We start from the raw sequence: 56907 nt of genomic DNA, 5'->3' as shown, positions 1-56907 counted from the left end.
TGAAGAGGAGCAACTTATTGATGTGTTTTCTCAAATTCGGCAGAAATTCCCTGACACCCTGTTGATTCTTGTACCAAGACATCCAGAAAGATTTGATGAGGTCGCCAATTTATGTTCCAAAAAAGGACATACTATATCAAGACGCAGCAGCCATAACCTGCCAACCTCTGAAACAAGTATATTTATTGGGGACAGCATGGGAGAACTTTATTTCTTCTATGCCTTGGCAAATATTGCGTTTGTTGGCGGAAGTTTGGTGCCAGTGGGTGGACACAATTTATTAGAACCTGCCGCTTTAAAGCTCCCCATTGTAACTGGCCCGCATTTATTTAATTTTACGGCAATTAGCGACTTGTTGACCCATTCAAAGGCGCTTCATGTCGCTAAAGATGCTGAAGCGCTTTATGATATTTTTTGCAGATTATTAGCAGACGAAACTTATTGCAACAGAGTAGGGGCTGCGGGCTATGAGGTGATTGAAGAAAATCGAGGCGCGACCGAAAAGCACATCAACGTCATTACTAAAACTATTCAGAAGACAATGCCACGCCTTAGCGATTAGTGAGTTTCAGGCATTAAACAGCCCTCTAATAGAGCATCATATTTTTTAATATCAATCGTACTGTAGAGCCAACAATTGATTTGCTGTATATCACCTACGCTCAAGGTTCCCGATGCTTGCTTTAATAAAACTGTTTGATAAATATATTCATAGCGATCACGAATAAACGTTTTTTGAGCATTATAAAGTTGGGTTTGCTGGTTTAGAACATCTAAAATGGTACGTGTTCCCACTTTATAGCTTTCCATTGTCGCCTTTAAAGAGAGCTGGCTGGAGCTTATCAATGCTCTATCGGCATTTACTTTTGCAATATAGGCATAAATACCTAAGAAAGAATTCCTAGCCTGAGAGGTTACCAAGCGGCGGATTCTTTCTTGCTCGATACAGGCTTGCTGATATTGATATTGGGCTTGATTGGTTCGAGCAATAATCCCGCCCCCTTGAATGGGAGCCCAATCTAGCTCCACCCCACCTTGTGCAATTTGTTGGCGTAGTAATACACCACTGCCTTGGATATTACTATCGTAGCTATAGATGAATTGACCAAAGGTATTTACTACGGGCAACTGATCTCCCGCTTGGATTTTAATATTTTGCTGAGCCGCCAGAGTGGCAAAGTGAGCAGCCAGTAATTGATAATTTTGTTTTTCCGATATGCAAACCCAATCTGTAATATTAGCTGGCTGAGGCGTGACTAGAGGTAGGAAACCACTCAAACCTTTTAAGTTACAATATAAATGATTGGTGATGGTGCGCAAAATCTCGATTCTCGCGGCTAGCTCATAGCGCTCCGTGACTTCTTGAGCGATAACCAAATCGAATCGCGCCTGGGCTTCATAAACATTGGTAATAGGGATTACGCCAACTCTAAAAGTTTCTTTGCTTTGCCTAAGCTGTTCCGCCACAGCTTTTTTATTCTCCCTTGTATAAAACAAGTTAGCATCCGCAATCATTACATCGAAATAGGCTCTAACCACTCTCACCATTAAGTCTTGCGCAGAGGCACAAAAAGCAGCCTCTGCTTGCTTGACGGTGGCCTTTGCTTGCTGAACCTTCGACCAATTTTTGTAGTTAAAGACAGGTTGAGTTAATTTTAAAGAATAAAAAACATGGTTATTATAAAAAGTATTGGTATCTGCGATGGGGATGAAGATTCCTGTGGATTGGAAGTTCGTAAAGTTAATTCCATCGATTCTTACTCTTTGACGTTCAGCATCCCCGTGAATATCAAGGCGGGGCAATAGCGCAGAACGGTTGATGGGGAGATTTTCTCTATTCGCTAGTAATTCCGCATAGGCCCCATTAAATTTAGGATCGCATTTTACTGCCTCACAATATATCTCGAGTAAGTCAGCAGCGAGTAATGTTTGAGACCACACTGCTAACAAGGTAATCAGGCAAGAAATTATTTTTTTCATAAACTATGAACTCTTCCTTGGTTCTAAAATGTGAACGTTTCAGGTTCTTTTACATCTAATATTCGGGGTCGCTCTGTTTCAAATATTGTTGTTTCATCCCAATTAGTTTTCGAGACTCGCCGGATAATCATTGCCTCCATTGCGGGAGTGTTGCCTATAACAGCAAAGAGTCTGCCCTGAATGTTAAGTGCATTCTTTAAAACTTGAGGAATATCAGGGAGTGATCCGGTGCACAGGATAACATCAAAAGGATAATAATCTTGCCATCCCTGATAGATTCCCCCTACTAAGGGCGTGACGTTGGTTATTTTATACTTTTCAATCTTATTTTTGACATTGTCGAGCGAGTCAAAGTCATTATCCAAATAATATACATGTTTACCCAGTTTCGTAAGCAAGGTCAGCATAAAACCGCTATCTATGCCTAAGAGTAAAATTTTATCTGCCGGGGTTATTTTTAGTTCTTGCAGAATTCGCGCTTCTTCACGAGGAGGCATCATACTCTGCCCATGCCCTAACGGAATTGCTAGGTCTGCGAAGGCGAGTGATTTGTATTTGACGGGTACAAATTCCTCACGAGGTACAGTAATGAAGAGACCTAAGATCTTATCATTTAATACATCCCACGTCCGAATTTGCTGTTTGAGCATATTAGTCCGGGCCTTTTCATGGCCTTTGGGACCATTGATCGATAACTGGAGGAAACCATCCTTTGCCATTGCGTTCTCTTTATTAACTTCGCGTCCTGCTATTTCTCTAAGCGCTTTGAGTAGTTACTATATAAATGATTCGGAGGTGATTGTAACAACTTAAAGACAAATTAAAAATATTTGATCTAAACTTTACCTGCTAAGCTAAACCCTCTCTATAAACAAAGGTGGAACATGGCCCAAAAGTCTAAATTTGATAGCCAAAAAGATGTTGAGATGATATCCGAAGAGGAAATTTATTCGGGATTTTTTAAAGTTAGAACCTACCATTTCAAACATCGCTTATTTTTAGGCGGCTGGAGCGAGGTACTGGGTCGTGCGTTGTGTATCCGACGCCCCATAGCAGCTGCACTTCCCTATGATCCACTTCTAAATAAAATCGTTCTCATAGAGCAATTTAGAATAGGCGCCATGGCTCAACAATGTCCCTGGTTATTGGAAATAGTTGCGGGACTTGCCGATGAAGATGATAGAAATCCTGAAGACATCATTCGCCGAGAAATTAAGGAAGAGAGTGGGTTAGATCCGATTGCCTTAAAAAAAATATATGAGTATTGGGTGAGTCCGGGAGGGAGCAATGAATACCTTAGCATGTTTTGCGCCAAGGTGGATGCTTCTCAGGCAGGCGGCATTCATGGCTTAAAGGAAGAGCATGAGGATATCCGCGTCCATGTAATGGATACCCAAGAAGCGTTTGATTTGCTTGAAAAAGGCGCTATCAACAATGCGATTACCATCATGGCGCTTCAATGGTTGCAACTTAATAAACCTAAATTGGATGTCGAATGGAATGATAACTAGTCTTCGTGTGGCCCAAATTTCAGATTGTCATTTGTTCGCCGATCCTCTGGAGCAACTACAAAACTCCTCACCTGATGCGAATCTGACCGCTGTCTTGGAAATGATAGTTTGACCCCAGGTTATCGCTGGATAGAATTTGAATATAATGGCAATATAAAAACAGGTATCAGTCGTCTACCATGAGTAAAACATATGTCAGAAAATAAAAATTCCTATACCGCAGAAGCAATTGAGGTATTAAGCGGCCTAGATCCGGTACGTAAACGCCCAGGCATGTATACCGATACCCGCAATCCTAACCACTTGGCGTTTGAAGCAATTGACAATAGTGTCGATGAGGCTATCGCCGGGCATGCCACACAAATAGCCATTAATGTTTATAAGGACGGATCATTAGAAGTTATTGATGATGGTCGAGGAATGCCTGTTGATAAGCATCCTGAAGAAGGCATACCCGGAGTAGAGCTAATTTTGACTCGACTTCATGCTGGAGCAAAATTCTCTAATAAAAACTATAAGTTTTCAGGAGGTCTCCACGGCGTAGGCATTTCCGTGGTGAATGCGCTTTCCACTAAATTGCAGGTGATCGTAAAACGTGAAGGTAAGCTTTACCAAATGGTGTTTGCCAATGGTGATAAGGCCTCAGACCTTGTCGTAGTTGGAACCGCCAACAAACAAGAAAGTGGCACCACGGTCCGCTTTTGGCCGGATAGCAAATACTTCGATATCGGTAAATTCTCTCTCACCCATTTAAAACATGCTTTAAGAGCAAAAGCAGTATTGTGTCCCGGCTTACACGTTTATTTTCATGATGAGCATACCGGTAAGACTGAAGAGTGGTGCTACGAAGATGGGTTGAAAGACTACCTCAGCAGCACCTTGGTCAATGAAGAAAGATTACCCGAGGACCCTTTTGTGGGCAGTTTCTTTGGTAATGAAGAGGCGGTGGATTGGGCCGTATCTTGGTTGCCTGAAAATAAGGGCATTATCGTTGCTGAAAGTTATGTAAATCTTATTCCCACCATTCAGGGGGGAACACATGTTAATGGTTTTCGAACGGGCCTACTCGAAGCAATGCGGGAATTTTGTGAAATTCGCAAACTTTTGCCGAGGGGATTGAAACTTACCGTCGATGATATCTGGGAAAACTGTAATTATGTATTATCTGTCAAACTGCAGGATCCCCAATTCTCTGGTCAAACGAAAGAACGCTTATCCTCACGAGAATGCGTTGCCTTTGTTTCTGGCGTGGTAAAAGATGCTTTTAGTCTATTCTTAAATCAACATGTCAATCTTGGCGAAAGTTTAGCCGAACTGGCCATTAACAATGCCCAAAGACGGACCCGTGATAGTAAAAAAATCATCCGCAAAAAAGTCACTTCAGGACCGGCCTTACCCGGAAAATTAGCAGATTGTAGCTCTCAAGATTCTGATTCAAGTGAACTATTTTTGGTTGAAGGAGATTCCGCGGGGGGATCGGCAAAGCAGGCGAGAAGTCGGGAATTTCAGGCAGTGATGCCGCTGCGAGGGAAAATTTTAAATACGTGGGAAGTGAATCCTGATGAAATTTTAGGCTCTCAAGAAATTCACGATATCTCGGTTGCTATCGGTGTTGAGCCAGGAGCGCACGACATGGAAAACCTAAGATATAGCAAGATCTGCATTTTGGCTGACGCAGATTCTGATGGTCAACATATCGCTACCTTACTCTGCGCTTTATTTTTAAAACATTTTAAACCCTTGGTCATCGCGGGTCATATCTTTGTCGCCATGCCTCCCTTATATCGGATTGATATTGGTAAAGAGGTTTTCTATGCTCTCGATGATGCGGAAAAGAAAGGCATTTTAGAACGGATCTCCGCTGAAAAGAAAAAAGGCACGGTTCATGTTCAACGTTTTAAAGGGTTGGGGGAAATGAATCCACTGCAGCTTCGCGAGACCACCATGGCACCCGAAACGCGGCGGCTAGTACAACTTAATGTACAAGAAGGCGACAAAACCGAAGATTTATTAGATATGTTATTATCAAAAAAACGTTCCCTGGATAGAAAACATTGGCTGGAAACCAAGGGCGATTTAGCAGAGGTTCAAATATGAAACACAATCCAGAATTTTTAGCCCTCGTAGAAGACGCACAAAGTAGAGTTGAAGAAATTAATATTGTTCAATTAAACGAAAAATTGCAGAACAATGATCAATTTTATCTCGTTGATGTGCGTGAAGATAATGAATGGCAAAGAGGACGAATACCCAAGGCTATTCATATGAGTAAGGGCGTCATAGAAAGGGATATTGAGAAGATTATTGTAGATAAAAGAGCGACCATTGTCTTATATTGCGGCGGCGGTTTTCGTTCGGCACTAGCAAGTGATGCGATACAAAAAATGGGCTACACCAGTGTCTATTCTTTGCAGGGTGGTTTTGGTTCATGGTTTAGCGCAGACTTGCCAGTCAGCTATTAGTCTCTTGGGTTTTACGGGTGTCCGACAAATAAACATCATATCGAGTTGCTTTCCCCTTATATATTAAGGAAGGTGACTCGTTAATTAGCGTTTCAGCGTATCTTGGTCGTTTTACCACTACTCTTTTTTTGGCGCATCTTTGGGCGATCCTAAATAAGGCTTGTGCATCTTCATCCTCCCCCACAATGCTTTTCAATATCCTCATTTCTTTTTTTACCAAGGCTGACTTAGTTCTTTCGGGGAACATAGGGTCTAGATAAATGACATCTACCTGCCGTTGATGCTTAAGCTCATTATTAAGAAAATCAATGCTGTCCACACATAATAAATTTATATTATTAATCCAATTGGGCAGGTGTGTTTGGGCGCGTTTTAAACCATCTTCCAGCAACGCAAAAATGATAGGAGAACGTTCAAGCAAGGTTACCTCGCAACCCAGGTTAGCCATTACCAATGCGTCATTACCCAGACCGGCGGTGGCATCAATAATGCGAGGTATAAAATGTCCTTTAAGCCCTATGGCTTTAGCAATAAGCTCGTTTCTGCCCTTATTCTTAAGAAGTCGTTTTTGAATATTTTGATTTAAAAAATCGACATAGAGTGGGTTTATTTTTTGATTCGTTAAACGTAATTCTAAGCGCTGCGCTGTCAGTGTTAAAACTAATTGATTAGGTTGAAGATCCAAAACTAGAGGGAGTTGCAATTTTTTCGCTAATTGTTCACCTTCAGACTCACGTGTTTTGTCTTCTATATAAAACGCAAGTTCTGCTACAATCATCGATTAATTTTATCCACTATTAGCCCGATTCGTAGTTTACTTCATGGTCAAGCAATGTTGAAAAGAATTATTCCTCTCCTACTAACGTCAATCGCTCAGATTGTTAACGCAGCATCACCGGCCCCCGTTCAAGGCAGCAAATTCATGGCAGTCTCTAGTCAACGATACGCAACCGAAGTGGGAGCTTGTATTCTAAAACAAGGAGGCAATGCTGTGGATGCCGCTGTCGCTATGGGCTATGCCCTTGCCGTGGTTAATCCGTGTTGCGGGAATATAGGCGGAGGCGGATTTATGTTAATTCGATTTGCTAATGGCCACGCAACTTTTTTAAACTTTAGGGAAAAAGCCCCGAAAAAAAGCAGGCTAGATTTATTTCTGGATCCAAAGGGTAATGTCATTTTTGAGAACTTGAGTACTGGACATATCAAGGGGGCATTAGCCAAGCCTTATTTGGCTGTGGGAATTCCTGGAACCGTCATGGGTTTGAATAAGGCGCTTGAAAAATATGGAACTTTGCCCCTGAGCCAGGTCCTTGCACCTGCTATACGATTAGCAGAGGATGGTTACCTGCTCTTGCCCGGAGATGTCAGCATTTTAAAAACAGGTGAGGAGAGCTTTAAAACTCAACCTAATGTGTGCGCTATATTTATGAAGGGGGGCCGTAGCTACAACCCGGGTGATCGATTGGTTCAAAAAAATTTGGCGACTACTTTAAAAGAAATCGCAAGTAAGGGGACTGCTGGCTTTTACCAAGGAAAAATAGCAGAAGAAATTGTTAAGGCGAGCAATAAAAATGGCGGTGTAATAACAAAAAGTGATTTAAGTCATTATTCTATTGATGAACAATCGCCGCTTGTTTGTACTTATCGTGGCTATAAAATCATCACCACGCCCCCGCCAGGGTCTGGCACAACAATATGCGAAGCGTTGAAGATACTTGAACCTTATAAACTGCGTGAGTATGGTTTCCATTCTGCGATGGGAACACACTATGCAGTGGAAGCGATGCGATTTTCCTATGCTGATCGCAACCGTTATTTAGGAGACCCCAACTTTATTCAAAACCCCGTTAAAACGTTACTATCGCAATCCCATATTCGAAAAATACAGGCTCAAATAAAACCTAATAAAGCGACTCCTTCTGACAGAATCCGTTGGGATATTCCCGAAGGGAGCAATACTACCTCGTATGTGGTCATTGATCGGAAAGGAAATGCGGTATCGGTGACTTATACTCTAAATGATTATTTTGGCTCCAAAGTTATTCCGGGGAAAACTGGATTTTTCTTAAATAATGAGATGGCTGATTTTACGATTAAACCCAATACTTCTAATACTTATGGTCTTTATCAAGGCAAACAAAATCTTCTCGAACCTAATAAACGCCCTTTAAGTTCTATGGCGCCCACCATTATGACTAAGGACGACAAATTGTTCTTGGTCATTGGCACCCCAGGCGGATCAACTATTCCCTCGCAAATAATTAATGTCATATTGAATGTCATTGATTACGGGATGAATATTCAGGAGGCAGAAGATGCACCTCGTTTTCATATGCAATGGTTGCCAGACAAAATATTTATGGAGCAATTTGCATTTTCTAGAGATACCCAAGCCATTCTGGAAAAAATGGGTTATCAGCTTAAACTTGGCTCACCTTACGACACTCCTTACTGGGGGGCGGTGAGTGGCATCCTGATAGACTCAGAGACACATAAATTTTATGGCGCTATGGATAGCCGCCGCCCGACTGGGGCGGCCATAGGTGAATAGCTTTAAAAAGATATGCTATTCTTACCGTTCTACTACTGGAGAATTACATGTTCAATCACGCCATTATTGATCTTTTGCTGGAACATCTGCGTGACTTGAGCGAATTCCTAGCCGTCTTCCTGCTTATTTTTAGTATCCTGGGACTGATTATCTTATACATTCATGATCGCTATCAGAAAGAACATTCAATTTTGCGTAATTATCCTATTGTTGGACATCTACGTTATATTACAGAAGACCTGGGCGTTTATCTGCGTCAGTACTGGTTTGAAGGGGACCGTGAAGAACTTCCGTTCAATCGCGCGCAACGATCGTGGGTTTATCGCGCGGCTAAGGATCTAAATAATACAGTGAGTTTTGGTTCTACCAGAGATCTCAAACCGACTGGGACAGTGCTTTTCGTAGATGCTCCGTTTCCTACCCTTAATCAAGACGCGGTAGAGTCAAAACCGGTTACCATAGGCAAAAATTGCAAGCATCCTTACACCGCCAAATCGATTTTTAACATTTCTGCCATGAGCTACGGCGCTATGTCTAAAAAAGCCATTATCGCTTTATCTCATGGCGCCAAAATGGCAGGTTGCTGGCTCAATACGGGAGAAGGCGGCGTATCACCTTATCACCTGGAAGGCGGGGCTGATTTAGTTGCTCAAATAGGAACAGCCAAGTATGGGTTTCGTACTTTAGATGGCAAATTAAGTGATAAGAGACTTCGAGAGGTAGCTGCACTACGTCAAATAGTAATGTTTGAAGTTAAATTGAGTCAGGGAGCCAAACCCGGTAAGGGGGGGCTATTACCCGCTGTAAAAGTTAATGCAGAAATCTCAGAAATTCGCGGCATTCCAATACATGAAGATTCAATTAGCCCCAATCGTCATCCAGAAATCGCTAATTCTTCACAACTGCTTGATTTTATTAATCATGTACGCGATGTCACCGGCAAGCCTACGGGATTCAAAATCGCTTTAGGGGGATTTGAATGGCTTGATGAGTTATGCGTGGAGATTTTAAAACGGGGGGAAGACTGCGCTCCAGATTTTATCACCCTGGATGGCGCAGGTGGCGGGACAGGCGCTGCGCCAATGAGTTTAATAGATTACATGGGCATCCCTTTGAGTGAAGCCCTGCCCGTTTTAGTCGACACCTTGGTGGAATATGGTTTACGTGATCGCATTAAAATTATTGCTTCCAGCAAGGTGATCACGCCAGCCGATGTATCATGGGCCTTGTGCGCAGGAGCCGACTTTATCAACTCTGCACGTGGCTTCATGTTTTCACTAGGGTGCGTTCAAGCCTTAAGATGTCATTTAAATACTTGCCCCACCGGCATCACTTCGAATGATCCGCGTTATACCTATGGTCTTGACCCGACAGTGAAATCAGTGCGCGTCTATCATTATGCAAAAAATATGGAATATGAAATTGGAGTCATTAGCCATTCTTGTGGGGTTCGTGAACCTAGACAACTTAATCGATCTCATGCCAGGTTAATGACAGCCAATGGAGTATCGATATCAATGGCCTCTTTATATCCCAACAAGATTCCGGGAAGTAAAGCGAAATTGATTTTGGAAAAATTACGATTAGAAAGCAATAAAGAAAGCACATAATTGAATGGTGAGGCACTCGCTATAAAGAAATTGCTAGCTCATCAAAAAATTGTTTGGCGATGTCTATATCATAAAAAGGTTCGAGCTCACGAACGCAGGTAGGACTGGTCACGTTAATTTCAGTCAAATATTCGCCAATCACATCTAATCCCACAAATACCAAGCCCTTTTCGAGTAGTTTCTTGCTCACCTGTTCACAAATATAATAATCTCGCGTAGTTAACTCCACCCCTTTGGCATTGCCCCCGGCGGCTAAATTACCTCGAATTTCTCCTTCCTTGGGTAACCTTGCCAGGGCGTAGGGAATGGGTTTCCCGTAGATCATAAAGATTCGTTTGTCGCCCTCGGTAATGGATGGGATAAACCGTTGCGCCATAATGTGCGATAGTCCATTCTGGGTAAGCACTTCAATGACCACATTAATATTATGATCGCCTTCCTTTAAGTGAAAAATGGAACCTCCGCCCATAGAGTGCAGAGGTTTTAAAACCACCTCTTTTTGATCTTTAATAAATTGTCGTAATAAGGAGCCGTCTTTAGTCACTATCGTGGTAGGCATACATTGCGGGAACCACTGAGCGAACAGTTTTTCATTAGCATCCCTTAATCCCTGGGGATCATTAATTACCCTTACCCCCTCGGCCTTTGCAAACTCTAGAATATATGTCGTATAAATATATTCCATATCAAACGGCGGATCTTTGCGCATCAAAATAACATCAAAAAAGTCGAGTTGCTTCGACTGTTTTTCACCGAGTTGATACCAACACTTTGGATCATTAAATACCTGCAGAGAACAAGCATTCCCGAAGGCCACCCCGTCTCGAACAAATAAATCTTTCTGTTCTAAGTAGGATAAAGACCAATCGCGGCGCTGCGCTTCCAAAAGTAGGGCTAAGGTTGTGTCCTTCTTAAAATTAATAGAAGAGATCGGATCCATTACTACTGCTAAATTAACCGGCATTGTTATTACCTTCAGCGGGCGTTGTTATATTTAATTCTCTTGCAGCTGCGATTAAAGCAAGCCTTGCTATAACACCATAAGCATAGATTCGTTGATTTTCTTCCTCATTTGAAGGATCAAATGACTCAAAATGCATGCCCGGAGCATTCAAATTTTCATTGAAACCCTTTGCTTCATGCACTCGATAAAATCCACCAACGACTTTTTTACCAATCATGTAAATCACTGGTTCTGCTGTAAACCGTTTCTCACCTCGGGTTTCTAGGGTGTGAACACCTTCTTGAATTATTACCTGATGGACTTCTCGCCCTCCCTTGATACTTGCCATCCGAGTGCGATCTTTACGATTTATGCTTAGTAGTTCCTTTGGATCTTGAATCATCATGACAGCCATACCGTAGGTTCCCGCATCTGCCTTGACTACTATGTAAGGTTGTTGTGTGACACTAAATTTTTTATACTGCGTTTCAATTTCTCTAAAGAGCTCTTCTGAACGCCGTGCTATACAATGCTCCCCATTCTTGCTCGCCATGAAATTTACTTTGCCACAGTATTTAAATAACGGAGCCAGTAGCCAAGGGTCTAAGTCAAACTCGCTCGCAAATTCAGTCGCAACCTGTTGATAATGATTGAAATGTACCGATTTAAGACGGGTATGCCATCCCGCATTTACAGGCGGTATAATTATTTGATCAATGTCTTCGAGTAAGACAGGAACGCCGTTCGACAAGTCATTATTGAGTAAAATGAGATCGGGAATAAAATCGTTGATTTGTAGTTTATTATGCTTACGCGATAGAGGGTGCAAAGTAAGTTGTTTCCCCGAAGGCAAATCAACGATTTTGGGTTGATCGAGTTCAGATAATAGACTGCCAATGTTGACTTGTAAGCCTGCCTTTTCCAAAATATCTTGAATAATGAAAATATTCTCATAGTAATGAACATTTCGCGTATGATCTTCTGGAATGATAAGTATTTTTTTCACCAATGGGTGATCTTGCTCAAAGACCTTCTTGACGGCCTCAACACAAAAGTGCTCACTCTGGCCGAGATTGTTAAATCCTGCGGGGAATAAATTCGTATCGACCGGGGCTATCTTAAATCCCGCGTTTCGAACATCTACTGAACAATAAAATGGGACCGGATGATCGCTTAATTTCTGTTCAAGCCAGGTTTCAATTTGTGGCTTTTTTGAGGTTAAATAATTTTCTACACTCAAGACAGTTCCCGTTGAGGGGACGGCTACTGGAGAAAACCTGTTTAAATCAATGTTAGACATAGAAACCCTTATTTGATTAAGGTTGTTATCAGTTTTACCTGGTATTATGCTTGGTTATATAATGTTTTGTAAGTTGTAAATTATGTTTTGGTTAGGCAAATTACTCGGTTCGGTATTCGGATACATGATTGCGGGTCCTTTGGGCGCTATTGTGGGTTTGATGTTGGGTCATTATTTTGATGTTAGCCGTAAAGGTCATTGGTTTTTCTTCCCTCCCCCAAGCTATCAACATACCCAAACCCAGGACATTTTTTTTAAGGCTACTTTTACTATCATGGGATATATCGCAAAAGCGGATGGTAGAGTTTCAGAAAATGAAATTAAAGCGGCCACGAGAATTATGCAAAACATGATGCTTACCCCTCATTTGAAGCAGCAAGCTATTTTATATTTTAGGCAGGGAAAATTAGCAGACTTTGATTTGGATCAAATTCTATCAGCGTTAAATGACGCTTGTTTTCAACAAAGGAACTTATTGCATCTTTTTCTTGAAATCCAGCTACAAGCAGCACAAGCGGATGGGATTTTAACCCGAAATAAACAGCGCATTTTAGAGCATATCTGTTATCGCTTGAACTTCAATGCGAGCGATTTTTTTCAGCGTTCGCAAACCTATGGGTCCCAGTCAAATTATAGAAATTCACGTTCAGGTTACCAGCAACCTCGGCACCAAGAACCCAATCGCCTGGCAAATGCTTATCGAATTTTAGGTGTACCGACTTCAATTAGTGACGGTGACTTAAAAAAAGCCTATCGAAAGTTGATGAGTCAAAATCATCCTGACAAATTAGTCTCAAAAGGGCTGCCAGAAGAAATGATTAAACTCGCCACCCAAAAAACTCAAGAAATCAAATTAGCTTATGAAACTATCTGTAAAGCAAGAGGGATATAGGTTTTCTTAAGCATTTGGATAATGATGTACAATATTCTTTTGAGAAATTATTATAATTAACGATTTTAGAAAGGGCTTATTCATGCGTGATTCGAAAATTTCTGCTTCAATACTTGCTGCTGATTTTGCCAATTTAGGCCAAGAGGTAACCCAAGTGATTGAAGCGGGTGCGGATTTTATCCATTTCGATGTGATGGATAATCACTATGTTCCTTGTTTAACAGTCGGCCCCATGGTTTGCTCCGCGCTGAGAAAATATGGCATTACCGCCCCCATTGACGTTCATTTGATGGTTAAACCCGTAGACGCCCTTATTGTGGAGTTCGCAAAAGCAGGGGCTACCTATATTACGATTCATCCCGAAGCAACGGAACATCTCGACCGCAGTTTACAATTAATAAAAGATCTTGGGTGTAAAGCGGGGTTAGCATTTAATCCTTCAACTCCCTTAGAATATCTTGAATACGTATTAGAACGGCTGGATCTCGTCCTGGTCATGTCAGTGAATCCCGGATTTGGTGGCCAGGAGTTCCTCCCTAGCATGTTACGCAAAATAAGACAGGTTCATCACATAATTCAAGATTGTTCTCACCCTATTAGACTCGAAGTTGATGGCGGCATCAAAATTAATAACATTGCTGATATAGCAAATGAAGGAGCGGACACGTTTGTGGTAGGCACTGGTATCTTTCATAGCGATAATTATCAAACCACTATCGCACGATTACGAGCAGAGCTGAATAAAGTTACTCATTAGTCGCGGACAGAACCATGTTATTAATGATTGATAACTATGATTCGTTTACCTATAACCTTGTTCATTATTTTCGAGAACTCCACTTTGAGGTGTTAGTTGTTAAAAATGATGCGATATCAATTTCACAAATCACTGCATTACAACCACGCGCGATTGTCATTTCACCGGGCCCAGGATCTCCTGATCAGGCGGGCATCTCTTTAGAAGTTATTAAATCATTTGCCGGCGCCATTCCCTTACTAGGGGTATGCCTGGGTCATCAAAGCATTGGTCAAGCTTTTGGAGGACAAGTGACTCGTTCACACAAAGTGATGCATGGTAAGATTTCCAAAATTTATCATTGCGGGGAGGGCATTTTTCGCAATCTTCCTAATCCATTTAATGCCACACGTTATCATTCATTGGTAGTAGATAAAAATTCGCTGCCTTCTTGTTTTGCAATTACCGCATGGACACAAAATGAGCGGGGTGACCTAGATGAAATTATGGGACTTAAGCACGCCCATTTTTTAATAGAAGGAGTGCAATTTCACCCGGAATCCATTTTGACCGAGCATGGGAAGGAACTGTTACAAAATTTTTTGACTACCGAGCGGGACAGGCAGGATCTCAAGACTCTTTAAGGGTCTTTAAAAATTTACTGGCTACTTCTTCAGGGGTTTTCTGCAGCACATCGACTTGATAGTTTAAATTTTGCATTGTGTTATTATTTATTTTTCCCGCCAACTTATCCAAGACCACTTTTATATTTGGATGCCGCTTAAGTATGTCGTCACGGATAATTGGAGCCGCAAAATAAGCGGTGAACAAATGTTGATCATCTTCTAAAACCACCAAATTATAAGCAAGTATTCTTGCGTCGGTAGAAAAACCCATAATCACATCGAGCTGACCTAATTGAATTGCTTTATACATCAATCCCGGATCCATTAATCGCACACGTCCAAACTCTAAATGATATTTATTCTTTAAGCCGACAAACCCATCGGGTCGTTCCATAAAATCGGCGGGTACACCTATCACAAGACGATGCGCAATAGCGTTTAAATCGCTAATTTTTCGCAATGAATATTTTGTTGCAACCTGACGCGACACCACAACTGCATTGGTGTTATTAAAACCAAAAACGTTTAGCCAAATGAGATTGAATTTATCGAAGTAAGTTTGACGCACATAGTTATATATTTCAGCCGAACTCCTTGGCTGGGTTTGTGAAAGAATCACTGTGTACCCTGTGCCGGTATATTCGGGGTATAAATCAATATCGCCACGAATAATTGCGCGTTGGCAAATAAAGGTACCGCCTAAATTAAATTTTTTAACCACATGTAATGCAGTGTCCGCACGCAACAATTGAGTAATGATCTCTCCCAAAATTATTTGCTCGGTGAAATTTTTTGTACCCACACGCACTGTATTTGTTTTTGAACTGCCGGTAAAAAACAATCCTATGCCGATAGCTAAAATAAAAAAGAAAAAAATAATTGTTAGATAATAGAGAGCCCATTTTCTTTTTTTAACAGGATGTTTCTTTGCGGTAATTTTTTTTTCGAACAATCCAATGATGTAATCCAATACTAATGCGAGCAGTGCTGCAGGAATCGCACCTAATAAAATTAACCGAGTGCTATTAAGGGAAAGCCCCTCATAAATGAAATCACCCAGCCCTCCTGCGCCAATAAAGGCGGCGAGCGTTGCTATACCCACGCTCATTGCTGTTGCAGTACGCACTCCAGCAATGATGACAGGCAAGGCAAGAGGGAATTCAACGCGCCATAATTTCTGTGATTTAGTAAAACCAAGTCCATCAGCCGCTTCTAATAAATCTGGGGCCACCCCTAGAAAAGCGGTGACAGTATTTTGAAGAATGGGAAGTATTGCATAGATGACCAGGGCTAGAATGGCAGTCTTAATCCCCACTCCTAAAAAGGGCAGTAAAAACCCCATTACAGCAAGGCTAGGGAGTGTTTGCAAAATATTGGTAAACGATAAAATATATTTTTTTAATTTATTTTTTCGTGCAATATAAATTCCAAGAGGAATGCTAATTAGCATTGCGATCGCCACAGAGCCCATTGTTAAATACACTTGCTCTAAAAGCTTTTGCATTAATAGAGGGAATTTATTGTAAAGAAATATCACCCCATCATTCATCTAACAGTTCCATGTATGCTTTTAATTGGCGTGAGGTTTTATCAAACAACTGGTTTACAAATGAGGTAGAGGGGGAATGGATGATTTCTTGTTTAGTGCCTATTTGCTCCAAACGACCTTGGTTCATAATGGCAATGCGATCACCGAGTCGAACAGCTTCAAATATATCATGGGTCACAAAAACAATTGTTTTATTGAGTTTTCCCTTGAGTTTCAGAAGCTCTGTCTGCAAGGTGTTACGGTTAATTGCATCAACCGCACCAAAGGGTTCATCCATAAGCAATAGATGCGGATTAGTCACTAATGCTCGTGCAACTCCGACTCGTTGTTGTTGTCCTCCCGATAATTCATCGGGATAACGTGAGGCATACACACTCGGTTCTAAATTCACACAATCCAAAAAATAATCTGATAGTTTCTTTCTTTCCCCTTCTTCCATGCCATTGAGTTTTAGAATGATAGTTATATTTTCTTCTACGGTTAAATGAGGAAATAATCCCACGCCTTGAAAGACATAACCTATGGATCGTCTTAATGCCACCGGGTCTAATAAACTAATGTCCTCATTATCAATCATTATCTGACCCGAACTAGGCTCGACTAATCGATTAATCATTTTCAAAGTAGTTGTTTTTCCCGAACCTGAAGATCCGAGCAAAACTAATAGCTCTCCTTTGGCAACTTCAAGTGAAAGATCTTCAACGATGTAGTCTTTCCCATTAAAGGTTTTTGCTAGGTGAGAAAGTTTGATCATTTCTTAAACATAATAGGTAGTGGTTGTCATGACCTTTGATATTGCAGCCATGATTTTTTTTACAAAAATAGGTAACTCAATTGCGCCTGCACTCATTGCGACGGTCGCATGATGAGTTTCATCTTCACACATCTGCTCCAAAATAAGTCGACTTTTATTATCATGAGGTGCAATTTGTGTCAGGTGATTTTGCAAATGTTTTTCCACCTGCCTCTCCGTTTCAACGACAAACCCTAAACTAAACTTATCATTAACGATACCGGCCAATAGGCCAATGGTAAATGACCCCACATACCACAACGGATTTAAGTAACTCGTGTGATTCCCTAGCTGTTCAATACGTTCTTGACACCACGCTAAATGATCGGTCTCCTCCTCTGCAGCCTGTAAAAGAGCATTTTTGGTTTGAATAGATTTAGCGGTTATTGCTTGGCCATAGTATAAAGCCTGCGCACAAACCTCTCCGGCATGATTTACCCGCATGAGTGCCGCGCTTTGTTTGCGTTCAGTGGGAGTCAGCATTGGTTCCTGCTCAATCATCGCGGGATTCGGTCTTCTAGATATCGGCTGAGCGAATAAAGAACGCACCCCATTGTCCACTGCAATTAATAGTCGATCAAAAAAAGAATATTGAATTGGCATAGGAGATCCTTGGTTTGAATACATTATTATGAGTCTATAATCGCGTGACAGCAATGTTCAGAATAACTTATACTCCTTCAGCATTATACCTAATAAACTGAGAACCTATGAGCATTGCGGAGTTTGAAAATCAGCCTTTAAAACAATTCACAGAAAAAGCTTATCTTGAATATTCTATGTATGTAATTTTGGATAGAGCCTTACCGCACATCGGTGATGGCTTGAAGCCAGTACAACGCAGAATTGTTTATGCAATGTCTGATCTTGGCCTCAAGGCCGGTGCAAAATATAAAAAGTCAGCACGCACGGTGGGTGACGTTTTAGGTAAATTCCATCCCCATGGGGATGCCGCCTGCTATGAAGCAATGGTCCTAATGGCGCAACCTTTTTCTTATCGCTACCCCCTTATTGATGGTCAAGGTAATTGGGGATCGCCCGATGATCCGAAATCTTTTGCAGCAATGCGCTACACAGAATCGCGACTTTCAAAGTATGCCGATGCCTTACTATCAGAGGTAGAGCTAGGCACTGTTGATTGGGTGCCTAATTTTGATGGTACCTTAGAAGAACCTTCGATTCTTCCTTCGCGTGTACCGAATGTGCTATTGAATGGTGCAACGGGTATTGCAGTGGGTATGGCCACTGATATTCCTCCTCATAATTTACAAGAGCTCGGGAACGCCTGCATACATTTATTAGACCATCCCGACGCTACTCTAGAAGACATCTGTCAATATGTTCAAGCACCCGATTTTCCTACTGAAGCAGAAATCATTACCCCTCGAGCAGATATTCTTGAAATATATCGCAAAGGAAATGGTAGCCTTCGTATGCGTGGAGTCTATCTTGAAGAAGAAGGGGATATTATTGTTACTGCACTCCCTCATCAAACATCAGGCTCGAAAATTTTAGAGCAAATTGCAGCGCAGATGCAGGCTAAAAAATTACCAATGATCGCAGATCTTCGCGATGAATCCGATCATGAAAATCCAACTAGGTTAGTTATTACGCCACGGTCAAATCGTGTGGATGTGGAATCCTTAATGGCCCATTTATTTGCCACTACGGACTTGGAACGTAGCTATCGTGTTAATTTGAATATGATTGGGATTAATGATAAGCCCCAGGTTAAGGGATTATTGACTATCCTAAATGAATGGCTGGTCTACCGAACCAACACCGTCAGACGACGTCTTGAATACCGCCTCGATAAAGTCCTGAATCGTTTGCATATTTTAGACGGTTTACTCATTGCTTATTTGAATATTGATGAAGTCATTGCCATTATTCGGCACGAGGATCATCCCAAGCCCGTACTCATGAAGCGCTTCGAATTGTCTGAGACTCAAACCGAAGCTATCTTAGAGTTAAAGTTGAGACACTTAGCCAAGCTGGAAGAATTTAAAATCAGAGGCGAACAAGAAGAACTCAGCAAGGAAAAAGCGGATATCGAAGCAACGCTCGCTTCTTCAAAACGTTTAAAAGCGCTCATTCGTAAAGAATTAAAAGAAGACATGGAAAAATACGGGGACGAACGCCGCTCCATATTAGTAGAACGAGAAGAAGCTCACGCCTTAAAAGAAGAAGAAATCATTCCTGCGGAACCCATCACTGCAATTCTTTCACAAAAAGGATGGGTAAGAGCGGCCAAGGGACATGAAATTGATGTGGAGAATCTTAGCTACAAAGCCGGTGACCATTTTTTAATGGCGGCACGCGGCCGAAGCAATCAACAAGTTGTTTTTCTAGATTCCACTGGGAGAAGTTATTCCTTAGCTGCGCATAGTTTGCCTTCAGCCCGCGGGCAAGGCGAGCCCCTCACCAGTCGATTAAATCCGCCCCCCAATGCGGTATTTACAGGGATAATATTGGCGGAGCCTACTCAACTAATTCTGCTGGCTTCAGATGCAGGCTATGGATATATCACGGAAGTACAAAATCTTTTTTGCAAAAACCGTGCTGGTAAGGCCGCACTTACAGTACCTAAAGGGGCTAAAAGTCTAATGCCTCGCCTGGTAAAAAATATTGATGAGGATTTATTAGCCGTTGCTTCTTCCGAAGGACACTTACTTGTCTTCCCCTTACAAGCTTTACCGCAGTTACCTCGCGGCAAGGGTAATAAAATAATGAGCATTCCTAACGCTAAACTTATCAGCCGTGAAGAATTTATCATCGACATACAGATTTTAAGTCCACGCAGCTCATTAATAATACATTCCGGAAAAAAAGATTTAGAGATCAAGGTGAAAGATTTAGTGAATTATCAAGGGGAAAGAGGACGTCGCGGTCATGTACTACCTCGGGGCGTTAGAAAGATTGATGGTTTATCGGTAAAGGAATAACTCAGGGAGTATAAGATGAGTTACATTGATGAAACTCTCGTGAATGATGAGGAGGTTCTTTATCGAACCAAGCCCCATTGGATTATCTTTACGCCCCCCTTAGGTTGGCTTTTTTTAGCCATACTTATTCTCTTTCTAGCTCCACGATATCCTATTGCCAATACGACTGTTTATAATAATTATACCTTAACGGATTTCCTTGGAATTGCAGTATTACTGGTCGCACTTTTTTCAGGGTTGGTAGCGTATATTACTTATCTAAGCTCAGAATACGGCATCACCAATCGACGAATTTTAATGAAGGTAGGCTTCATTAGCCGAACTTCATTAGAGATTTTATTGCAGCGCGTAGAAAGTATCCAAGTTTATCAAAGCGTTCTCGGACGAATTTTTGATTATGGTTCAATCATTGTCAGCGGTACGGGTGGCAGCAAAGATCCTTTTCCGAATATCCCTGATCCCCTGGTATTTCGACGTTATGCACAACAACAGCTTGAGCAAATTAATCGTCCTTAAATTTCAAAGCAACTGAATTAATACAGTACCTCAGTCCTGTTTCAGGTGGGCCATCGGTGAATACATGACCTAAATGAGCATCACATTTTTTACACACCACTTCCACTCGCCGCATGCCATGGGAAGCGTCCTCATGCTCAGTTAATGCTGATGAGGTGGTGGGCTGAGAAAAGCTAGGCCAGCCTGTTCCAGAATCAAATTTATCTTCAGAAGAAAATAATTCATTACCACAACAGGTACAGGTGTAAATGCCTGGCTTTTTATTATTCCAATACTCACCACTAAAAGGAGCCTCTGTACCCTTGGTTCTACAGACGCGATATTCTTCAGGAGTCAGTTTTTTTGAAGTCATACAGTAAGCCTCTGGCGTAAAATGTAATTTATTCAATTTATATCTTATGGTATTTTGCATTTTATATTAATTATAGTCTGCTTCTAGGCGAGGGAAATATGGCAACATTTAGCACTAATGAATTTAAAAGTGGCTTAAAACTCATGATTGATAATGATCCTTGTTCAATCATTGAAAATGAATATGTAAAACCGGGTAAGGGGCAGGCATTTAATCGTGTCAGGTACCGTAATCTAAAGACTGGACGAGTGCTCGAAAAAACCTTTAAATCGGGCGATTCCTTGCCGGGGGCGGATGTTGCTGAATCCGATATGCAGTTTCTTTACAGTGATGGCGAATTTTGGCATTTCATGATGCCAGATACCTTTGAGCAGCATGCTGCCACAGGAGATACCGTGGGAGACGCAAAACAATGGCTGAAAGAACAAGACTATTGCATTGTAACGATGTGGAATGGTCATCCGCTTACAGTAGCCGCACCCAACTTTGTAAACTTGAAAGTTAAGCAAACCGATCCCGGCATTAAAGGGGACACCGTAAGCGGTGGCAGCAAACCCGCCACGCTAGAAACCGGGGCTATAATTCGAGTACCCCTTTTTGTTGAGATCGGAGATCTATTAAAAGTAGACACGCGTACCGGTGAATATGTTTCTCGGGTAAAAGAGTGATTATGCATCAGTGGCATCCAACTGCTCCACTTAACCATCTTCAATTGCGCGCTAAAGTTCTTAAGAACATCCGCAGTTTTTTTGAAGCACGAGAAGTGTTAGAAGTAGAAACGCCGCTCATCTGTCATTCGACTGTAACCGATCCACATCTCGCGAGCTTCCACACGTTATTAGAATTTGAAGGTCTTAATGAGGCTAAAAAACTTTATTTACAGACCTCTCCAGAATTCGCAATGAAACGTCTCCTCGCCGCAGGCTACGGCAGCATTTACCAAATATGTAAGGCTTTTCGTAATGGCGAGGTGAGCAAAAAACATAATCCTGAATTTACTATTTTAGAATGGTATCGAGTGGGCTTTACCCATATCCAATTAATGGATGAAATGGACCAACTCCTCACGCTGGTATTAAGTACTGAGAAAGCTGACAGGATATCCTATCACAACTTATTTCAAACAAATTTTGCTATCAATCCTCACACTTGTTCAATCACTGATCTCAAAAAACTTGCTGCAAACAACGGGCTGAGCTTTCAAAGTAATGAACAAAACAAAGACCTTTGGCTTGATTTAATCATGACTCATCTTGTGGAGCCTACGCTTGGGTTAACACGGCCCATTTTTATTTATGATTACCCCGCTTCACAAGCGGCGCTTGCAAAGACTAGGCGTGAATCGGATTTTCACGTGGGGGAGCGATTTGAGGTCTACTTTAAAGGGCTAGAATTAGCTAACGGTTATCATGAATTGGGTGATTCTAAGGAACAATTAAAGCGATTAAATCTAGATAATGAACTACGAGCCCACCGTAATTTACCCGTAATTCCTATTGATGACCGTTTGCTTGAGGCACTACATAGCTTTCCGGAGTGCGCAGGAGTCGCGATGGGTTTTGATCGTCTGCTCTGCTTGGCAGCAAACACTACTGACCTTTCGGACATGATTGCTTTCCCTATTGCCCGAGCTTAAAACTTCTCTAAAAATTCTGTACTGGTATGAAATCTAATCGCTTTGTAAATTTCACTAAGTGGATAACTGCAGCCAATTAGGCTTACGTTTCAAATAAATAATGATAGGAGGAGCGGTTAATAATAAAATACCGAGGATTAAAATACTTTCGTAGGTCACAATATTGCCGACCGATAATTGAGCAGGAGGGATAAATCCCAACACAATAGCAAATGTCGAGGAGAGGACTCCCAAAATGCAGACCACACTAATTCCCAAATTACCCATAGGAATTCGATAGGATCTCACAACCTCAGGCTTTTTAAATCGCAACCATAATGCAGCCGCAAACAATGCGATGTAAACCAACATTGCAAGTTGCGCAGTCATAGCGGTAAGCACCCAATAACTGCTGCTGACAGTCGGCATTAATAAAAATACCGCACAAAGAATGGTGAAGATGGTGCCTTGAAAAATCAACAAGGTAACCGGAACACCTCTTTTATTCATGAGTCCAAATAAGGGAGGGACGCTACCATCTTGTGCTGCGACCAAAAGACCTTTTGTGGGTCCAATAATCCAGGTTGCAACACTACCAATACCTCCTACAATAATTAAGAAAGTTATTACCGGGCCCATCCAATTGAGATTGTAGGCAGAAAAAAAGATTTCGAAAGCTTGTACCAAGCCTGTCACCACATTCAATTCACGTTTTGGAACGACCAATGCTATGGCTAAGGAAGAAAGAACCAAGGTAGTGAAAATGATGATTGTCGAATATAGAATAGCCTTAGGATAAACTTTGCCTGGATTTTTTACTTCATCTGCATGGACGGCAGACATTTCCACTCCTACTAAACCAAATAGGACAGCCGTTAGGAAAGAAAGATGACTGGGATCCACCAAGGTCGGAATAAATTGATCCGTCGTAAAGGATATCTGAGTGGGATTACCTAATAATAGCCAGATTACTCCGAGTGCGATAATAAAAAACATCGGGAACAACGTGCCAAAGAGCGCTCCTAATGTGCTCACTAAACTTGACACCCGCATACCATAGAAATTGATAAAGGTGGCCCCCCAAAATATGACGAGAATAACCAAAAGCATATAAACTTTACTTTCGGCTAATGCGGGATTAATAAGATAAGCCAAGGTCGCCGCTATAAAAGATAAAATGGTGGGGTACCAGACAATGTTGTAAACCCATTGCAGCCAAATGACTACAAATCCCGGCAAGTCGCCGAAAGCTTCACGCACCCAAACATAAATACCCCCTTTGTTAGGCCAACCCGTTGCAAGTTCTGCTGACACTAAACCCACCGGAATAAAAAAAGTGATCGATGCTAGGATGTAATAAAATACCAGGGAGAAGCCATATTCTGCGCTGAATGGTAAAGTTCGCAGGCTATCCACAGCGATGACATTTATCATGACAATATCAAAAATGCCTAAAGATCTGCCTATTTTTGTACTCATCACTGCCATTTCTACTTGCCTTCAACCCTTACATGACCTAGTAAAGCGCCCATATTAATATGTTGCTGAGCAGCGAAAGGTAACAATTTTGCACTAGAAGGAGGGAACAGTAGAATTACTGTAGAACCAAACTGAAAACGCCCTAACTCATCGCCTTTTTTTAATACAATGCCTTTATCTTGGTACTGTTTGACCACGACTTCTTTCGAATCACAGGGCGTTTCACGCTGCCCCCACACCGTTTCGATTCCTGCCACCAACATTGCACCCACCAAAATAAGGACCACTTCTCCGACTGAAGTTTCGAACCTGCAAATCAAGCGCTCATTTCTACAAAAGAGATTTGGCACGTGAGCCACAGAAGCATTATTCACTGAAAATAATTTTCCGGGGACATAGATAGTATTAATGAGTTTTCCATCAATGGGCATGTGTACACGATGATAATCACGCGGAGCGAGGTAGATCGTCACAAACTGTCCATCGAGAAAATTCGCAGCCAAAGCAGCATCACCGGCCAGTAAATTACTTAGTTTGAAAAAACTTCCTTTCGCTTGAAACAGTTCCCCGTCCTCAATGACGCCCGCTTGGCTAATCACACCATCTGCTGGACTAGCTATTGCAGTTGTTTCTGATACGATGGGCCTTGCATCAGGCCTCAGCGCTCGAGTAAAAAAATGATTGAAAGTTGGGTAATCTTTTAATTCAGAACTCACGACTGTGCTCAAATCAATTTTGTAATTTGCGATAAATAATTTAATTAATCCATTTTTCACAAAAGGAATTTCGCAATCAGCAAGTTTGGAGATCAAACGCGACAAGAAGTGATGTGGTAACACATGTTGAAGATTGCACTTTAATTTTTCCAGGTACATGCCGCTTTTGCCTATATTTAGAACAAATCGATAGTATAACTTTATTGAGCAACTGAAAAGAGGATTAATAATTGGAAGTTTTTCTTGTCGGTGGCGCTGTGAGAGATTTTCTCCTTGCAAAAATAAACGGCGATTTTAAAACACCTGCTGATGTTAACAATTATTGGATGACCGTAGAAAAAGATTGGGTCGTTGTAAACAGCGCTCCAGAGGAGATGCTCGCGCTGGGGTATCGTCGCGTAGGCAAAAGTTTTCCCGTTTTTTTACACCCTGACACCAAGGAAGAACATGCCCTGGCACGCACTGAGCGCAAGGTAGCAAAAGGTTACACAGGCTTCGAGTGTTATGCTGAAAAAGATGTGACTCTAGAAGAAGACTTACAAAGACGCGATTTAACGATCAATGCCATAGCAATGCGCGTTCTCAGTCCGGACTTTTCAACGTATGAACTCATAGACCCTTACCAGGGTGAACAAGATTTGAAGAATAGGCTTTTTCGCCATATCTCCCCAGCCTTTGCGGAAGATCCTGTGCGTGTTCTGCGAGTGGCTCGACTAGCTGCGCGTTTTGGCAATTTTGAGATCAATAGCGATACACTATTGTTGATGAAAAAAATGGTAGCAGAAGGAGAAATCGACGCTTTAGTCCCTGAAAGGGTATGGCAAGAATGGGCACGTTCTCTCCAGGAAAACTATCCGTGGCGTTTTTTTGACGTTTTAGAGAATTGTAATGCGCAGCAAAAACTTTTTCCCGAGATAAAAAATTTCGCCGTTAAGCAAAAAATTTTAATGAAAGTCATTGAAGAGCATCCCTCGGACACGCTGCGATTTGCAATTGAAGTCTTTGACATGGATGAACACGCCTTTCTTAGGCTAATCAATCAGTATCGCATTCCCACAGACTTTCGAGACTTGGCATTAATCGTTATTAAATACTATCCCTTTTATACCAGTTTAATTTGGGAGTCAGAAACTATCCTAACCTTGTTCGAAAGGACGGATGCTTTTCGCCGCCGCCATCGCTTTAATGATTTTTTAATGATCTGTCATTATTTGGCGGGAGATCAAGATAAAATAAAGTCTTCACGTTTACTTGCCCTACTCACTGAATTAACAAAGATCGATAACGCAGCGATTGGCAGCCAAGGGTTTAAAGGGGAAGCGTTTGCTGCAAAATTGCGAGAAATACGTATAGCTACCATCGACACTTATCTTCAATAGAAGGTCACTGTTCGTGGGGCAACGTAGAAAGGTGGTGGTGGACAACGTAGAAGAGTAGGTTGCGGGATGACAAAGAGAAGTAGTCCCGTGACGGGAGTTATGTCGCGGGACTACGAGAAGAGTAAGCGATCGCTTTTAAGGATCTTTGCGCCGTAGCCAAATTACTGGGGCAGCACTGAGAATTTCCCGATCATGAAGAGCGAATTCGGGTACATTGGCTTCTGGATTTAAGCAGATTAGAGTATAAAGTCCAGATTGTGACCCAAGCTTTAGTCTTCTGAGCAAGACTTCATTTTCTTTAGTTTCTACTATGCAATCCATACCTAAAACATTATCAATCGCTTCATTATAGCGACGTTTACCTGCAACATAATCACCTTTATAGTAGATAGGTGCCATGCCTTCATCAGGTACTATAAATTCAACTGCATCAGGGTTATGTTGACGGAAAGCTAGCAATTCATTAACTATCGCACGCTCTTCCGTGATTTCAACCCTATCTTCCAGCGATTCTTGAAGATGAATTTGTTGTTGAAACAATTTGTCGCTTAGCTGAGGTGGCAGGCCAATTCCGTAAAGAAGCCAATCAACTGCACAGCGGATTCCTTCTTGCCTAAAAACTTCGATGGCTCGTTTAGCACCTTTCTCTGTCAATCCGCCCGCTTTCGCATCTTCCCAGGATTGCATTGTACTCGCGCTAATGTCGTATTTGTCTTCGAGTGCTTTACGAGACAATCCAGCCATCATCCTTAAACTCTTGAGACGTTTTCCTCGTGCTTCAGGAGTCGATTTCTGATCTAAAATATCTGCCACTGGCATTACTTTTTCACCTGTTGGTTATTGTTCAAATTCCTAAATTATATCAAAAAAACTTTAAATTCATAAATTTTAATTAAAAAATTTGAATTAATAAAAGTCACATGCTTAAATAAGCCTTAAGAGAACATTATAACTATAAAACATCATAGTAACACTACTTTTAAAGGAGATGAACAAGAATGCTATGTTTTTTACATATAATAGAGCGGAAATTTTCCTTGAACCGCCCAACAGTTCATTTTGCCTTAAGCTTTCCTCGCTCTAAAAAACCCCTTTTTTTGTAAAATGCTCCCTCTTGATTGGCCGCCAGAGTTTGACGGCGTAAAAATTAATCGAAATTCAATTTTAGTAAGAGTCAAAGACACCGACATTTGGATAGAGCTGGATATTAATAACCTAGACTCTGTTAGTACAGGGCTGCCTTCTAACATTCAGGAGCTTATTCAGGCTTGGAGACAATTGTTGCGTCCTTAGCCCCCAGAAAAATCTTCGCGAGCACTAACCCAAGCTCATATAACAACCACATAGGCACAGCTAATAACGTCTGAGACAAAACATCCGGGGGCGTGAGCACCATTCCCACCACAAATGACAAAACAATTACATACCGTCGGGCTTTTTTCAGTTCCTCTAAAGAAGAGATTTTAAAATGAATGAGCAATAACACTACAATGGGCACTTCGAAAATTAACCCGAAGGCAAATAATATTTGCATGGCAAAACCCAAATAAAGGCTGATGTCAGGTAAAAGCTCGACATGTGCGGGAGTGGTTTCGACGAAGAAACGAAAAATAATCGGTAACACAACAAAATAAGCAAAAAAGAAGCCAATATAAAATAAAACCACACTGGGCAATAATAACACCCATATTTTTTTTCTTTCATGAACATATAAGGCGGGAGCAACAAAACTCCACAGATGATAAAAAAACAAAGGCATTAACAACATCAGACTGATGATAAAAGCGAATTTCATCGGAACTAAAAAGGGGGCCGAAATTTGGGTAGCGATTAGATGCGTTGCAGGCAATTGATGGAGCAGGGGCTTAGTGAGTAACTCATAAAGTGGGTTAGCATAAAAAGAGAGAATACAAAAAACAACCGCTGTAAATCCGAGACAGTACAGTAAGCGTCTGCGTAATTCTAAAAGATAATCCATTATCACCTCTATAGAGGACTATTTATCCGACTCTTTTTCAGGCTCATCATTTTCCGTTTTTATGGTCCCTGCTATCTCTTTTTGCACGGACGCGAGCCCTTTCTTTAGTTCCTTGAGGAGACGACCCACTGATCGCGCTGCTCTTGGCAACTGTTCGGGTCCTAAGACAATCAACGCAACTACTGCCACCAAAATAATTTTCCAAAAACTAATCTCTAACATACATCACTCAATTTTATTATCGTCTTTTAGACCTTTACGAAAGCTTTTAATGGCTGTAGCCAAGTCTTCGCCGACATTACGCAATCGTTTGGTACCAAACAATAATAAAACAATGAGAAATATTAAGATTAAGGATCCGAGCTTCATGCCCATGCGTTACACTCCTTTTCAACGGATTGAAAAATTATTATGGTTGCACTCCATGAGGTACAATCCAGCCCATAGCATACCCTATGATAAGCAGCAGAAATAAAAGTAAAGATAAACTAATTCGCCAGGTAAGTGCTTTAGCCATACTTTTAGAGCGTCCTTTGTCACGAATCATGAAAAAAACTGCACTACCTAGACAATAAATTATCGTAAACAGTAGCAAAATGACAATTGTTTTCATTATCATATAACATTTCCGAAAGTAAGGAGGGTCATTGAGTTATATTAAACTACCTAGAATCAGAGTACATCTATTTGGTTATCTTTTTTCTCCCGCTTGGGTCCCCACCCTAGGTATCCTCGCCCTATTGCCGTTACTCCTCTCATTGGGAGTATGGCAACTCCACCGCGCAGAGGCAAAAAAAATAATCGAACGGGAATACGCCACCTCTAAACCCATATTATTAAGTGAACTTAATGAGCCAAATAATAAACTTTTGCAATATAAACAACTCAAAGTGACAGGACGTTTTGACAATCAACACTTATTTTTTCTAGACAACAAAACTTATAATAATCAAGCAGGGTTTCAAATACTCAGCCCTTTTATTCTTGCTGACAATAAGCGTGTATTACTCGTTAATCGCGGGTTCTTAAGCGTCAAAAATCGAAATGAATTGCCTGAAATTCCTGCGTCAGAGGGAATCAGAACATTGGTAGGCTTAATTTATTTTCCGAGTAAAACATTTGTTTTAAAAAAGGAGCCTGTGCTATACAAGTGGCCGCTTATCCTGCAAGCAACTGATTTTGCCGTGATTGATAAAGCGTTAAACGAAAAAACCTATCCTTTTTATTTATTAATCCAAACGGGAGACAACAGCGCTTTAATCCGAGATTGGAAACCGGTTAGCTTCCCTTCTTATCGGCATCTGGGTTATGCAGTACAGTGGTTTCTACTAGCTTTAACCCTGATTATTATTTATATAACATTAAACACATCAAGGGCGAAATAATGTTAACGACGAAAGTGAATAAATCATTAATTATTCTATTGCTGACATTTATTTTTGTGGGGCCGATGGTTGCCGCCTGGCTAACTTATAGCCATGGTCTCTTTTTAAGCGGTGGCAAAGTAAATCATGGACTTTTGATGCAACCGACTGTTCCTATTTCAACCCTTGCCTTGGTAAGCAACCAAGAGCCAGCAAATAAAGCTCAGTTGAAGGGGAAATGGTGGCTAATTTATCTTACTGCAGACCCCGAAAATTCATTAGCTCAACGTAATCTTTATTATATTCGCCAGATTCGTCAAGCGACAGGGAAAAATCGTGACCGTATAGAGCGCGCTATTATCACCCTACAGACCAAAAAGGGATTTGATGATTGGCTGCGCCAACATTATCCTGGCACCTTACATTTTACTATTTCTCACGAAAAAATAGCTGAAATAGAGGCAAGTCTACCTAAAAAACTTGCTTTAGAAAAAGGTTCGCTTTATCTTGTAGATCCCCTAGGAAACATCCTGTTGTTTTACGCTCCAGATGCAGCGCCAAAAGGTATTTTGAAAGATTTGGAACGTGTATTGAAGGTATCGCAAATTGGTTAAAACAAAAAAAAATCTTTTTACACGACTTGCATTTTTAGCCACCATCCTTGCGTTTGTAGTTGTCATTTTAGGCGCTTATACCCGACTTAAAGATGCAGGCTTGGGCTGTCCTGATTGGCCTGGTTGTTATGGTCAACTCATCGTACCTAAAACACAATCGGCTCTTGCTTCTGCCTCTAAGCTTTATCCCCAGCAACCAGTTGAACCCACAAAAGCATGGGCAGAAATGACCCACCGTTATTTTGCAGGGTCATTAGGACTCCTCATTATGGTATTAGCAGGCTGGAGTTTTTTGGCACGCAAAAAAGATTCGCAACATCCCCGAATTGTGCCCCAACTTTTAATTGCCTGCGTGATTTTTCAAGCACTATTAGGAATGTGGACCGTTACCTGGCAGCTTTTACCCCTTGTGGTAATGGGTCATCTTTTAGGCGGCATGACAATTGTTGCGTTATTGTGGTGGCTTACATTAGATACTGGACGATTAGTAACACATCCCCCCGCCAATTCATTGAATTATTTAAAACCCTGGGTCATTCTCGGCGTAGTTATTGTATTTCTGCAGATTTTTTTGGGTGGCTGGACCAGCGCAAATTATGCTTCCATTGTATGTCCTGATTTCCCTTATTGTCAGGGCCAATTATTTCCTAAATTTAATTTTTCTGAAGCTTTCAATTTCTTCAGTCCTATCGGTAAAAATTATCAGGGAGGAATATTAGGCGAATCAGCGAGAGTCACTATTCAAATGACGCATCGATATGGCGCCTTCATCACAACAAGTTATATTCTTTCATTGACCAGCTATGTGCTTTTTTCCAATAAAACCAGTGCTCTTAAAAATACAATGGGCATGATCTTTCTGATACTTACTACCCAGATTTTCTTGGGAATTTTAAATATTGCTACCCTCCTCTATCTCCCAATCGCCGTTTCACATAATGCGGTAGCGTTATTACTGTTGCTTTCCATGCTGACACTACTTTACCAGCTAACAACTTCTCGCAAATCGGCGGTTGTTTTGGTTGCTAAGCAACCCCCAGCTTCACATCAGGGGATGCCTACTCTGTGAAAACTTATGCTGTATGGCGAAATTACTATGAATTATGCAAACCTCGCGTAGTAGCATTAATGCTACTGACCTCGATCGTTGGCATGCTGCTCGCTACTGATCATATCCCCTGGCAAATACTTTTTTTCGGGACACTTGGCATTGGCCTATGTGCCGGAGCGGGGGGGGTCATTAACCAGCTTATTGATCATCGAATTGACAGTGTAATGGGCAGAACCAAACGAAGACCTATTCCCTCTGGCAACATCTCCCCCAGTAAGGCGGGAATTTTTGCATTTATATTAAGCCTTAGTGGCATGAGTATTTTAATATTTTTTGTAAATACGCTTACAGCGATACTAACATTTGCGACGTTAGTGGGTTATGCCTTTATCTACACCGTTTTTTTAAAAAGAGCGACTCCACAGAATATTGTAATTGGTGGGCTTGCCGGCGCGACCCCTCCCTTATTAGGATGGACAGCTGTCACTGCTTCCACTGATCCTGCAATCTTATTGTTGGTATTACTGATTTTCACTTGGACCCCTCCCCATTTTTGGTCTCTCGCTATTGCACGTTATGAGGAATATAAAAAAGCGGAAATCCCTATGTTACCGGTTACACACGGCGTGCCCTTTACAAAACTATGTATAGTGCTTTACACACTATTAATGGTGATTATTTCTATCATGCCATTTATCATTAATATGAGCGGCGTCCCTTACTTAATTGGTGCATTAATACTAGGCGGCGTTTTTCTTATCAAGAGCTGTCAACTTTATAAATCGAATAATCCACAAGTCGCCATGAATACATTCTACTTTTCTATTTTTTACCTTATGGCCATGTTTTTATTATTGTTGACTGATCATTACCTCAATGTACTAGGAGGATTTCATGTTTGAGAAAGGTAGTCTTGAACGGCAAGTTTTATTTGCTGGCGTTGCTTTTTGTATACTTGCCCTACTCTTTGGCCTCTGGTCGCATTACAATTGGAATGAACCTCCCGCCAAGGAGCTAACGCTCAAAACCGGAACTGCTTTCCCTATCCCGCGCCAAATCCAACCGTTCACCTTAGACAATGGCCCCAATAATTTGTCATTCACTAATGCGCAATTAAAAGGTCAATGGAGCATGCTGTTCTTTGGCTTCACTAATTGTGCAATGCTATGCCCAACGACACTAGGCAGTCTTAACCAGGTTTATAATAATTTAGTGACGGATAAAATTTCCCAATTACCGCAAGTCTATTTTATTTCTATTGATCCAGAACGCGACTCAGTAAAGCGTATCAAACAGTATGTAACCTCTTTTAATAAAAGTTTTGATGGCGCCACTGGAACTGAAGCCCAATTAGAAGATATGACGCATAAATTAAATATCCTCTACTCGAAATCGAATCCTAATCAAGCTGAAGATTATCAAATTGATCATAGCGGTACCGTATTAGTAATAGACCCCGATGGAAATTTAGCCGCTTTATTTTCACCGCCCATTGACCCCAAAGGACTCGCACAAGATTATGAACTCCTCATTAAACAATCCCATAAAGGAAATTAATAAATTATGAGAACAAGGAAGTTTGTCTCTGTATTTTTCATACTCTCCATGTTGATTTTTTTCGAAGGCTGCACCCCGGATGCCTTGGATATTTATGGTCGCCCAATACGCATTTCTGACTATCGCGGAAAATGGATAGTCATTAACTACTGGGCTACCTGGTGCGTCCCCTGTATTCAAGAAATTCCCGAATTGAATAAATTGGCTAAATATTATAAACATAAAGTAATCGTCCTTGGGGTAAATGTTGATAATCTTAGCGACAGTGTGTTGCGGAATTTGTCGCAAGGTTACCAAGTAAATTATCCCTTCTTAAGTTCCTTCCCGATCGAAAAATGGGGAGGCAAACCAGATGATCTACCCGTTACTTATATAATCGATCCTCACGGTAAGCTCAGCCATACTCTTCATGGACCTCAAAAATTGGAGAATTTCCAGGCTGTTATGAGCTTACCCGCCGTTACGTATGATTAGAAGTTGGAGTTATGATGTCTAAACTATGTCGTCGCTTTATTGTTTCAGGAACCGTTCAAGGGGTATTTTTCCGGGATAATGCTCGTAAAAAAGCTATAGAGTTGAATATCAGCGGCTGGGTCAAAAATGTAAATGATGGCAGTGTTGAGCTTTTAGCGTGCGGAGAATCAGACCACATTCAAACTCTGGAAAGATGGTTATGGGAAGGTCCAACAAAGGCACATGTCACTGCAGTAGATAAAAAAAGTCATCCGTGGGAAGAGCATGCGGATTTCATTATCTGTGATTCAAATTAGCCACTTTGAGACGAATTCAGCTAAATCACTGTAAACTGGAATGGTGGATTTTTCTATTTTCTGGAGCGTTTTTTCGCCATTTCCCGTAAGCACTAATACAGATTTACTCCCTGCACGCTGAGCGGCTTGGATATCTCTCAATGAATCGCCGACGCAAATAGACTCTTTGAAGTCTTCATTGAATTGGTCTTTAATGGCTAGGAACATGCCCGGTTTAGGCTTGCGGCAGCTACATTCATCTTGAGGACTGTGTGGACAGTAAAAAATACCGTCTAACTCAACGCCCAGCCTTTTTAATTCCTGGGCCATTTTTGCATGAATTTCATGAAGAATAGCTTCGCTATAGAGTCCCTTCGCAATCCCAGATTGATTGGTAGCAACAACCACTTTAAAACCCGACTGTTTTAATTTAGCTATCGCTTCAAGACTGCCAGGAATGTGAACCCATTCTTCGGGGCTCTTAATATAATCCTCTGAGTCGTAATTAATTACCCCATCTCGGTCTAAGATAACTAGCATGGGGGTAATCCGAGGCGGGTTGTGCCGGGGATGATGAGATTACTTCGAGAATTTAAAAAAGAGGCAACCGACATCGGCTTGCCTCCAGGAATTTGCACCCTCAGCAGCCGAATTATACCTTCGGCGGCAACCACATCTATTCCTTGTTCACTCGCTGCAATGATGGTCCCATTGGGGTAATCCGTTGCAGAGTTAGCAAGGACTTCAGCCGCCCATATTTTCAAAAGATGGGCACCTAAATAGGTGTGAGCAATCGGCCACGGATTGAACGCTCTAATTTGACGATCGATATAAGTGACAGAGGTATTCCAATCTATAGCGGCTTCCTCTTTTGCGATCTTCGCTGCATAGGTCGCCAAATTATTGTCCTGGATAATAGGCGATAGTTGAGCATTTTCAAGTAGCGCCAAGGTTTCGATTAACGCTTCTGCACCTAGCTTCGCAAGGCTGTCATGAACGTCTTTAGTAGTATCCCGACTACGAATTTGATATTTCCTACGATGAAGAATATCCCCGGTATCTAAACCTTCGTTAATTTGCATGATAGTTGTTCCCGTTTCGTAATCACCGGCTAGAATAGCGCGGTGAATAGGCGCCGCACCACGCCATTTTGGCAAGAGTGATGCATGAACATTGATACAACCATATTTAAAGAGGGAGAGGACGGCTGGCGGTAAGATAAGTCCGTAGGCGATAACGATCATAACATCCGCGTGAAATTCACTTAATTGTTTTTGGGTGTCAGCATCTTTAAGATTCACGGGCTGCAAAATCGGAATTGAAGGGCAATTGTCGATGACAAATTGTTTAACAGGACTAAAAGTGAGCTTTAAACCTCGTCCTGATGGGCTATCCGGCTTGGTATAAACACTGCAAATCTCGTGGGACGCAAGTAATGCTTGCAAGGTAGGCAAGGCAAACTCGGGAGTGCCGGCAAAAACCACTTTTAAAGCCATCTAGCTATTTTTCCGTTTGATCAATTTTGAAATCTTTTTGTCAATACGTTGTCGTTTCAAACGCGAAAGCCGATCAATAAAGATGACGCCATCAAGATGATCGAGTTCATGTTGCAACAATTTGGCCATATAGCCTTCCCCTACTATCTCAAAAAAGTTGCCAAAGCGGTCTTGCGCGCGAACAGTTACCTTAAAACTTCGTGCGGGAACAATTTCATATACCCCACCCTGCACAGACATACAGGCTTCCGGCTCTAAAAACTCCCCTTCCCGCGCAATAATTTCTGGATTAACTAAGCAAAGAGAGGCCGGCTTTCGGTTTTCTTTATCTTTATAATCATAAATGACGGTAATTCTTTTAGGATGAGGGATGTTTAGTTGGGTCGCCGCCAGACCCGCACAATTTTCAGTGTTATGCAGTGTTTCAAGCATGTCATCAATCACTTGCTGCAATGCTTTATCAGAAAAGTCGACGACAGTGTCGGCCTTGATTCCAAGCCGGGAATCGGGGTATTGCAATATATCTATAATGGCCATTTCTCTCTCGCGGTACATCAAAAACCTAAACTTAGGCGAAAATTATCATATCGTCAATATCTAAGCCCCCGCAGAATAAGCAGAGTAGTAGTTTTTCCAGTATCGTAAACCAAGGAATAGCTTGATATAAATTGATAATGAAATTGGATGACAAGAATTTACCCTATTTACTAGCGCTGGCCAGAGCTCCTTTTATCGGAGGCAAAATAGTTGGCCGTATCATTCATCTTTTCCCCTGCCTTGAGGAATTTTTTAACCATGGTCATGATCAGCTTAAATTACCTCAGCAAACGCAGAATTATCTGAATAACCCTGACTGGAAAAGCGTTGAGCACGATTTAAAATGGCTCAATCAGAAAAATAACCGCTTCATTTTAACCCTTGCTGATAACGACTACCCTTCTCTATTCCGTGAGATATCGTCTCCACCGCCCCTCTTATTTGCACATGGAAATAAGCCACTTCTGGATTATCCTCAAATAGCTATTGTAGGGTCCAGAAACTCATCACCCAATGGCAGGGAAATAGCACATCAGTTAGCTTTCGAACTAGCCAGCCTAGGTCTGGTCATTACTTCCGGTCTTGCAGTGGGCATAGATACACAGGCGCATAAAGGGGCTTTGCAAGGGGGGAGTACCATTGCCGTCATAGGGACTGGTATTAATGTTGTGTATCCACAAAGTAATCTTACACTGGCTGAAGAAATTGTTGAGCGAGGCCTAATAATTTCAGAGTTTTGTTGCAACACACCGCCACTAGCGCACAATTTTCCCCGAAGAAACCGTTTAATCAGTGGCCTCTCTCTGGGAACGCTAGTAATAGAGGCCAGCTTAAAAAGCGGCTCCCTTATCACAGCTCAGTATGCTTTAGATCAGGGACGCGATGTTTTTGCCATTCCCGGATCTATCTTAAATCCCAGAGCGAAGGGTTGTCATTACCTTCTTAAACAAGGCGCAAAACTGGTCGAATCTGTTGAAGATATCGTTGAAGAGTTAGGCTGTTTTTATCCAATTCCCCCGAATTCGACGCTTAAAACCCCCGATTTTGAAGAGAAGAGACTTGATGATGATCACCGTAAACTGTTAGAGTGTATTGATTATGAGCCAACTAAAATTGATATAATAATAATAAGAAGCGAATTTTCCATCCAGAAAGTAACTTCTATTTTGATAGATTTGGAGCTAATAAATAGAGTGGCTTCAACTGCGGGTGGTTATAGACGAGTATCCTAATGAAAGAAGACATGTTTGAAGTTTTAATGTATTTGTTTGAGAATCATATGCAAAGTGATTGCAAGTTACATCTCACTGAAGATGTGCTAATGGTTGAACTTGAAAAGGCGGGTTTTAACTCTTCAACGATTGATAGAGCGTTAGATTGGTTAGAGGGATTGCTAACCGTACAAGAAAATACCGCTATCATCTCAACTTCGGCCTCTCTGCGAATTTATACTTCCTACGAAACGTATAAATTAAATGCAGAAGTCTTAGGTTTTCTGCTATTTTTACAACAGGTAGGGATTCTAAATACTATTACTCGAGAGCTTGTCATTGATAGGTTGATGGCCATTGAGGAGCAAGAGATTGATTTACCCCAAGTGAAATGGGTCACACTCTTAGTCTTATTCAATCAACCTAACGAAGAAGCTGCTCTAGCTTGTATGGAGAATTTAGTCTTGGAAAACACGGCGTATGGGTTACATTAAATGTCAGTAAATCTTTTAATTGTTGAATCACCCGCTAAAGCCAAAACAATTAAAAAATATCTTGGCAAAGACTTTACGGTGTTGGCCTCTTACGGCCATGTGCGTGATCTCGTTCCGAAAGAAGGGGCAGTAGATCCAACAAACAACTTCGCCATGAAGTACGACACCGTCGAAAAAAATATCAAACATATAGACGCCATCGCCAAAGCCTTGAAAAAAGCAAAAGCCCTCTATCTGGCGACTGACCCTGATCGCGAAGGTGAGGCAATTTCTTGGCATCTAGCTGAGCTCATGAAGGAAAGACACATTCTGGAATCTCAGCCTGTGTATCGTGTCGTCTTTAATGAAATAACCAAATCTGCTGTAAAAGATGCGGTGACCCATCCACGAGCCATTGCGATGGATCTAGTCCATGCTCAACAAGCTCGAAGAGCACTCGATTTTCTAGTAGGTTTCAATCTTTCTCCCTTGCTTTGGAAAAAAATACGTCCGGGGTTATCGGCCGGCCGAGTTCAAAGCCCAGCGCTTCGACTCATCGTTGAACGCGAAGAAGAAATCGAGCGTTTTGAAACCAAAGAATACTGGACTGTTGAAGCACTTACCTCTGCAAAAAAACAGCACTTTACAGCAAAGTTAGCAGAGTACGATGGGAAAAAGATCACTCAGTTTTCTATTACGGATGAAAAAACAGCTCAAAAGATTGAAAAAGCCCTATTAAAAGCGGCAAAGGGCAAACTTACAGTCTTAAAAATTGACAAAAAACAACGCAAAAGAAACCCTGCCCCTCCTTTTATCACTTCAACATTACAACAAGAGGCAGCGAGAAAATTAGGTTTCACGACCTACAAAACAATGCGTGTTGCCCAGCAGCTCTATGAAGGTGTTGAACTAGGTGACGAAGGATCAGTGGGCCTTATTACGTATATGAGAACCGATTCTGTTAATTTGGCAGGGGAGGCGATAACAGAAATCCGACAACTGATAGAAAGTCGGTATGGTAAAGACAACCTGCCTGATACGCCTCGGGAATATCATACCAAGGCCAAAAACGCACAAGAAGCGCATGAAGGAATTAGACCTACCTCCGTCCACCATCTACCCGAAGACATTAAATCTTATCTGTCTGATGAACAATTTAAACTTTATGATCTGATTTGGAAGAGAACCATAGCCTCTCAAATGGTGCATGCAACTATTGACACGGTTGCTGTTGACCTTGGCGCGGGTGAAGGCAACCGTTTCCGAGCTAATGGCTCAACCATTGCTGACCCTGGATTCATCATGGTTTACCAAGAAGGTATTGATGATGCTAAGAAAGACGATGGAGATGAAAAACTACTTCCTCATTTGGAGCAAGGTGAGATAATTGATCTTGAGAAAATTACTCCCTTACAACATTTTACTGAGCCTCCACCTCGATATACAGAAGCCAGCTTAGTAAAGGTGCTTGAAGAGTTTGGCATCGGCCGACCGTCTACTTACGCCAACATAATCTACACCATTAAAAATCGAGAATATGTCATTCTTGATCAAAAAAGATTTAAACCTACTGATGTGGGTCGCATAGTAAATCAATTTTTAACGCGATATTTCACCCAATACGTGGACTATGACTTTACCGCGACAATGGAAGATGAGTTAGATGAGATCTCGCGAGGCGAGAAAGATTGGATACCTATGTTGAAACATTTCTGGGTACCCTTTAAAGAAAAGGTGGACGTAACCGAAGAAACCGTTAAAAGAAAAGATGTCACTCAAGAAGCTATTGACGAAGAATGTCCTAAGTGTCAGAAACCGTTATCTAAGCGCCTCGGAAAACGGGGTCGTTTCATTGGCTGCTCGGGTTTTCCCGAATGTGATTATACCCGTGGTCTTGAAGATACCAAGGAATCGCAAGCGGAAGCAGAAAAAGTCGAAGGCCGTGAATGCCCTGATTGTCATTCGCATTTAGTCATAAAATTTGGTCGCTATGGAAAGTTTATTGGATGTAGCAATTATCCAGACTGTAAACATATGGAACCTTTGGAAAAACCGGCCGACACAGGCGTTAGTTGCCCCCTTTGTCATGAGGGTCATTTATTAAAGCGTAAAAGTCGGTATGGGAAATACTTTTTTTCTTGCTCCACCTATCCTAAATGTAAATATGCCGTTTGGAATGAGCCTCTTCCAGGTCCATGCCCCAAATGTCATTGGGAAATATTAACGATTAAAACTACCAAACGAAAAGGGACTGAAAAAGTCTGCCCTCAAAAAGAGTGCGGCTATTCGGAACCTTATAACGAATAGGGTATAAGTATGGCTATCCCCTTTGTTGCTATTTTAATGGGATCTGATTCTGATTCTGCGACCATGCAAAACACCGTCGAGATCCTTAAAAAATTTCATATTCCTTTTGAGGTAAAAATTGCCTCTGCCCATCGCACTCCCCAGATGACGCAACAATACATTCATGACGCTGAAGCAAGAGGCTGCGCTGTTTTTATCGCAGCAGCTGGTTTAGCCGCACATTTAGCAGGTACTATCGCTGCCCACACCCTAAAACCTGTCATTGGTGTGCCAATGGATGGCGGCAGCTTGAATGGGTTGGATGCATTATTATCCACCGTTCAAATGCCAGGTGGAATACCGGTGGCCTGCGTTGCCATTGGCAAACCCGGTGCTAAAAATGCGGGTTATTTGGCTGCCCAAATTCTTGCACTGTCCGACCCAGAACTTGCGGCTCAGCTTAGAAAAGAAAGAGACCAGAATGCGGCTGATATTATGGCCAAGAATGAATCGCTCAGCATAGGTTGATTCTTCTGTCCTCATCCGTCCTTCCGACTTTTTGTTATTCGAGGTGGTTTTGATTATTAGTGAAGACTTGCAACTTGCTATAGATTACCTAGCACAGGATGAAATAATCGCCTACCCGACAGAAGGTGTTTATGGACTTGGGTGCACCGCTTTTAATGAAGAAACTGTGCTGCGGTTACTCCAATTGAAAAACCGAGATGTACGTAAAGGATTGATTTTAATAGCAAGTCATTGGAATCAGATCGAAGATTTAATTGAGCCTCTATCAAATCTCCAACATCAAACAGTAAATCGTACTTGGCCAGGACCAATTACCTGGGTTTTTCCCGCTAGTCGTAAAGCCCCAGAGTGGATTAGGGGAGAACATAACACCATAGCCATTAGATTTTCTAATCATCCACTCGCACAAGCATTATGTGAAGGATTTCAAAAACCCATCGTATCCACTAGTGCGAATTTAACAGGCAGCACGCCGGCTCGAAACTATAAAGAAGTGGCCATTTATTTTAATGACAAAATACCTTTTATTCTTAAAGGTGAAGTGGGAGGATTAAATAAAACGACTTCCATTCGTGATGTCATTACGGGTTTAGTTATCCGTGAGTAATTTCTCTGACAACTCCTTCCAACGTATCGTCGGACCAGTGAACGATTATCTGTTAGATTTGCAGAATAAAATTTCGCAAATGCTTGAAACTCACGACTCCTTAATAATAAAACAAGAAGACGAATGGCAACGACCGGAAGGGGGAGGGGGCAAGACGCGCAGCTTTTCCAATGGAGCGATATTTGAAAAAGCGGGCGTAAATTTTTCACATGTGTGGGGAGACGAGCTGCCCGCTACGGCGACGAGTAATCGTCCTTTGTTAAAAAATGCTCCCTTCCAAGCGGTGGGACTTTCGGTAATCGTCCACCCCCTGAATCCCTTCATACCCACATGTCACGCAAATTTACGCTTATTTGTAAGCGTTAGTGAATCCAGTGAACCCGTTTGGTGGTTTGGGGGTGGCTTTGATTTAACCCCCTACTATGGTTTTGAGGAGGATTGCATTCATTGGCACCAAGTAGCTAAAAAAGCCTGTGATCCTTACGGTAAGGAGCTCCATGCAAAATACAAAGAATGGGCTGACAAATATTTTTTCATTAAGCATAGAAATGAACCTCGAGGAATTGGCGGAATTTTTTTCGATGACTTAAATCAATGGGATTTCGCCACTTGCTTCTCTTTTTTAAAAAGTGTGGGCGATCATTTTATAGAAGCCTATTCCCCTATAGTATCCCGCCGCAAACACCTACCCTATGGTGAACGAGAACGAAATTTCCAATGTTATCGCCGAGGACGTTACGTAGAATTTAATTTAGTGTATGACCGTGGAACATTATTTGGTTTACAATCGGGAGGGAGGATCGAATCCATTTTAATTTCCTTACCGCCTTTAGTTGCATGGAATTACAATTGGCAACCAACCCCTGGAACAAAAGAAGCAGAACTTTACGAAAAATATTTGCGGCCCCAAGATTGGCTAAACCAAGGCTAGGAATCACTAAAATAAGAGATGAGTCATGAAAGCAAAAATAGAATGTTTGATTAAATCTGCTTTAAATCACTATTTTCTCACGGGAGATTTTGATTACGAAGAAGAAAGCTTACCTAAAATACACATCGAACGCACTCGTGATCAAAAACATGGCGACTACGCTAGCAACATTGCCATGATATTAGCAAAACCTTTGAAAAAAAACCCTCGGCACCTTGCAGAAGAATTAGTGAATTATATTCCCAAATCGGCTGATTTAGAGAAAATTGAAATTGCAGGACCCGGTTTCATTAATTTTCATTTAACTGAAAGCGCCTTACAAACGATCGTGACTGACATATTAAAAGCCGATGGAATTTACGGCCATGCTTCAATTGGCAACAACAAAACAGTGATAATTGAATTTGTTTCAGCTAATCCTACCGGACCGTTGCATGTCGGCCATGGCAGACATGCAGCCTATGGAGCCACGGTGGCAAATTTGTTGGAAGCAATTGGCTATAAAGTGCATCGCGAATATTACGTAAATGATGCGGGCAGACAAATGCAGATTCTCACCGTCAGTATTTGGTTGCGTTACCTAGAATTATTTGGTCACTCCTTCCCGTTTCCTAGCAATGCCTATAAAGGCGACTATATTATGGATATTGCTAAAGAGCTGAAAGTTAATTTTCTCGAAAAATTTTGTCGCCCACTCACTGATATCTTTTCTAATTTACCCGATGACCAAAAAGAAGATGGGACTGGCGGTGATAAAGAAATTTACATTGACGCATTGATATCTCGAGCCAAATCATTGCTGGGGGAAGAAAATTATGAGCTTATTTTAAAAGACGGTCTAAAGGCGATTCTGAACGATATTCGTGAGGATTTGGCACAATTTGGCGTGACTTTTCAAGAGTGGTTCTCTGAAAAAAGTTTACAAACCAACGGGGATATTACGCGCGGGCTAGAGAGATTACAAAAAACAGATAGTGTTTATGAACGTGATGGCGCCACTTGGTTTCAAGCCACCTCTTATGGAGACGAAAAAGACCGTGTCGTTATACGCGAAAATGGTCAATCAACCTATTTCGCCTCAGATGTTGGCTATCATCTAAATAAATATGAAAGAAAATTTGATCTGATTCTGGATCTATTTGGCGCCGATCATCATGGCTATGCCCCACGCATCAAAGCGTTTCTCAAGGCTGCAGGCGAAGATGAAAACAAAGTGCAAGTATTGTTAATACAATTTGCTATTTTATATAGAGGCAAACAAAAAGTTTCAATGTCCACACGAGGAGGCACATTTGTCACGTTGCGGGAGCTACGAGAAGAAGTGGGCAATGATGCAGCAAGATTCTTTTATGTAATGCGAAAATGTGACCAGCATCTTGATTTTGATTTAGAACTCGCAAAATCTAAATCCAATGAAAACCCTGTTTATTATATTCAGTATGCTTTTGCTCGGATTTGTAGCGTTGAACGCCAACTTGATCATCTTAACCTTCAATTAGACATGAACATGGGCTTAGAAAATCGCCACTTACTTACCTCCGATTATGAAAAAAATTTATTACGCATTTTGAGTCAATTTCCTGAAATTATTGAGGCCTCTGCAGTAAATTATGAACCGCATATTTTGGTCCATTATTTGCAGGAATTAGCGACTTATTTTCACACCTACTATAATGCTTGCAAATTTATTGTCGAAGAAAAAGAATTGCGTAATGCCCGCATGTGTTTGATTGTTGCTGTTAAAGTGGTAATTGGAAATAGCTTAAAGATTTTAGGCGTATCAGCTCCTGAAATCATGTAAATGCAATATCAAGGACTTTGCAGATGAACAAAAAAATTTCCGGCTTAATTGTGGTGTTGTTTCTTTTGTTATTATTAACTCCTTTTTTAATTGGAGTTATATTTAAACAAAATTACAACAAAGCATTCAAACCCATTTTCCAAAACTTAAACCTCTCTGCTCAGCTGCTTGAATATAAGCGTTCATGGTTTTTTTCTGATGTAATTATTGCTAGTCATTTTCCATTGGCTGATCAGGCTAATAATACGAATAATCATGAGGAATCCGTGGTCATTTCTCAACGTATTTATCATGGCCCTATTATTTTCACGAAGGGATATCCTCGAATTAAATTGGCGTGGATATATATTGACTCTTACGTGGACCAAAAAACTCACTTTGCAAAAACCACTTTAACGCTAAACCGAACTCTCTCTACTGAGCTCGCATTAGATGAATATGCTCTAATCCATAACAACAAGCTTCTCTATTCCCTCAAGGGTCTCAAAGGTGACATTGTCATTGACTCCCATGATATGAATTTGACTTCTAATATTAGATTTAATCATATTTTCGCCAATATCGACTCTGCAAGAGAAATATCGAAGTTTAATGCCACAATTGATCTTACCAAAAATCAAAGTGGTCTTTGGACAGGCAAGCAAGTTTATCATTTTGGCGAGCTAAAATGGCTCCAAGGCAACACCGTATATAACTTTCACGCTTTCAATTACAAAATCACCAATGCATTGCATCATGAACATTACGATACAAAAATTGATCTCGATATGGCTGCTTTATTGGTAAACAAGCTTGACTATGGTGCGCAAAAAATTTCAATTGAATTGAATCAGCTTAAACCTAGTGAATTAGCATTGTTACAACATAATCAATTTTCTTCACTCCAAACACCGTCACAAATGTTGATGTATCAACATGATTTCATGGAATTATTAAATAAAGGTGCTGAACTTAAAATAAATAATATCCATCTTAATACGCTTAAAGGTCCCATCAATGTCCAAGGATGCATCACCTGCCCTTGCAATAATAATGCGTGTAATCTATCAAGTTTGTTTTCGAAACTAACGGGTAATATAAAGGGACAAGTACCGACAGACGTCGCCAATTCCTTTCTAACTAATTCTTATTTTCATTTTTTGCATGGAGATGAATTTATGGCAGAGTGGCGAAAGAAAGGTTGGCTACAAACTTCAGGAGAATATTTTTTGATTAATTGCCAATTTTAGCAATTATTCAGCATCAATTTAGAACTGGGCAAGAACGTCCATATTGCTGAACAGTTACAAATTTTATAATTAAACATCTATTTAAGTGAAAATATAATGAGTAAAAATAAGAGTAGAAGAAAATCTTACCAAAAGCCCCGCAAAGCTAAGCCCAATACCGCGCCGATTGGATGGCTGGTAAGCGGTATCCTTATAGGCTTGCTTATTTCAGGCATTTTCTATATCAAATATCACTCGAGCGAGACTAAAACATTACCCGAATCCACCTTAAAATTAACCACTGTAACAGAAGAAATAAAACATCCGCCGAAACATCCACATCCTATCGCCGCGTCCTCCCACCCTAAAGAAAAAACACACGCTAACGCGCCCTTGCAAGAGGAAGATCGCCATTCGGCTAAAAATCCACAATATGAGTTTTATAACTTACTTTCATCGCAAGATGAAAACTCAAGTCTGCCGAAGGGGCAAGCAGAAGAGAAAATCCAAATTCCGACGTATAGCCTAGATATGGGTAAATTTAAAAATTTTTCCGAGGCTGACCAACTTAAGGCTCAATTAATATTGCTTGGAATTGATCAAGTTGATATCGCAAAGAATCCAAAAGACCATTGTTTTAAGGTTGTTGTAGGCCCCTTTGCTTCGAAGACAGAAGCCACTAAGGTACAAAAACAATTAAAGGATAATTCTATTCTCTGCACACTAAACAACTCCTAACTCGCTTGAAAATAGAATATTACGCCCCCATAAGTAGTATTCTATGAGATCAAATGAGGATAGGGTATTGGAACAATTTAGAGGCACTACCATATTATCCGTACGCAGAGACGGTAAAGTAGCGATTGGAGGTGATGGTCAAGTCACCTTGGGTAAGGCGATTGTCATGAAGGGCAATGCCAGAAAAGTAAGACGTCTTTACGGAGATAAGGTAATTGCAGGATTTGCGGGCGGCACTGCAGATGCCTTTACCTTATTTGAATTATTTGAAGCCAAATTAGAGAAACACTCTGGAAATTTAATGCGCTCTGCAGTTGAGCTAGCCAAAGATTGGCGAACTGACAAGATGTTGCGCCGTCTTGAAGCCTTATTAGCCGTGGCCGATAAAAATGTATCTTTAATTATCACCGGTAACGGCGACGTGATTGAACCAGAGAATAGCATCATGGCCATCGGCTCTGGTGGTCCCTATGCCCAATCAGCTGCAAGAGCTTTACTCGAAAACACGACACTAAGTGCTAGAGAAATTGTAACCAAAGGCTTAGAAATTGCAGCCAATATCTGTGTTTACACTAATCAAAATTTAACAATTGAAGAGTTAAATGCTTAATCATTTTAATCCCAGACAGAGATAACAAATGCCTAATGATGAATTAAATTCCATTATGACCCCAAAAGAGATTGTCCATGAATTAGATAAATTTATTATCGGACAAGATAAAGCTAAATGCGCCGTTGCAAATGCACTGCGTAATAGATGGCGCCGAATGCAACTTGACGATGAGCTCGCAAGAGAAATTACCCCTAAAAACATATTAATGATTGGGCCCACGGGGGTAGGTAAAACTGAAATCGCAAGACGCTTAGCAAAGCTTGCAAAAGCACCCTTTATTAAAGTCGAGGCGACTAAATTTACTGAAGTCGGCTATGTGGGGCGCGACGTAGAAGCTATCATCCGTGACTTAGTCGATATTGCAGTAAAAATGACCCGCGAAGTAGAAATTACTAAAGTAAAACAACGTGCAGGAGAAGCCGCGGAAGAACGTATATTAGAAATTCTTTTACCTCGCGCACGAGGACCCCGTTTCGATGTAGAAGAGCAGGAGTCAACGGCAAAACAAACATTTAGAAAAAAGTTACGCGAGGGAGAACTTGATAACCAAGACATTGAAGTTGACGTTTCAAGTTCGAGTGTTGGCGTGGAGATAATGGCACCTCCTGGCATGGAAGAGATGACGAGTCAGTTACAAAATCTTTTTCAAAACATTGCAGGCGACAGAACCAAGTCTCGTAAGATGAAAATAAAAGACGCTTTAAAACAGTTGACGGAAGATGAAGCAAATAAGCTCATCAATGAAGATGATATTCGCAGCCGCGCACTTAACAGTGTTGAACAAAACGGTATCGTGTTTATCGATGAATTGGACAAAATTGTTAAGCGCGGAGAATATGGTGGCGGCGGCGATATTTCGCGAGAAGGGGTGCAACGCGATTTATTACCTATTATTGAAGGTAGCACTGTATTTACCAAATACGGCATGCTCAAAACAGATCATATTTTGTTTATTGCATCCGGCGCTTTTCATTTAGCTAAGCCCTCCGATTTAATTCCAGAATTGCAAGGCAGGCTGCCCATTCGCGTTGAATTAAATGCACTTTCTGCAGAAGATTTTATTCGTATCTTAACCGAACCTAATGCATCACTTACTGAGCAATATATTGCCCTGCTCGGCACTGAAGGGGTGGAAATTAAGTTTACACCTGACGGTATCAAACGCATTGCTGAAATTGCTTATCAGGTTAATGAGCGTACTGAAAATATTGGCGCCAGAAGATTGCACACCATTATGGAAAAATTACTTGAGAAAATTTCTTTTGAAGCCCCTGATAAAGCGGGAACTAAAGTGGCGATCGACAAGAAATATGTAAACAAACAACTCGCACATTTAGTAAAAGACGAAGATTTAAGCAGGTATATTCTTTAAGCAATATGAAATCACTCACCGAAATTCATCTACATAAAAAATCAAAAGTGCTCGCACTTACTTTTGATGATGGTTCTGTCTATCAGCTACCTTGTGAATACTTGCGTGTTTTTTCTCCCTCTGCGGAAGTAAGAGGACATAGCAAAGATCAACGCAAACTCGTCGCCGGGAAAAAAAATGTGAGCATTATAAACATTGAACCTGTTGGAAGTTACGCCATTAAATTAATCTTTGATGACGGACATTCCACGGGTCTTTACACGTGGGAAATTCTTCACTCTCTAAGCGTGCAGTTTGATTCTAATTGGCAAGATTACTTACTTAGACTTCAAACCGCAAAGTTGAGTAGAGAATAGTATTCCGCAAGAACGTTCAGATTTGCACTGAATTCCAAACATGGACGTTCGCCTCTAGAGGCTTTGCAGCTGTTGGATCAAATCAGTCATCGCTTGCCCGCGATGACTAATTTCATTTTTAACTTCCATCGTTAATTCTGCTGCTGAGCAATTATAATCTGCAACATAAAAAATTGGATCATAGCCAAAGCCTTTTTCCCCTTTAGGCTGCATTAAAATACTACCGTGCCAAATCCCCTCACAAATAATCGGGCAGGGGTCATCTTTATGGCGTAACATAACGATCACACAATAAAAATAAGCGATGCGTTTTTCAGGAGGAACATCTTGCAATTTTGTAAGCAATTTTGTGATGTTCTTAGTATGATCACCTGCCTCTCCCGCATAACGCGCTGAAAAAATTCCCGGCTCTCCGTTTAATATGGGAACTACCAAGCCGGAATCATCCGCCATGGCGGGTAATTTAGTAAGTTCTGTTGCGTTTCTTGCTTTAATCAGTGCATTTTCAATGAAGGTAAGTCCCGTCTCTGCAATATCCGGCACTCCCATTTCTACTTGAGGAATGACCTCTATAGCAGATTGACGAATGAGTGCATTGATCTCTTTGATCTTTCCTTGATTGCTGCTAGCAAAAATTATCTTCATTTTCTTACCTTACCCATTTCGCAATAGTAATGCGTTCTATATTTCCCAAATCTGGATGACTTTTAACTGCAGTAAATCCTCTGGTATGCAGCAAAGTACGCACCCGTTCTGCCTGATCGTAACCATGCTCTAAAAGCAACCAGCCATCTTGATTCAAGAAATCAGGAGCACCTTCGATGATTTTACCAAGAGCGTCTAAACCGTCCTTGCCACTGACTAGCGCGGCAGGGGGTTCTGAATTTAATGCGGCAAGATGCGGATCTGATTCAGCAATGTAAGGAGGATTACTTACAATGGCATCGAACTTTTGTTGGGGCATCTGAAGAAACCAATCCGACTCTACAAAGGTGATATTTTTGGCGTGGTATTTACCTGCATTACGTTTTGCGACTTCGATTGCATCACCAGAGATATCCACCGCATATATATCCCAGGCGGGGCGTTCCACTGCTAAAGCCACAGCGAGCGCTCCACACCCCACACCTAAATCTAATACAGCAAGTTGTGATTCACGAGCAAACTTTTCTAATGTTGCCTGCACGAGCAATTCTGTTTCCCAACGCGGAATAAGCGTGTGCTTATTTACCTCAAATTCTAGAGACCAAAATTCTTTGTAACCCGTTAAATAAGCAATGGGCTCACCCTTTTTACATCGCAGACAAAAATCTTGAAAAGTTTGCCACTCTTTATTAGACAACGGTTGTTGATCATGAGAATAGAGATAAGGCCGCCCCACATTTAGGACATGCGATAATAGAATTTCAGATTCGAGTCGATAGCTAGGACGAGACTGCAAGGTTTCATAACCAAACTTGAGCGCTTCCTTTATTAAAGGGACTTCTTTTACAGGCATAACAATTTCTTAAGTTAGGATTCGACAAGATTAGCTAGGAGATCGGCATGATGCTCATTAACGAGTGGCTCAATGATGGAATCTAATTTGCCTTCGACAACTTCGTCTAATTTGTATAACGTTAAATTGATGCGATGATCAGTTACCCTACCTTGTGGATAGTTGTAGGTTCGAATCCGCTCGGAACGATCTCCTGTGCCTACCAGATTACGTCTAGTCTCTGCTTGCTCACGTTGTTGCTTATTACGCTCTTGGCTTAATAGTTTGGATTGTAATAGCCCCATCGCTCGCGAACGATTTTTATGTTGAGATCGTTCATCTTGGCATTCAACGACAATACCTGTTGGTAAATGCGTAATACGAATTGCAGAATCCGTCTTATTAACGTGTTGTCCGCCTGCCCCAGAAGCCCTATAGGTATCTATTTTAAGTTCAGCAGGATTGATTTCTATAGCATCTATTTCATCAACCTCAGGCATGACTGCAACGGTGCAAGTTGACGTATGAATTCTCCCTTGCGATTCGGTTGTGGGCACTCTTTGAACACGGTGGGCTCCCGATTCAAACTTCAACTTCGAATACACGCCCTTCCCCGTAATACGACTAATAATTTCTTTATAGCCACCATGCTCACCAAAATGCTCTGAAACAATTTCAACTTTCCAACCCATTTCTTCAGCATAGCGCGAATACATTCGAAATAAATCACCGGAGAATATGGAGGCCTCGTCTCCACCAGCACCGGCACGAATTTCGAGAAAAATATTTCGGTCATCTTCTGGATCGGGCGGCAGTAATAGTTTTTGTAACTGTAATTCGAACGTTTCCTGTTGAGGATAAAGGTTTTCTAATTCCTCAGATGCCAAATTTTGTAATTCTTGGTCAGCATCTTCTTGAAGCGCCACAGCGGATTGTATGGCTTCTTGATTTTGTTGATATAGCTTGAAACATTCCATTAAAGGTTCTAAATGAGCATACTCTTTAGAAAGTTCCCGGAATTTATTTTGGTCGCCAATGATCATAGGGTCATTGAGCAGTAAGCTGACTTCTTGATAACGTTCAACCATAATGAACAGTTTTCGTTGGATTGATTCTTTCATGATATAAATTTAACTCTGTTCGGAAATTTAATCTTTAATATCGAGCAGTTGCCGCGCAAAGGCTAAAAGTTCGAGTCTTCCATCATAACCTGCCTGCTTCATTTTGGCACATGGTGCATGAGAAAACTTATTCAGTAAATTATGGCATACGTGTTCAATCACTATTTTTGGATCCACACCTTGCTCTAATCGAACTGATGCTCTCTGCACCTCTTGTTGCGCTATCGTATTCAGCTCTGCTCTAAATTGTCGAATTAAGCTGCTCGCATTTAAAGACTGTATATTACGAATATAGTGCTCAGCTTGTAGTTCTATAATTCCCTCAGCATGCAACGCTGCATCTTCCCTGCATTGCTTGCTCTCATCAATAATTGTTTTCAAATCGTCAATGTTATAGAGATAAATATCTTCTAAACTTCCAACCTCGGGCTCAATATCACGCGGCACGGCTAAATCAACCATAAAAATAGGGCGATGTTTCCGCGCTTTAATCGCTCTTTCTACAGCGCCCTTACCGAGCAACGGCAATTCACTGCCCGTTGCACTGATCACAATATCAGAATCCGTTAAATAAAGAGGTATGTCTCCCATCGGTATCCAATGACCATGCACTCTAGTTGCTAATTTTTCAGCTTTAGATAAAGATCGGCTAGCAATGATAAATCGCTTTATCCCTTGATTGAACAAGTGGAGCGCAGCAAGTTCGATAATATCTCCCGCCCCAATAAGCAACACATTGCGCTTTGATAAATCACTAAAAATTCGTTTCGCTAACGTGACGGCGGCAAAGCCTAACGTAATAGGATTGGCTCCAATTTTAGTATCGGTGCGTACTTGTTTGGTGACATTAAAAACGCGCTGAAAAAGTCGTTGTAACCCACTACCCAGCGCACCCACTTCCTGTGCTAAATTGACCGCATCCTTCATCTGGCCCAAAATCTGGGGCTCACCCATTACCATTGAGTCTAAACCACTAGCGACCCGCATAATATGCGAAACGGCATTACGTTCAGTGTGAAAGTACCAGTAGGGATCAACTGGAAGAGCTAGATTGTGGCTAATCCATTGTTGAACTTTGTTAAAATCCGTCACTTCACTATAAATTTCTACACGATTACAAGTAGAAAGGATGACAGCTTCATTGACTGCTCCGATACTTATTAATTCTTGCAACGCATTTTTTGCTTGTAGAGGGGACAAAGCCACCTGCTCTCTCAAGTCAACAGGTGCTGTAAGATGATTAATGCCACAGGCTAATAGGGTCATTAAGCTAGTTGCTCTCCGCGTGATGAGTATAAAGTATAAGTGTAACCACAAAACCCCTAGAGTCAAATGTGAGAATTTGCTTTGCAATTAAATACCAGGCACTGGTAAACTTTGAACAATTGCAACTGTTCAGCCTCTCGATGCGAATGTCCATATTTAGCTGAATTTCAAATCTGAAACATTCTCGCCAATTCTAAATTAGTGCTGATAGTTACCAACAATTTTATTACAAAGAGTTATTTATAATGCGTAAGTTACTGTGTTCTGCGTCCCTTCTCGTTGCGGTATTTTTATATGGTTGCGCTACCAATATGGAACCTCCGGTTGACCAAGCCACTTATCGCGTTACACCCTGGAAACAAAGAAAATTAACGCTTGCCGATACTACACGCTGGAACATACAAGGCGCCATGAGCATAACCAGTAGAGGCAAAACTCAAATGGGATCGTTCACATGGAAACAAATCGATAACAGGTATGCAATCGATATCTATGGTCCGCTCAACTTAGGTAGTATTGGAATTCAAGGTTTGCCGGGACGTGTCACCCTATTTAAACCAACGGGTTCTTATTCCGCTAGTACTCCAGAGGCATTGATGCGGCAACAATTAGGATGGTATTTACCCGTTTCTAATATGTTTTATTGGGTTCGCGGCTTACCCGCCTCAGGCGCAAGTGGCAAACAAATGCGCGATGAATATGGTCACCTCGTATTACTAGAGCAACAAGGCTGGGCTATACGCTTTCAATCGTTCCAAACCCAAGGCAATGCCGATCTCCCACGCAAGATTCTCATGGACAATCAGCAATTGCATGTAAAGCTCGTCATTAATCGTTGGAATCTCAATTAGTGGTCGAGGTTCGCTTACCTTCGCCCGCCAAAATAAATTTATTTCTTCATGTCGTCGGGCGCCGACCCGACGGCTATCATTTGCTACAAACCGCCTTTCAGTTCATTGATCTTTGTGATGATATGGTTTTTCAGTTACGAACTGATGACAAGATTCTCGTTGAATCCTCTGATCCAACTATTCCCTATGAAAGTAACTTAGTGACTAAGGCGGCGTATCTACTAAAAAAACAAACTGGCTGCAGATTAGGAATTGATATCAAACTTGAAAAATGTATTCCCCGAGGTGGCGGTCTTGGAGGAGGCAGCTCGAATGCCGCCACCACGTTACTTGCCCTTAATTTGTTATGGGGAACGCAGCTGAATCCTATAGAGCTAGCGGCCTTAGGTCTTGAGCTTGGGGCTGATGTACCCATCTTTATTCACGGTAAAGCGGCTTTCGCACAGGGCATTGGGGAACAATTAACGAATATACATCCTGAAGAAAAGTGGATTTTACTCTTGTTGCCGGACTGCACCGTGGACACAAGTAAAATTTTTTCTGATCCGGAATTGACACGCAACACTCCAGAGATCACAATAACCGAGTATTTTGAAGGCACGCATAATGATTGTGAGCCAGTTGCAAGAAAACGCTTTCCTCAAATCGCTACCGCATTAGATTGGTTGAATGAAATTGCGGCGGCCAGAATGACTGGCACGGGCAGCGGAGTGTTTGCAATTTTTAATGATAAAGAAGCTGCCATGAAAGCAGCCAAGGAAATTCCAGCATCGCTAAAGGGAATCACTGTTAAAGGGTTGAACAACTCGCCCTTACATAATGCTATTGAAAATATTGGGGTGTCGCCAAGTGGTAAGGCACGGGGTTTTGATCTCCGCATTCCTAGGTTCGAATCCTAGCACCCCAGCCAACTGACTTTTACATTAATCTATTACCTAATTCATCCAGTATGATGACTGTCACTAATTATCCTCAAGGAAAAAATCTGTGCGTGAAATAAAAATTTTTAGTGGCAACTCCAATCCCTTACTAGCAGAAAAAATCGCTTCCCATCTGCAAATTCCATTAGGCAACGCTATCGTGGGTCGTTTTAGTGACGGCGAGATTATGGTGGAAGTATTAGAAAATGTTAGAGGACGGGATACCTTCATCCTACAATCAACGTCTGCGCCTGCTAATGACAACCTCATGGAACTTATTATTCTGGCCGATGCCTTGAGAAGAGCATCTGCGTCAAGTATTACGGCGGTAATGCCTTATTTTGGCTATGCGCGCCAAGATAGACGCGTGCGTTCAGCTCGCGTACCGATTACCGCGAAGGTGGTGGCCGACATGATGGCCTCCGTGGGTATTACCCGACTTATTACAGTTGACTTACATGCAGACCAAATCCAAGGTTTTTTCTATATGCCTGTAGACAACGTCTACTCCACACCTGTTATGCTAGATGACATGGCTAAAAAAGTATTTCCCAGTCCAACTGTAGTGTCTCCGGATGTAGGAGGGGTAGTTCGCGCCCGAGCAGTTGCAAAACGCTTAAATGATTCGGATCTAGCCATTATTGATAAAAGAAGACCTAGCCATAACCAAGCTGAAGTGATGCATATTATTGGTGATGTTGGAGGCAAAAACTGCATTATCGTTGACGATATGGTTGATACGGCAGGCACTCTCACACACGCTGCGACCGCTCTGAAAGAAAATGGCGCTGCCACCGTGACAGCATATTGTACTCATCCTATTTTCTCTGGTTCAGCCATCGAAAACATTGAATCTTCTGCATTAGATGAAGTTGTCGTGAGCGACACCATCCCCTTGACCGAAAAAGCGAGAGGTTGCCATAAAATTCGCCAGCTAGGCCTAAGTCACATCATCGCTGAGACCATCTACAGAGTAAATCACAAGGAATCCGTCAGCTCATTATTCGTTGATTAACAAAGAGGCGCACTAAACCTGTAATAGCAGCGCCGGACCTTCTTGGATTACTTTTATTACTTATCCAGCACCAATCTAGACAGGCAAGAACGTTCAGATTTGCGCTGAATTCGAATGAAAACTCAAAAGAAAAAGCGCAGCATACACAAGTATGTGAGCAGCTTTCTTTTGAGTTTTCATTCGAATTCAGCCAAATATGGACGTTCGCCTCTAGCGGCTAATCAGCCACTTTTTTTTTGCTTGAAAACCTAGTAGAATATGCGATTAATTTTTTTTGCATATGCATCCTGGAGAGAACACAATGTCCGAAACCTACGAGCTAACCGCCGAAACCCGCGCAGAAAATGGCAAAGGCAGCAGCCGGCGCATGCGTCGATTAGAGAATAAATTTCCCGCGATTATCTATGGCGGTGACAAAAATCCTGAGATGGTTAGTTTAGACCATAATACCTTTGTCCACGCACTAGAAAATGAAGGGTTTTACTCACACATTCTTACCCTGAGCATTGGTGGCAAGAAAGAAAAGGTGGTATTGAAAGATCTTCATCGTCATCCCAGCAAGCCTAAAATTTTACACGCTGATTTTCTTCGAGTAAGCGCTAAAACCAAGATAACTATGAATGTTCCCCTTCATTTCAAGGGTGAAGAGGTTTCCCCTGGAGTGAAAACTCAAGGCGGAATAGTCTCTCATCTTATGTCAGACATTGAAGTTCGTTGTTTGCCGGGTAACTTGCCAGAATTTATCGAAATCGACCTTTCAGGTTTATCGATTGGCGATGCAATTCACTTATCAGAATTAAAATTGCCTAAGGGAGTAGAAATTACTGCTTTAGCGCAAGGCAAAGAATTCGACCAGCCTGTTGTAAGTATTCATAAGCCCTCAGTGGCTGAAGAAACACCTGCTGCTGAAACTCCTGAATCCGCTGCAAAACCAGAGGGTGAATCCGAGGTTTAACTTGCAAGATAAAATTCAGCTTATTGTCGGCCTGGGTAACCCAGGCCCCAATTATAAGGCGACCAGACATAATGCTGGTGCATGGTTTGTTGAAATGCTGGCTCAAGATAATGGCATAGAATTAAAGCCAGAAGCCAAATTCGGAGGCCGCATTGGCCGCATTCAAATACAACAACAAGAATACTGGCTACTCCTCCCCACTACCTTTATGAATCGCAGCGGACTATCAATCAAGAGTATGGCGAATTTTTACAAAATACCTCCCGAAGCCATCCTTGTAGCGCATGATGAGCTTGATTTTCCACCAGGGACTATCCGGTTCAAACAGGAAGGAGGGCACGGCGGACATAATGGCTTGCGAGATATTATCCAACAACTCCAAACTAAAAATTTTCATCGACTACGCATCGGCATTGGTCACCCGGGACATCGAGATCAAGTCACTGATTATGTTTTGAACTCACCCTCGAAAAAAGATTTTGAATTGATTATCGACTCCATTGTCGCGGCGCAAAAAGTGCTCCCGAGCTTCCTAGTGGGGGAGTTCCAACAGGCCATTAGATTATTACATAACGAATAAAAAAAGAGGTTCTCATGGGATTTAGATGTGGCATTGTTGGCTTACCCAACGTGGGCAAATCAACACTGTTTAATGCACTCACCAAGGCGGGCATTGAAGCAGCCAATTATCCTTTTTGCACTATCGAACCTAATATTGGGATAGTAGGTGTTCCGGATAAACGTATGGAAAAATTGGCTGACATTGTTAAGCCCCAGCAAATCATCCCCACCACAATGACATTTGTGGATATTGCAGGGTTAGTAAAAGGCGCTTCTCAGGGAGAAGGTTTAGGCAACAAATTTTTGGCTAATATTCGAGAAACCCATGCCATCGCACATGTAGTACGCTGCTTTCATAACCCTGATGTGATACATGTCTCCGATACGATTGACCCCCTTTCAGATATCCAAACGATTAATACAGAATTAGCGCTTGCAGATCTAGAAACGGTTGATAAAAATCTACTCAAAGTATCGAAACAAGCGAGGACGGGCGATAAAGCCGCTATGGCTGAAAAAGCGCTTTTAGATAAAGTTCAGGCCTGCCTTAATGAAGGAAACCCTGTACGCAGCCTCAATCTTACCGACCAAGAAAAAATCTTGTTGCAACCCCTCCATTTATTGACAGTAAAACCCACGCTTTATATTGCGAATGTGGATGAAAGCGGTTTCACCAACAATCCCTACCTGGATAAGGTAATGGATTTTGCTGCCCAAGAAAATTCTTCAGTGGTTGCTGTTTGCGCCGCACTAGAAGCCGAAATAGTGGAGTTGGAAGAAGAGGATAAACAAGCATTTTTGACGGACCTTGGATTAACAGAACCTGGTTTGGATCGTGTCATTCATGCAGGCTATGATTTGTTAGGATTACAAACATACTTTACCGCTGGAGTGAAGGAAGTACGCGCATGGACCATCCCGATTGGGGCGACTGCCCCACAAGCAGCAGGGGTCATCCACAGTGATTTTGAAAAAGGATTCATCCGCGCAGAGGTGATTGCCTTTAGTGATTTTCTACAATATTCGGGCGAGCAAGGCTCAAAAAATGCCGGCAAATTAAGGCTTGAAGGCAAGGAATATATCGTGAAGGACGGAGATGTAATGCATTTTCGTTTTAATGTTTGATGGGCACCCGCGAACGGAAATAATGTGGAGCTGATAAAGTGCCCACCCTTAAATACTTGACAACTGATAGGTGAAAAGCCAGAATCATCGGCCCTTTATGCATAAAATTGGCTATGTAGCTCAGCTGGTTAGAGCGCGGCACTCATAATGCTGAGGTCGGTGGTTCGAGTCCACCCATAGCCACCATTATT

Annotated in this window: 62 protein-coding genes, 2 tRNA genes and 1 pseudogene (2 of these 65 only partly in view); 41 read left to right on the top strand and 24 right to left on the bottom strand. The window is 41.6% G+C overall.

The window, feature by feature from the left end; translation table 11 throughout:
• Positions 1-562: the 3' end of a lipid IV(A) 3-deoxy-D-manno-octulosonic acid transferase gene (gene waaA, locus H0U71_01460; GenBank protein MBA2653720.1), read on the top strand. It extends 728 nt beyond the left edge of the window; 562 of the gene's 1290 nt are visible here — the last part of the coding sequence; its start codon lies beyond the left edge, outside the window; the stop codon is at positions 560-562.
• Here waaA and H0U71_01455 read toward each other — a convergent pair.
• Positions 559-1980: a TolC family outer membrane protein gene (locus tag H0U71_01455; protein MBA2653719.1), complete on the bottom strand. Its 1422-nt coding sequence runs from the start codon at positions 1978-1980 to the stop codon at positions 559-561. The two genes, waaA and H0U71_01455, sit on opposite strands and share 4 nt — an antisense overlap.
• A 23-nt stretch (positions 1981-2003) precedes the next feature.
• Positions 2004-2699, bottom strand: coding sequence for a protein-L-isoaspartate O-methyltransferase (locus tag H0U71_01450; protein MBA2653718.1), 696 nt, complete (start codon positions 2697-2699; stop codon positions 2004-2006).
• A 165-nt stretch (positions 2700-2864) separates the two neighbouring features.
• On the opposite strand from H0U71_01450, the gene H0U71_01445 reads away from it, so the two are divergent.
• The 3 genes from H0U71_01445 (at position 2865) to H0U71_01435 (ending at position 5953) form a co-directional block, all read left to right on the top strand.
• Positions 2865-3491: an NUDIX domain-containing protein gene (locus H0U71_01445; GenBank protein ID MBA2653717.1), complete on the top strand. Its 627-nt coding sequence runs from the start codon at positions 2865-2867 to the stop codon at positions 3489-3491.
• Positions 3492-3683: 192 nt separating this feature from the next.
• Positions 3684-5588 carry a DNA topoisomerase IV subunit B gene (parE, locus tag H0U71_01440; protein MBA2653716.1) on the top strand — a complete coding sequence of 635 codons (1905 nt, stop codon included), beginning with the start codon at positions 3684-3686 and terminating at the stop codon, positions 5586-5588.
• Positions 5585-5953 carry a sulfurtransferase gene (locus H0U71_01435; protein MBA2653715.1) on the top strand — a complete coding sequence of 123 codons (369 nt, stop codon included), beginning with the start codon at positions 5585-5587 and terminating at the stop codon, positions 5951-5953. The genes parE and H0U71_01435 overlap by 4 nt, the downstream gene beginning before the upstream one ends.
• On the opposite strand, the gene H0U71_01430 is transcribed toward H0U71_01435, so the two are convergent.
• Entirely contained in the window at positions 5943-6731 is a 789-nt protein-coding gene (locus H0U71_01430) for a class I SAM-dependent methyltransferase (protein ID MBA2653714.1), read from the bottom strand. The genes H0U71_01435 and H0U71_01430 overlap by 11 nt on opposite strands.
• Before the next feature lie 54 nt (positions 6732-6785).
• On the opposite strand from H0U71_01430, the gene ggt reads away from it, so the two are divergent.
• Entirely contained in the window at positions 6786-8504 is a 1719-nt protein-coding gene (ggt, locus tag H0U71_01425) for a gamma-glutamyltransferase (GenBank protein MBA2653713.1), read from the top strand.
• Between the two features lie 47 nt (positions 8505-8551).
• On the top strand, positions 8552-10114 hold the full coding sequence (locus H0U71_01420) for an FMN-binding glutamate synthase family protein (GenBank protein MBA2653712.1): 1563 nt from the start codon (positions 8552-8554) through the stop codon (positions 10112-10114).
• A 19-nt stretch (positions 10115-10133) separates the two neighbouring features.
• On the opposite strand, the gene gshB is transcribed toward H0U71_01420, so the two are convergent.
• Both gshB and gshA read right to left on the bottom strand, forming a co-directional pair.
• On the bottom strand, positions 10134-11078 hold the full coding sequence (gene gshB, locus H0U71_01415) for a glutathione synthase (protein MBA2653711.1): 945 nt from the start codon (positions 11076-11078) through the stop codon (positions 10134-10136).
• Positions 11068-12357, bottom strand: a complete 1290-nt coding sequence (gshA, locus tag H0U71_01410) for a glutamate--cysteine ligase (protein MBA2653710.1) — start codon at positions 12355-12357, stop codon at positions 11068-11070. Before gshA ends, gshB begins: the two co-directional genes overlap by 11 nt.
• 79 nt (positions 12358-12436) lie before the next feature.
• On the opposite strand from gshA, the gene djlA reads away from it, so the two are divergent.
• From djlA to H0U71_01395, 3 genes are all read left to right on the top strand, one after another.
• Positions 12437-13249, top strand: a complete 813-nt coding sequence (djlA, locus tag H0U71_01405; GenBank protein ID MBA2653709.1) for a co-chaperone DjlA — start codon at positions 12437-12439, stop codon at positions 13247-13249.
• An 82-nt stretch (positions 13250-13331) separates the two neighbouring features.
• Positions 13332-14006: a ribulose-phosphate 3-epimerase gene (gene rpe / locus H0U71_01400; GenBank protein ID MBA2653708.1), complete on the top strand. Its 675-nt coding sequence runs from the start codon at positions 13332-13334 to the stop codon at positions 14004-14006.
• Between the two features lie 14 nt (positions 14007-14020).
• A complete protein-coding gene (locus H0U71_01395) occupies positions 14021-14629 on the top strand; it encodes an aminodeoxychorismate/anthranilate synthase component II (protein ID MBA2653707.1) in 609 nt (202 codons plus the stop codon).
• Here H0U71_01395 and H0U71_01390 read toward each other — a convergent pair.
• From H0U71_01390 to coq7, 3 genes are read right to left on the bottom strand one after another with little or no spacing between them, the layout of a single operon-like run.
• Positions 14616-16160, bottom strand: a complete 1545-nt coding sequence (locus H0U71_01390) for an ABC transporter permease subunit (protein ID MBA2653706.1) — start codon at positions 16158-16160, stop codon at positions 14616-14618. The genes H0U71_01395 and H0U71_01390 overlap by 14 nt on opposite strands.
• Positions 16153-16914, bottom strand: a complete 762-nt coding sequence (locus tag H0U71_01385; protein ID MBA2653705.1) for an ATP-binding cassette domain-containing protein — start codon at positions 16912-16914, stop codon at positions 16153-16155. The genes H0U71_01390 and H0U71_01385 overlap by 8 nt, the downstream gene beginning before the upstream one ends.
• A gap of 3 nt (positions 16915-16917) precedes the next feature.
• Positions 16918-17556: a 2-polyprenyl-3-methyl-6-methoxy-1,4-benzoquinone monooxygenase gene (coq7, locus tag H0U71_01380; GenBank protein MBA2653704.1), complete on the bottom strand. Its 639-nt coding sequence runs from the start codon at positions 17554-17556 to the stop codon at positions 16918-16920.
• 107 nt (positions 17557-17663) lie between these two features.
• Between coq7 and parC the strand changes: the two genes are divergently transcribed.
• Both parC and H0U71_01370 read left to right on the top strand, forming a co-directional pair.
• On the top strand, positions 17664-19898 hold the full coding sequence (gene parC / locus H0U71_01375; GenBank protein MBA2653703.1) for a DNA topoisomerase IV subunit A: 2235 nt from the start codon (positions 17664-17666) through the stop codon (positions 19896-19898).
• 15 nt (positions 19899-19913) lie between these two features.
• Entirely contained in the window at positions 19914-20414 is a 501-nt protein-coding gene (locus H0U71_01370; GenBank protein MBA2653702.1) for a PH domain-containing protein, read from the top strand.
• Here H0U71_01370 and msrB read toward each other — a convergent pair.
• Positions 20401-20766, bottom strand: coding sequence for a peptide-methionine (R)-S-oxide reductase MsrB (gene msrB, locus H0U71_01365; protein ID MBA2653701.1), 366 nt, complete (start codon positions 20764-20766; stop codon positions 20401-20403). The two genes, H0U71_01370 and msrB, sit on opposite strands and share 14 nt — an antisense overlap.
• 98 nt (positions 20767-20864) lie before the next feature.
• Between msrB and efp the strand changes: the two genes are divergently transcribed.
• Positions 20865-21434: an elongation factor P gene (gene efp, locus H0U71_01360; GenBank protein ID MBA2653700.1), complete on the top strand. Its 570-nt coding sequence runs from the start codon at positions 20865-20867 to the stop codon at positions 21432-21434.
• Positions 21435-21436: 2 nt separating this feature from the next.
• A complete protein-coding gene (gene epmA, locus H0U71_01355; GenBank protein ID MBA2653699.1) occupies positions 21437-22402 on the top strand; it encodes an elongation factor P--(R)-beta-lysine ligase in 966 nt (321 codons plus the stop codon).
• A gap of 54 nt (positions 22403-22456) precedes the next feature.
• Here epmA and H0U71_01350 read toward each other — a convergent pair whose 3' ends face one another.
• Together H0U71_01350 and psd are read right to left on the bottom strand one after the other, a co-directional pair.
• The gene (locus tag H0U71_01350; protein ID MBA2653698.1) at positions 22457-23869 is read right to left on the bottom strand and encodes an amino acid permease; all 1413 of its coding nucleotides are present in this window, start codon (positions 23867-23869) and stop codon (positions 22457-22459) included.
• Positions 23870-23871: 2 nt separating this feature from the next.
• Complete coding sequence (psd, locus tag H0U71_01345) at positions 23872-24735, bottom strand: phosphatidylserine decarboxylase (GenBank protein ID MBA2653697.1); 864 nt, start codon at positions 24733-24735, stop codon at positions 23872-23874.
• Between the two features lie 71 nt (positions 24736-24806).
• Between psd and H0U71_01340 the strand changes: the two genes are divergently transcribed.
• Positions 24807-25955: a multifunctional CCA tRNA nucleotidyl transferase/2'3'-cyclic phosphodiesterase/2'nucleotidase/phosphatase gene (locus tag H0U71_01340; GenBank protein MBA2653696.1), complete on the top strand. Its 1149-nt coding sequence runs from the start codon at positions 24807-24809 to the stop codon at positions 25953-25955.
• 135 nt (positions 25956-26090) lie between these two features.
• On the opposite strand, the gene H0U71_01335 is transcribed toward H0U71_01340, so the two are convergent.
• The 5 genes from H0U71_01335 to H0U71_01315 all read right to left on the bottom strand — a co-directional run bounded on the left by H0U71_01335 (position 26091) and on the right by H0U71_01315 (position 28552).
• Positions 26091-26774 carry a helix-turn-helix transcriptional regulator gene (locus tag H0U71_01335; GenBank protein MBA2653695.1) on the bottom strand — a complete coding sequence of 228 codons (684 nt, stop codon included), beginning with the start codon at positions 26772-26774 and terminating at the stop codon, positions 26091-26093.
• Positions 26775-27213: 439 nt separating this feature from the next.
• Entirely contained in the window at positions 27214-27933 is a 720-nt protein-coding gene (gene tatC / locus H0U71_01330) for a twin-arginine translocase subunit TatC (GenBank protein MBA2653694.1), read from the bottom strand.
• 18 nt (positions 27934-27951) lie between these two features.
• Positions 27952-28155 (bottom strand): twin-arginine translocase subunit TatB, encoded by a 204-nt coding sequence (gene tatB / locus H0U71_01325; protein MBA2653693.1) that lies wholly within the window; start codon positions 28153-28155, stop codon positions 27952-27954.
• 3 nt (positions 28156-28158) lie between these two features.
• A complete protein-coding gene (gene tatA / locus H0U71_01320) occupies positions 28159-28308 on the bottom strand; it encodes a twin-arginine translocase TatA/TatE family subunit (GenBank protein MBA2653692.1) in 150 nt (49 codons plus the stop codon).
• Positions 28309-28342: 34 nt separating this feature from the next.
• The gene (locus H0U71_01315; protein ID MBA2653691.1) at positions 28343-28552 is read right to left on the bottom strand and encodes a twin transmembrane helix small protein; all 210 of its coding nucleotides are present in this window, start codon (positions 28550-28552) and stop codon (positions 28343-28345) included.
• Between the two features lie 28 nt (positions 28553-28580).
• Between H0U71_01315 and H0U71_01310 the strand changes: the two genes are divergently transcribed.
• Genes H0U71_01310 through H0U71_01280 form a run of 7 tightly spaced genes read left to right on the top strand, consistent with a single transcriptional unit; the run spans position 28581 to position 33289 of the window.
• Positions 28581-29318 carry an SURF1 family protein gene (locus H0U71_01310; GenBank protein ID MBA2653690.1) on the top strand — a complete coding sequence of 246 codons (738 nt, stop codon included), beginning with the start codon at positions 28581-28583 and terminating at the stop codon, positions 29316-29318.
• Positions 29318-29911, top strand: a complete 594-nt coding sequence (locus H0U71_01305) for a hypothetical protein (GenBank protein ID MBA2653689.1) — start codon at positions 29318-29320, stop codon at positions 29909-29911. The genes H0U71_01310 and H0U71_01305 overlap by 1 nt, the downstream gene beginning before the upstream one ends.
• A complete protein-coding gene (locus H0U71_01300) occupies positions 29904-30980 on the top strand; it encodes a COX15/CtaA family protein (GenBank protein MBA2653688.1) in 1077 nt (358 codons plus the stop codon). Before H0U71_01305 ends, H0U71_01300 begins: the two co-directional genes overlap by 8 nt.
• Entirely contained in the window at positions 30977-31864 is an 888-nt protein-coding gene (locus H0U71_01295; GenBank protein ID MBA2653687.1) for a protoheme IX farnesyltransferase, read from the top strand. The genes H0U71_01300 and H0U71_01295 overlap by 4 nt, the downstream gene beginning before the upstream one ends.
• Positions 31857-32519, top strand: coding sequence for an SCO family protein (locus H0U71_01290; GenBank protein ID MBA2653686.1), 663 nt, complete (start codon positions 31857-31859; stop codon positions 32517-32519). Before H0U71_01295 ends, H0U71_01290 begins: the two co-directional genes overlap by 8 nt.
• Before the next feature lie 6 nt (positions 32520-32525).
• A complete protein-coding gene (locus tag H0U71_01285) occupies positions 32526-32993 on the top strand; it encodes a TlpA family protein disulfide reductase (GenBank protein MBA2653685.1) in 468 nt (155 codons plus the stop codon).
• 11 nt (positions 32994-33004) lie between these two features.
• Positions 33005-33289 carry an acylphosphatase gene (locus H0U71_01280; protein MBA2653684.1) on the top strand — a complete coding sequence of 95 codons (285 nt, stop codon included), beginning with the start codon at positions 33005-33007 and terminating at the stop codon, positions 33287-33289.
• On the opposite strand, the gene gmhB is transcribed toward H0U71_01280, so the two are convergent.
• The 3 genes from gmhB to def are packed head-to-tail and all read right to left on the bottom strand — an operon-like array spanning position 33281 to position 35295.
• Positions 33281-33808: a D-glycero-beta-D-manno-heptose 1,7-bisphosphate 7-phosphatase gene (gene gmhB, locus H0U71_01275; GenBank protein ID MBA2653683.1), complete on the bottom strand. Its 528-nt coding sequence runs from the start codon at positions 33806-33808 to the stop codon at positions 33281-33283. The two genes, H0U71_01280 and gmhB, sit on opposite strands and share 9 nt — an antisense overlap.
• Positions 33802-34764 (bottom strand): methionyl-tRNA formyltransferase, encoded by a 963-nt coding sequence (locus tag H0U71_01270; protein MBA2653682.1) that lies wholly within the window; start codon positions 34762-34764, stop codon positions 33802-33804. The genes gmhB and H0U71_01270 overlap by 7 nt, the downstream gene beginning before the upstream one ends.
• Positions 34765-35295, bottom strand: coding sequence for a peptide deformylase (def, locus tag H0U71_01265; GenBank protein ID MBA2653681.1), 531 nt, complete (start codon positions 35293-35295; stop codon positions 34765-34767). It abuts the gene before it with no gap.
• A 149-nt stretch (positions 35296-35444) separates the two neighbouring features.
• Here def and dprA point away from each other — a divergent pair, with 149 nt between their 5' ends.
• The 12 genes from dprA (at position 35445) to H0U71_01205 (ending at position 47425) form a co-directional block, all read left to right on the top strand.
• Positions 35445-36533: a DNA-protecting protein DprA gene (gene dprA, locus H0U71_01260; GenBank protein MBA2653680.1), complete on the top strand. Its 1089-nt coding sequence runs from the start codon at positions 35445-35447 to the stop codon at positions 36531-36533.
• The gene (locus H0U71_01255) at positions 36533-37006 is read left to right on the top strand and encodes a DUF494 domain-containing protein (GenBank protein MBA2653679.1); all 474 of its coding nucleotides are present in this window, start codon (positions 36533-36535) and stop codon (positions 37004-37006) included. The genes dprA and H0U71_01255 overlap by 1 nt, the downstream gene beginning before the upstream one ends.
• Positions 37007-39292, top strand: coding sequence for a type I DNA topoisomerase (gene topA, locus H0U71_01250; protein ID MBA2653678.1), 2286 nt, complete (start codon positions 37007-37009; stop codon positions 39290-39292).
• Positions 39293-39301: 9 nt separating this feature from the next.
• Positions 39302-39799 (top strand): 5-(carboxyamino)imidazole ribonucleotide mutase, encoded by a 498-nt coding sequence (gene purE / locus H0U71_01245; protein ID MBA2653677.1) that lies wholly within the window; start codon positions 39302-39304, stop codon positions 39797-39799.
• Between the two features lie 49 nt (positions 39800-39848).
• Positions 39849-40406, top strand: coding sequence for a threonylcarbamoyl-AMP synthase (locus H0U71_01240; GenBank protein ID MBA2653676.1), 558 nt, complete (start codon positions 39849-39851; stop codon positions 40404-40406).
• Positions 40407-40485: 79 nt separating this feature from the next.
• Positions 40486-41337 carry an oxygen-dependent coproporphyrinogen oxidase gene (gene hemF / locus H0U71_01235; protein ID MBA2653675.1) on the top strand — a complete coding sequence of 284 codons (852 nt, stop codon included), beginning with the start codon at positions 40486-40488 and terminating at the stop codon, positions 41335-41337.
• Between the two features lie 25 nt (positions 41338-41362).
• Positions 41363-43138, top strand: coding sequence for an arginine--tRNA ligase (locus H0U71_01230; GenBank protein ID MBA2653674.1), 1776 nt, complete (start codon positions 41363-41365; stop codon positions 43136-43138).
• Positions 43139-43161: 23 nt separating this feature from the next.
• Positions 43162-44367, top strand: coding sequence for a DUF945 family protein (locus H0U71_01225; GenBank protein MBA2653673.1), 1206 nt, complete (start codon positions 43162-43164; stop codon positions 44365-44367).
• A 96-nt stretch (positions 44368-44463) separates the two neighbouring features.
• Positions 44464-45084: an SPOR domain-containing protein gene (locus tag H0U71_01220; GenBank protein ID MBA2653672.1), complete on the top strand. Its 621-nt coding sequence runs from the start codon at positions 44464-44466 to the stop codon at positions 45082-45084.
• A gap of 43 nt (positions 45085-45127) precedes the next feature.
• Entirely contained in the window at positions 45128-45694 is a 567-nt protein-coding gene (hslV, locus tag H0U71_01215) for an ATP-dependent protease subunit HslV (GenBank protein ID MBA2653671.1), read from the top strand.
• Positions 45695-45749: 55 nt separating this feature from the next.
• Positions 45750-47069 carry an ATP-dependent protease ATPase subunit HslU gene (gene hslU / locus H0U71_01210; protein MBA2653670.1) on the top strand — a complete coding sequence of 440 codons (1320 nt, stop codon included), beginning with the start codon at positions 45750-45752 and terminating at the stop codon, positions 47067-47069.
• Between the two features lie 5 nt (positions 47070-47074).
• Positions 47075-47425, top strand: a complete 351-nt coding sequence (locus H0U71_01205; protein MBA2653669.1) for a DUF971 domain-containing protein — start codon at positions 47075-47077, stop codon at positions 47423-47425.
• Between the two features lie 54 nt (positions 47426-47479).
• Here the strand turns inward: H0U71_01205 and rdgB are convergent, their stop codons facing one another.
• The 4 genes from rdgB to H0U71_01185 are packed head-to-tail and all read right to left on the bottom strand — an operon-like array spanning position 47480 to position 51289.
• Positions 47480-48070 carry an RdgB/HAM1 family non-canonical purine NTP pyrophosphatase gene (gene rdgB / locus H0U71_01200; protein ID MBA2653668.1) on the bottom strand — a complete coding sequence of 197 codons (591 nt, stop codon included), beginning with the start codon at positions 48068-48070 and terminating at the stop codon, positions 47480-47482.
• A gap of 4 nt (positions 48071-48074) precedes the next feature.
• The gene (gene prmC, locus H0U71_01195; GenBank protein ID MBA2653667.1) at positions 48075-48923 is read right to left on the bottom strand and encodes a peptide chain release factor N(5)-glutamine methyltransferase; all 849 of its coding nucleotides are present in this window, start codon (positions 48921-48923) and stop codon (positions 48075-48077) included.
• Positions 48924-48937: 14 nt separating this feature from the next.
• Positions 48938-50023, bottom strand: a complete 1086-nt coding sequence (gene prfA, locus H0U71_01190) for a peptide chain release factor 1 (protein ID MBA2653666.1) — start codon at positions 50021-50023, stop codon at positions 48938-48940.
• 27 nt (positions 50024-50050) lie between these two features.
• On the bottom strand, positions 50051-51289 hold the full coding sequence (locus H0U71_01185; protein MBA2653665.1) for a glutamyl-tRNA reductase: 1239 nt from the start codon (positions 51287-51289) through the stop codon (positions 50051-50053).
• 245 nt (positions 51290-51534) lie between these two features.
• Between H0U71_01185 and lolB the strand changes: the two genes are divergently transcribed.
• From lolB to H0U71_01145, 8 genes and pseudogenes are all read left to right on the top strand, one after another.
• Positions 51535-52140 carry an outer membrane lipoprotein LolB gene (lolB, locus tag H0U71_01180; protein ID MBA2653664.1) on the top strand — a complete coding sequence of 202 codons (606 nt, stop codon included), beginning with the start codon at positions 51535-51537 and terminating at the stop codon, positions 52138-52140.
• Positions 52125-52976, top strand: a pseudogene (gene ispE / locus H0U71_01175) (4-(cytidine 5'-diphospho)-2-C-methyl-D-erythritol kinase). Before lolB ends, ispE begins: the two are co-directional and overlap by 16 nt.
• Positions 52976-53050, top strand: a tRNA-Gln gene (locus H0U71_01170). The pseudogene ispE and the gene H0U71_01170 overlap by 1 nt, the downstream one beginning before the upstream one ends.
• A 77-nt stretch (positions 53051-53127) precedes the next feature.
• Positions 53128-54075 carry a ribose-phosphate pyrophosphokinase gene (locus H0U71_01165; protein MBA2653663.1) on the top strand — a complete coding sequence of 316 codons (948 nt, stop codon included), beginning with the start codon at positions 53128-53130 and terminating at the stop codon, positions 54073-54075.
• Between the two features lie 301 nt (positions 54076-54376).
• Positions 54377-55030, top strand: a complete 654-nt coding sequence (locus H0U71_01160; GenBank protein MBA2653662.1) for a 50S ribosomal protein L25/general stress protein Ctc — start codon at positions 54377-54379, stop codon at positions 55028-55030.
• A gap of 1 nt (position 55031) precedes the next feature.
• A complete protein-coding gene (gene pth, locus H0U71_01155) occupies positions 55032-55610 on the top strand; it encodes an aminoacyl-tRNA hydrolase (protein ID MBA2653661.1) in 579 nt (192 codons plus the stop codon).
• 14 nt (positions 55611-55624) lie between these two features.
• Entirely contained in the window at positions 55625-56716 is a 1092-nt protein-coding gene (ychF, locus tag H0U71_01150; protein ID MBA2653660.1) for a redox-regulated ATPase YchF, read from the top strand.
• Between the two features lie 109 nt (positions 56717-56825).
• Positions 56826-56902: transfer RNA gene (locus tag H0U71_01145), tRNA-Met, on the top strand.
• Here the strand turns inward: H0U71_01145 and H0U71_01140 are convergent.
• On the bottom strand, positions 56903-56907 hold the end of the coding sequence (locus H0U71_01140; GenBank protein MBA2653659.1) for an enoyl-CoA hydratase/isomerase family protein. 1105 nt of this gene lie beyond the right edge of the window; 5 of the gene's 1110 nt are visible here — the last part of the coding sequence; the start codon falls outside the window, past its right edge; its stop codon occupies positions 56903-56905.

The organism is Gammaproteobacteria bacterium (assembly GCA_013697705.1).
Taxonomy (GTDB): Bacteria; Pseudomonadota; Gammaproteobacteria; order UBA6002; family UBA6002; genus UBA6002.
The sequence above is the reverse complement of the archived record's forward strand: the minus strand, read 5'-3'. Positions and strand labels throughout refer to the sequence as shown.

What these genes read in the sequence shown, in the direction of transcription:
- ychF (MBA2653660.1), top strand. Translation starts at nt 55,625, where the DNA reads ATGGGATTTAGATGTGGCATTGTTGGCTTACCCAACGTGGGCAAATCA.
- H0U71_01285 (MBA2653685.1), top strand. Translation starts at nt 32,526, where the DNA reads ATGAGAACAAGGAAGTTTGTCTCTGTATTTTTCATACTCTCCATGTTG.
- H0U71_01450 (MBA2653718.1), bottom strand. Translation starts at nt 2,699, where the DNA reads ATGGCAAAGGATGGTTTCCTCCAGTTATCGATCAATGGTCCCAAAGGC.
- H0U71_01270 (MBA2653682.1), bottom strand. Translation starts at nt 34,764, where the DNA reads ATGGCTTTAAAAGTGGTTTTTGCCGGCACTCCCGAGTTTGCCTTGCCT.
- H0U71_01305 (MBA2653689.1), top strand. Translation starts at nt 29,318, where the DNA reads ATGTTAACGACGAAAGTGAATAAATCATTAATTATTCTATTGCTGACA.
- H0U71_01220 (MBA2653672.1), top strand. Translation starts at nt 44,464, where the DNA reads ATGAGTAAAAATAAGAGTAGAAGAAAATCTTACCAAAAGCCCCGCAAA.
- H0U71_01395 (MBA2653707.1), top strand. Translation starts at nt 14,021, where the DNA reads ATGTTATTAATGATTGATAACTATGATTCGTTTACCTATAACCTTGTT.
- H0U71_01350 (MBA2653698.1), bottom strand. Translation starts at nt 23,869, where the DNA reads ATGGCAGTGATGAGTACAAAAATAGGCAGATCTTTAGGCATTTTTGAT.
- prmC (MBA2653667.1), bottom strand. Translation starts at nt 48,923, where the DNA reads ATGCCTGTAAAAGAAGTCCCTTTAATAAAGGAAGCGCTCAAGTTTGGT.
- H0U71_01230 (MBA2653674.1), top strand. Translation starts at nt 41,363, where the DNA reads ATGAAAGCAAAAATAGAATGTTTGATTAAATCTGCTTTAAATCACTAT.
- hslV (MBA2653671.1), top strand. Translation starts at nt 45,128, where the DNA reads ATGAGATCAAATGAGGATAGGGTATTGGAACAATTTAGAGGCACTACC.
- parE (MBA2653716.1), top strand. Translation starts at nt 3,684, where the DNA reads ATGTCAGAAAATAAAAATTCCTATACCGCAGAAGCAATTGAGGTATTA.
- H0U71_01420 (MBA2653712.1), top strand. Translation starts at nt 8,552, where the DNA reads ATGTTCAATCACGCCATTATTGATCTTTTGCTGGAACATCTGCGTGAC.
- H0U71_01280 (MBA2653684.1), top strand. Translation starts at nt 33,005, where the DNA reads ATGATGTCTAAACTATGTCGTCGCTTTATTGTTTCAGGAACCGTTCAA.
- efp (MBA2653700.1), top strand. Translation starts at nt 20,865, where the DNA reads ATGGCAACATTTAGCACTAATGAATTTAAAAGTGGCTTAAAACTCATG.
- H0U71_01370 (MBA2653702.1), top strand. Translation starts at nt 19,914, where the DNA reads ATGAGTTACATTGATGAAACTCTCGTGAATGATGAGGAGGTTCTTTAT.
- msrB (MBA2653701.1), bottom strand. Translation starts at nt 20,766, where the DNA reads ATGACTTCAAAAAAACTGACTCCTGAAGAATATCGCGTCTGTAGAACC.
- H0U71_01290 (MBA2653686.1), top strand. Translation starts at nt 31,857, where the DNA reads ATGTTTGAGAAAGGTAGTCTTGAACGGCAAGTTTTATTTGCTGGCGTT.
- gshA (MBA2653710.1), bottom strand. Translation starts at nt 12,357, where the DNA reads ATGTCTAACATTGATTTAAACAGGTTTTCTCCAGTAGCCGTCCCCTCA.
- purE (MBA2653677.1), top strand. Translation starts at nt 39,302, where the DNA reads ATGGCTATCCCCTTTGTTGCTATTTTAATGGGATCTGATTCTGATTCT.
- coq7 (MBA2653704.1), bottom strand. Translation starts at nt 17,556, where the DNA reads ATGCCAATTCAATATTCTTTTTTTGATCGACTATTAATTGCAGTGGAC.
- ggt (MBA2653713.1), top strand. Translation starts at nt 6,786, where the DNA reads ATGTTGAAAAGAATTATTCCTCTCCTACTAACGTCAATCGCTCAGATT.
- prfA (MBA2653666.1), bottom strand. Translation starts at nt 50,023, where the DNA reads ATGAAAGAATCAATCCAACGAAAACTGTTCATTATGGTTGAACGTTAT.
- lolB (MBA2653664.1), top strand. Translation starts at nt 51,535, where the DNA reads ATGCGTAAGTTACTGTGTTCTGCGTCCCTTCTCGTTGCGGTATTTTTA.
- gshB (MBA2653711.1), bottom strand. Translation starts at nt 11,078, where the DNA reads ATGCCGGTTAATTTAGCAGTAGTAATGGATCCGATCTCTTCTATTAAT.
- H0U71_01435 (MBA2653715.1), top strand. Translation starts at nt 5,585, where the DNA reads ATGAAACACAATCCAGAATTTTTAGCCCTCGTAGAAGACGCACAAAGT.
- gmhB (MBA2653683.1), bottom strand. Translation starts at nt 33,808, where the DNA reads ATGCTAGTTATCTTAGACCGAGATGGGGTAATTAATTACGACTCAGAG.
- H0U71_01455 (MBA2653719.1), bottom strand. Translation starts at nt 1,980, where the DNA reads ATGAAAAAAATAATTTCTTGCCTGATTACCTTGTTAGCAGTGTGGTCT.
- H0U71_01445 (MBA2653717.1), top strand. Translation starts at nt 2,865, where the DNA reads ATGGCCCAAAAGTCTAAATTTGATAGCCAAAAAGATGTTGAGATGATA.
- hemF (MBA2653675.1), top strand. Translation starts at nt 40,486, where the DNA reads ATGCTTGAAACTCACGACTCCTTAATAATAAAACAAGAAGACGAATGG.
- H0U71_01315 (MBA2653691.1), bottom strand. Translation starts at nt 28,552, where the DNA reads ATGATAATGAAAACAATTGTCATTTTGCTACTGTTTACGATAATTTAT.
- psd (MBA2653697.1), bottom strand. Translation starts at nt 24,735, where the DNA reads ATGTACCTGGAAAAATTAAAGTGCAATCTTCAACATGTGTTACCACAT.
- parC (MBA2653703.1), top strand. Translation starts at nt 17,664, where the DNA reads ATGAGCATTGCGGAGTTTGAAAATCAGCCTTTAAAACAATTCACAGAA.
- H0U71_01225 (MBA2653673.1), top strand. Translation starts at nt 43,162, where the DNA reads ATGAACAAAAAAATTTCCGGCTTAATTGTGGTGTTGTTTCTTTTGTTA.
- rdgB (MBA2653668.1), bottom strand. Translation starts at nt 48,070, where the DNA reads ATGAAGATAATTTTTGCTAGCAGCAATCAAGGAAAGATCAAAGAGATC.
- rpe (MBA2653708.1), top strand. Translation starts at nt 13,332, where the DNA reads ATGCGTGATTCGAAAATTTCTGCTTCAATACTTGCTGCTGATTTTGCC.
- tatB (MBA2653693.1), bottom strand. Translation starts at nt 28,155, where the DNA reads ATGTTAGAGATTAGTTTTTGGAAAATTATTTTGGTGGCAGTAGTTGCG.
- H0U71_01385 (MBA2653705.1), bottom strand. Translation starts at nt 16,914, where the DNA reads ATGATCAAACTTTCTCACCTAGCAAAAACCTTTAATGGGAAAGACTAC.
- topA (MBA2653678.1), top strand. Translation starts at nt 37,007, where the DNA reads ATGTCAGTAAATCTTTTAATTGTTGAATCACCCGCTAAAGCCAAAACA.
- epmA (MBA2653699.1), top strand. Translation starts at nt 21,437, where the DNA reads ATGCATCAGTGGCATCCAACTGCTCCACTTAACCATCTTCAATTGCGC.
- H0U71_01430 (MBA2653714.1), bottom strand. Translation starts at nt 6,731, where the DNA reads ATGATTGTAGCAGAACTTGCGTTTTATATAGAAGACAAAACACGTGAG.
- H0U71_01255 (MBA2653679.1), top strand. Translation starts at nt 36,533, where the DNA reads ATGAAAGAAGACATGTTTGAAGTTTTAATGTATTTGTTTGAGAATCAT.
- tatC (MBA2653694.1), bottom strand. Translation starts at nt 27,933, where the DNA reads ATGGATTATCTTTTAGAATTACGCAGACGCTTACTGTACTGTCTCGGA.
- H0U71_01160 (MBA2653662.1), top strand. Translation starts at nt 54,377, where the DNA reads ATGTCCGAAACCTACGAGCTAACCGCCGAAACCCGCGCAGAAAATGGC.
- hslU (MBA2653670.1), top strand. Translation starts at nt 45,750, where the DNA reads ATGACCCCAAAAGAGATTGTCCATGAATTAGATAAATTTATTATCGGA.
- H0U71_01390 (MBA2653706.1), bottom strand. Translation starts at nt 16,160, where the DNA reads ATGAATGATGGGGTGATATTTCTTTACAATAAATTCCCTCTATTAATG.
- H0U71_01335 (MBA2653695.1), bottom strand. Translation starts at nt 26,774, where the DNA reads ATGCCAGTGGCAGATATTTTAGATCAGAAATCGACTCCTGAAGCACGA.
- H0U71_01185 (MBA2653665.1), bottom strand. Translation starts at nt 51,289, where the DNA reads ATGACCCTATTAGCCTGTGGCATTAATCATCTTACAGCACCTGTTGAC.
- tatA (MBA2653692.1), bottom strand. Translation starts at nt 28,308, where the DNA reads ATGGGCATGAAGCTCGGATCCTTAATCTTAATATTTCTCATTGTTTTA.
- H0U71_01205 (MBA2653669.1), top strand. Translation starts at nt 47,075, where the DNA reads ATGAAATCACTCACCGAAATTCATCTACATAAAAAATCAAAAGTGCTC.